This is a genomic window from Pseudacidovorax sp. RU35E (assembly GCF_900156165.1).
GTDB lineage: Bacteria > Pseudomonadota > Gammaproteobacteria > Burkholderiales > Burkholderiaceae_C > Xenophilus.
On the sequence record NZ_FTMY01000001.1, the window covers coordinates 56,694 to 114,364 of the forward strand.

17 protein-coding genes, 1 tRNA gene and 1 pseudogene (2 of these 19 cut by a window edge) are annotated in these 57,671 nt (G+C 71.6%); 14 read left to right on the forward strand and 5 right to left on the reverse strand.

The genetic code is table 11. The annotated features are described in order from the left end of the window. The 5 genes from pstA to phoR all read left to right on the forward strand — a co-directional run. A protein-coding gene (pstA, locus tag BXA03_RS00255; protein ID WP_076503203.1) for a phosphate ABC transporter permease PstA crosses the window boundary here: on the forward strand, positions 1-533 show its 3' portion. 361 nt of this gene lie to the left of the window's left edge; only the last 533 of its 894 coding nucleotides appear in the window; its start codon lies beyond the left edge, outside the window; the stop codon is at positions 531-533. 19 nt (positions 534-552) lie between these two features. Next, on the forward strand, positions 553-1,332 hold the full coding sequence (gene pstB / locus BXA03_RS00260; RefSeq protein ID WP_076503204.1) for a phosphate ABC transporter ATP-binding protein PstB: 780 nt from the start codon (positions 553-555) through the stop codon (positions 1,330-1,332). A gap of 20 nt (positions 1,333-1,352) precedes the next feature. Further along, positions 1,353-2,054 carry a phosphate signaling complex protein PhoU gene (phoU, locus tag BXA03_RS00265; protein WP_076503640.1) on the forward strand — a complete coding sequence of 234 codons (702 nt, stop codon included), beginning with the start codon at positions 1,353-1,355 and terminating at the stop codon, positions 2,052-2,054. 175 nt (positions 2,055-2,229) lie between these two features. Next, positions 2,230-2,922: a phosphate regulon transcriptional regulator PhoB gene (phoB, locus tag BXA03_RS00270; protein ID WP_076503205.1), complete on the forward strand. Its 693-nt coding sequence runs from the start codon at positions 2,230-2,232 to the stop codon at positions 2,920-2,922. Between the two features lie 110 nt (positions 2,923-3,032). Continuing rightward, complete coding sequence (gene phoR, locus BXA03_RS00275) at positions 3,033-4,388, forward strand: phosphate regulon sensor histidine kinase PhoR (RefSeq protein ID WP_076503206.1); 1,356 nt, start codon at positions 3,033-3,035, stop codon at positions 4,386-4,388. Between the two features lie 3 nt (positions 4,389-4,391). Here phoR and BXA03_RS00280 read toward each other — a convergent pair whose 3' ends face one another. Together BXA03_RS00280 and BXA03_RS27480 are read right to left on the reverse strand one after the other, a co-directional pair. Further along, positions 4,392-5,408: an HD domain-containing phosphohydrolase gene (locus BXA03_RS00280; RefSeq protein WP_076503641.1), complete on the reverse strand. Its 1,017-nt coding sequence runs from the start codon at positions 5,406-5,408 to the stop codon at positions 4,392-4,394. 81 nt (positions 5,409-5,489) lie between these two features. Then, positions 5,490-6,110: pseudogene (locus BXA03_RS27480) on the reverse strand (SOS response-associated peptidase family protein); the annotation flags it as partial. A 187-nt stretch (positions 6,111-6,297) separates the two neighbouring features. Between BXA03_RS27480 and BXA03_RS00290 the strand changes: the two are divergent. After that, positions 6,298-6,373, forward strand: a tRNA-Asn gene (locus tag BXA03_RS00290). A 194-nt stretch (positions 6,374-6,567) separates the two neighbouring features. On the opposite strand, the gene chrA is transcribed toward BXA03_RS00290, so the two are convergent. Then, positions 6,568-7,923: a chromate efflux transporter gene (chrA, locus tag BXA03_RS00295; RefSeq protein WP_076503207.1), complete on the reverse strand. Its 1,356-nt coding sequence runs from the start codon at positions 7,921-7,923 to the stop codon at positions 6,568-6,570. 62 nt (positions 7,924-7,985) lie between these two features. Between chrA and BXA03_RS00300 the strand changes: the two genes are divergently transcribed. After that, positions 7,986-9,785, forward strand: a complete 1,800-nt coding sequence (locus BXA03_RS00300; RefSeq protein WP_143476172.1) for an ATP-binding response regulator — start codon at positions 7,986-7,988, stop codon at positions 9,783-9,785. 36 nt (positions 9,786-9,821) lie between these two features. Here the strand turns inward: BXA03_RS00300 and BXA03_RS00305 are convergent, their stop codons facing one another. Then, complete coding sequence (locus tag BXA03_RS00305; protein WP_076503209.1) at positions 9,822-10,496, reverse strand: response regulator; 675 nt, start codon at positions 10,494-10,496, stop codon at positions 9,822-9,824. A 347-nt stretch (positions 10,497-10,843) separates the two neighbouring features. Here BXA03_RS00305 and BXA03_RS00310 point away from each other — a divergent pair, with 347 nt between their 5' ends. The 7 genes from BXA03_RS00310 to BXA03_RS00340 all read left to right on the forward strand — a co-directional run bounded on the left by BXA03_RS00310 (position 10,844) and on the right by BXA03_RS00340 (position 56,646). Continuing rightward, positions 10,844-47,470 carry an Ig-like domain-containing protein gene (locus tag BXA03_RS00310; protein ID WP_076503210.1) on the forward strand — a complete coding sequence of 12,209 codons (36,627 nt, stop codon included), beginning with the start codon at positions 10,844-10,846 and terminating at the stop codon, positions 47,468-47,470. 56 nt (positions 47,471-47,526) lie between these two features. Next, positions 47,527-47,814 carry a DUF3467 domain-containing protein gene (locus tag BXA03_RS00315; protein ID WP_076503211.1) on the forward strand — a complete coding sequence of 96 codons (288 nt, stop codon included), beginning with the start codon at positions 47,527-47,529 and terminating at the stop codon, positions 47,812-47,814. 11 nt (positions 47,815-47,825) lie between these two features. Further along, positions 47,826-49,160, forward strand: a complete 1,335-nt coding sequence (locus BXA03_RS00320) for a TolC family outer membrane protein (RefSeq protein WP_076503212.1) — start codon at positions 47,826-47,828, stop codon at positions 49,158-49,160. Further along, positions 49,160-51,058: an RND family efflux transporter gene (locus tag BXA03_RS00325; protein WP_076503213.1), complete on the forward strand. Its 1,899-nt coding sequence runs from the start codon at positions 49,160-49,162 to the stop codon at positions 51,056-51,058. Before BXA03_RS00320 ends, BXA03_RS00325 begins: the two co-directional genes overlap by 1 nt. Positions 51,059-51,545: 487 nt before the next feature. Next, positions 51,546-53,693: a hypothetical protein gene (locus BXA03_RS26800; protein WP_076503214.1), complete on the forward strand. Its 2,148-nt coding sequence runs from the start codon at positions 51,546-51,548 to the stop codon at positions 53,691-53,693. Then, a complete protein-coding gene (locus tag BXA03_RS00335) occupies positions 53,690-55,663 on the forward strand; it encodes a preprotein translocase subunit SecA (RefSeq protein ID WP_083715773.1) in 1,974 nt (657 codons plus the stop codon). Before BXA03_RS26800 ends, BXA03_RS00335 begins: the two co-directional genes overlap by 4 nt. Next, positions 55,660-56,646, forward strand: a complete 987-nt coding sequence (locus BXA03_RS00340) for an efflux RND transporter periplasmic adaptor subunit (protein ID WP_083715774.1) — start codon at positions 55,660-55,662, stop codon at positions 56,644-56,646. The genes BXA03_RS00335 and BXA03_RS00340 overlap by 4 nt, the downstream gene beginning before the upstream one ends. Before the next feature lie 532 nt (positions 56,647-57,178). On the opposite strand, the gene BXA03_RS00345 is transcribed toward BXA03_RS00340, so the two are convergent. Next, on the reverse strand, positions 57,179-57,671 hold the end of the coding sequence (locus BXA03_RS00345; protein ID WP_076503215.1) for a helicase HerA-like domain-containing protein. Its footprint extends 1,097 nt past the window's final position; only the last 493 of its 1,590 coding nucleotides appear in the window; its start codon lies beyond the right edge, outside the window; the stop codon is at positions 57,179-57,181.

Genomic DNA, 57,671 nt, shown 5'->3' on the forward strand with positions numbered 1-57,671 from the left:
CGTCGGTGATCCGCTTCGTCAACGACATCCTGCTGTCGGCACCGTCCATCGTGATCGGTCTGTTCGTCTATTCACTGGTGGTGGCGCAGTTCCGGTCCTTCTCGGGCCTCGCCGGCTCCATCGCGCTGGCGCTGATCACCATCCCGGTGGTGATCCGCACCACCGAGAACATGCTGCAGCTGGTGCCGCCGGGCCTGCGCGAAGCGGCCTACGCGCTGGGCTCGCCCAAGTGGAAGGTGATCCTGTCGATCACGCTGCGCGCGGCCCGGGCCGGCGTGGTGACCGGCGTGCTGCTGGCCGTGGCCCGCATCGCCGGCGAGACCGCGCCGCTGCTGTTCACCGCCCTGAACAACCAGTTCTGGACGGCCGACGTCACGCAGCCGATGGCCAGCCTGCCCGTCACCATCTTCAAGTTCGCGATGAGCCCGTACGAGAACTGGCAGCAGCTGGCCTGGGCCGGCGTGTTCCTGATCACCGTCGCCGTCCTCGCCCTCAACATCCTGGCCCGCGTCCTTACGCGCGGCAAGAACTGATTCCTGGAAGAGCCAAGCCATGGTTGCCACCGTCTCCACCCCCCCGCGCGCCAAGATCGCCGTCAAGGACCTGAACTTCTATTACGGCAAGTTCCACGCGCTCAAGGGCATCAACCTCGACATCCCCGAGAACAAGGTCACCGCCTTCATCGGTCCTTCGGGCTGCGGCAAGTCCACGTTGCTGCGCACCTTCAACCGCATGTTCGAGCTCTATCCCGAGCAGCGCGCCGAAGGCGCCATCGAGCTGGACGGCGAGAACCTGCTGACTTCCAAGCAGGACGTCGCCCTGGTGCGCGCGAAGGTCGGCATGGTGTTCCAGAAGCCCACGCCCTTCCCGATGTCGATCTACGACAACATCGCCTTCGGCGTGAAGCTGTTCGAGAACCTGTCGGCTTCCGACATGGACGACCGCGTCGAATGGGCGCTCAAGAAGGCGGCCCTGTGGACCGAGGTGCGCGACAAGCTGCACCAGAGCGGCTCCGGCCTCTCCGGCGGCCAGCAGCAGCGCCTGTGCATCGCCCGCGGCATCGCCATCAAGCCCGAAGTGTTGCTGCTGGACGAGCCGTGCTCGGCGCTGGACCCGATCTCCACCGCCAAGATCGAAGAGCTGATCGCCGAGCTCAAGGACGAATACACGGTGGTCATCGTGACCCACAACATGCAGCAGGCAGCCCGCTGCAGCGACTACACGGCCTACATGTACCTGGGGGACCTCATCGAGTTCGGCGCCACCGAGCAGATGTTCTTCAAGCCCCAGCGCAAGGAGACCGAGGACTACATCACCGGCCGCTTCGGCTGATGCCGCAGGGAGACACAGCGATGGCTGACAAGCATCTTTCCACCCAGTTCGACAGCGAACTCAACGGCGTGTCCTCGCGCGTCATGGAACTCGGCGGCATGGTCGAGTCCCAGATCCGCCAGGCCGTCTATGCGCTGCTGCAGTTCGACACCGACGCCGCCGAGCGCGTGATCGAGACCGAGCCGCGCGTCAATGCGATGGAGATCGAGATCGACCGCGAGCTCTCGTCGATCATCGCGCGCCGCCAGCCGACGGCGCGCGACCTGCGCCTCCTGATCGCCATCTCCAAGACCACGGCCAACCTCGAGCGCGTGGGCGACGAGGCCAACAAGATCGCCCGCATGGTCAAGTCGATCATCGAAAGCGGCTCGGCCCGGGCGCTGCCGTGCACCGAGCTGCGCATCGCCGCCGACCTGGCGTCGGGCCTGCTGCGCAAGGCGCTGGACGCCTTCGCGCGGCTCGACACGGCTGGCGCCCTGTCGATCCTCAAGGAGGACGACCTGATCGACCAGGAGTTCGACGGCTTCGTGCGCAAGCTGGTCACCTACATGATGGAAGACCCGCGCACTATCTCGCCGAGCCTGGACCTGCTGTTCCTGGCCAAGGCCATCGAGCGCATCGGCGACCATTCGAAGAACATTGCCGAGTTCATCATCTACATCGTCAAGGGTGAGGACGTGCGGCACACTTCGATGCAAGAGATCGAGTCGGCATTGAAGTGATGCCCCCCAGGCTGCGCGCTTCGCGCTCCGCCAACCCCCCAAGGGGGGCACATCCAGCGGCCCGGCAAAGCCGGTTCCGCGGATGTCCGCGCGTGGCCTGCTCCGCGGCCTTTCGAGCTGGGGTTGAGCGTGACTTACCGGCGATGGGTACCTGGCGCGGACTTGGACAAACACCATGAAGAAACCTCGTGTATTGATCGTGGAGGACGAGTCCTCCATCGCCGAGTTGCTGGCGGTGAACCTGCGGCACAACGGCTTCGAGCCCATCTGGGCCGAGGACGGCGTGAGCGCGCAGCGGGAGATCGACGCGGTGCTGCCGGACATGATCCTGCTGGACTGGATGCTGCCGGGCCAGAGCGGCCTGCAGCTGGCGCGGCAGTGGCGCCGCGATGCCCGCACGAAGCAGGTGCCGATCCTGATGCTCACCGCCCGCGGCGACGAGCCCGACAAGGTGGCCGGCCTCGACGCCGGTGCCGACGACTACATCACCAAGCCCTTCTCCACGCAGGAGATGCTGGCGCGCATCCGCGCAGTGCTGCGCCGCCGGGCGCCCGAGGCCGCGGTCGAGCGGCTGGAGGCGGGCGAGCTGGTGCTCGACACCGCCACCCACCGCGTGACCTGGCAAGGCACGGCGCTCAAGATGGGGCCGACCGAGTTCAAGCTGCTGGCCTACCTGATGCAGAACGCCGAGCGCGTGCACAGCCGCTCGCAGCTGCTCGACAAGGTGTGGGGCGACCACGTGTTCATCGAGGAACGTACGGTCGACGTGCACGTCAAGCGCCTGCGCGAGTCGCTCGGCACCGCGGCCAGCATGGTCGAGACCGTGCGCGGCGCGGGCTACCGCTTCACGGTCCAGGCGACCGTCTGATCGGGCCGCGATCCGGCCGCCGCCCCTGTTGGTGCGCGGCCTCCCATCCCTTCTGTGTGCCACTTCGCCCGCGGGCCTGCCCAAGCGGTGCCTGCCGATAATCCAAGGCCATGCCCGGTCGTCTTGCCGTCTTCTTCTGCCTGTCTGCCGCAGGTGCCGCCGCCACCGGCTTCCTGATGGGCTGGCGCCTGGCCTGGGCCGGGGCCTGGGTGGGGGCGCTGGGCTGGCTGGTGCTCGACATGCTGCGGGCCCACCGGCTGATCCAGGCCATGCGCAACGATGCGCTGGGCCTGCCTTCCGGCCGCTTCGGGCTGTGGGGCGAACTGTCTGACCGCATCCGCCGGGCCCTGCGCCTGCGCGAGCAGCAGACGCAGCAGGCCGAGCAGCGCCTGCAGGAGTTCCTCGCCGCCATCCAGGCTTCGCCCAACGGCGTGGTGCTGGTGGACGAGGAGGGCCGCATCGAATGGTGCAACCAGACCGCCGGTGTCCACCTCGGGCTGGATGTGGAGCGCGACCTGCAGCAGCTCATCGCCAACCTCGTGCGCGATCCCGCCTTCATCGGCTACCTCGCCTCGTGGAACTACAGCCGCGAGGTGGTGCTGGACGCGCCGGCGGCCACGCGCCCCGCGTCCGGCCAGCCCATGCGGCTGTCGGTGCAGGCGCATCCCTATGCGGGCAACCGCCGCATGCTGCTCACGCGCGACATCACCGCACTCGAGAAGGCCGATGAGATGCGGCGCGACTTCGTGGCCAACGTGTCGCACGAGATCCGCACGCCGCTCACGGTGCTCACCGGCTTCGTCGAGACGCTGCAGACGCTGCCGCTGGACGCCGACGAGCGGGCCCGCTACCTGGGCCTCATGGGCCAGCAGGCCCAGCGCATGGGCACGCTGGTGGCCGACCTGCTGACGCTGTCGCGCCTCGAGGGCAGCGCTGCGCCACCGGTCAACCAGTGGACGCGCGTGCGCGCGCTGATGGCGCACTGCGAGGACGAGGCGCGCGGCCTGTCGGGGCGTATCGCCTCGCAGCCGCACAAGCTGTTCTTCGCGGTCGAATCCGATTCGGAAGTCGCGGGCGTGCCGACCGAGCTGCAAAGCGCGATGTCCAACCTCGTGACCAATGCCGTGCGCTACACACCCGGCGGCGGCGAGGTGGCTGTCACCTGGCGCCTGCTGCCCGACGGCCGGGGCGAATTCACCGTGCGCGATTCGGGTCCCGGCATCGCCGCCGAGCACATCCCGCGGCTCACCGAACGCTTCTACCGCATCGACCGAAGCCGCTCGCGCGAGACGGGCGGCACCGGCCTGGGCCTCGCCATCGTCAAGCACATCGCGCAGCGCCACGGCGGTCAGCTGCGCATCGAGAGCGATGTGGGCAAGGGCTCGCGCTTCGCCATCACCTTTCCGGCCGGCCGCGTGCGCGAGGTCCGGGCGCGGCTGGCGGCGGCATCGGCGCCTGCGGCCTGAGCTTCAGTCCACCGGCCAGCGCTGGCGCACTTCGGCCAGCCGCGGCGCGATGGACAGGAAGAGCGCGACGAGCTGCGGGTCGAAGTGGCGGCCCGCCTCGCTGCGGATGTACTCCAGAGCGCGCTCGACGGGCCACGCTTCCTTGTAGGGCCGGCGCGAGGTGAGGGCGTCGAACACGTCCGCGATGGCCACGATGCGCGCCTCCAGCGGAATGGCATCGCCGCGCATGCCCTGCGGATAACCGGTGCCATCCCACTTCTCGTGGTGCGACAGCGCGATGGCGCGGGCCATGGTCAGGATCTCGGAGCTGTCGTTGCCGATGATCTCGGCGCCGATCAGCGGATGGCGGCGCATGACGTCCCACTCCTGCGTGTCCAGCGGGCCGGCCTTGCGCAGAAGCGCATCGGGAATGCCGATCTTGCCCACGTCGTGCATGGGGGCGGCATGCAACAGGTCGTCGGCCCATTCCGCCGTGCTGCCCGCAGCCAGCGCCAGTTCCTTGGCGTAGTGGCTCATGCGGATGACATGCATGCCGGTCTCGTTGTCGCGGTACTCGGCGGCGCGGCTGAGTCGTTGGACGATCTGCAGCTGCGTGCGGCGCAGTTCCTCGGCGCGCACCAGCGACAGGTGCGTGCGCACCCGGGCGCGCACCACGGGCGGGTAGAGCGGCTTGGTGATGTAGTCGACCGCGCCGGCCTCCAGCCCCATCGCTTCGCCCTGGCTGTCGGCCCGGGCGGTGCAGAAGATCACCGGGATGCTGGCGGTGGCCGGGTCTTCCTGCAGCAGGCGGCAGACGGCATAGCCGTCGAGCTGCGGCATCATGATGTCGAGCAGGATCAGGTCGGGCCGGTGCTCGCGCGCGAGTTGCAAGGCACGGCGGCCGTCCGTGGCGAAGACCAGGCGGTAGTCGGACTGCAGCGCCAGCCGAAGCACCTGCAGGTTGGCAGGCTCGTCGTCCACCAGCAGCAGGCAATGGCGGCGATGCCGTGGCGCGGCTGCAGGGGTGCCTGCGGCGGGCAGCGCCAGGGTCGTCTCGGCCGCGGGCGCAGGCGCCTCAGCGGGGCGTTCGAGGGCCACCGCTTCGCCCACCAGTTGTTCGGCAGGCAGTGCGCGCAGGAACTCGTGGCGCTCGCGGCCGCGGGCTTCCAGCCAGGCCCGGACCAGGCCGCGCGGCAGCAGCACCGGCATGCGCCGCTCCTGGCCGCTGGCGCCGTAGCGGGCCATCAGCGGATGGTCGTCCGCATTGATCGTCAGCAGCGCAAAGCTCAGCTGCCGCACGCCGTTGTCGTCCAGCCAGCTGCTCCAGATGCCGGCCATGCACAGCGCATGGCCATCGCGGCGGCTGATGCGGGCCAGTTGGGGCAGGCGCGGGTCCACACGGTAGTCCTGTGTGTAGATGGCGGCGGCCGGCACCACGCAGAGCTGGTCCTTGCTCCACGCCGCGGCGTAGGGGGCCTTGCGCACTTCGTCGTCCCGCGCGAAGGCCGTGCGCAGGCGCAGCGCGGCCTCCATGCCACCGCGCCGGCTGTCCGTGGTGACCAGCCCCCAGCGGCCGATCTCGACCACGGGGGCGCCCGACTGCTTGTGGATGAAGGCGCCCGGGCCGCCCGGCAGCACCTCGTCGGTGCAGGCCGCCGGGGTCTCCAGCGGCGTGCTCTGTCGAAGATCGCGGGCCAGAACATCCCAGTGGCGATCTTGCGCAGGAGCGTATCGGGAGAGCATCGATATGCAGAATAAGCGGTTTGCCGGTCAGCGCCGCGTCAGCGGATGCGCCACGCGCCGTCAGGGTATGCATCCCCGGCGACGCCGTCGTCCAGACCTCGCCCAGGCCGCAGACCGCCAAATCCCGATTGATTCGGTCGGTTTTTCTTCAGGGCCCAAAAACCGTCGCTATACTCTAGGGCTTCCTTCCCCGATAGCTCAGTCGGTAGAGCGCCGGACTGTTAATCCGTAGGTCCCTGGTTCGAGCCCAGGTCGGGGAGCCAAACGAAGCACTTGGTGGTCGTCACCAAGCTGCTCAGAAAGCCCGCCCCGTGCGGGCTTTTTGCTTTGCGCGGCGGGCGTGCATTCTAGGTGCGGCTGAATCTGCCCTTGTTCGAGGCCGCAGCACCGGCCAGCACGAACATCGCAGCGATCCCGCTGCCTCACGCGCGTATGAGGCACTTCGGCCCCGCATCCCTCACCCCAGCATCCGGATCCCCAACCCCGCCACGGCGCTCAGCGCCAGCACCGGCATCACGCCCCACTTCAGCCGGATCAGCGCGAAGGCCGCCAGCACCATGAGCGCCGCGGCCCAGCCATCGAAGCCGCGGCCGTCGGGCCACAGCACATGGCCGGCGAAGAACAGCGCCAGTTGCGCGATCACGCCCACCACCGCGGCGGTGATGGCGGTCATGGGACCGGCCAGGCCCAGGTGGCCGCGGGTCGACTCCACCAGCGGGCCGCCTGCAAGGATGAACAGGAAGGAGGGCAGGAAGGTGAAGAAGCTCACGGCCACCGCCGCCAGCGCGCCGCCCAGGAAGGGCATGTCGGGGCCCAGCACGAGCTGGTTCCAGCCGCCCAGGAAGCCGACGAAGGCCACCACCATGATCAGCGGACCCGGTGTGGTCTCGCCCAGGGCCAGGCCGTCGATCATCTGCGGGCCCGACAGCCAGTGGTAGTGCTCCACTGCCGCCTGGTAGACGTAAGGGAGCACGGCATAGGCGCCGCCAAAGGTCATCAGCGCCGCCTTGGTGAAGAACCAGCCCATGCGCGCCAGGGTGCCTTCCAGACCGCCGATGGCGATGGCAGCGCCCATGCCTGCCGCCCACAGCGCCAGGCACACCCCCAGCACCCGCAGCAGCCGCCCGCGTGAGAAGCGGGCATGGGCCGGCGGCGGGCTGTGGTCGTCGATCCACGCCGCAGGCGCAGGGTTGTCGCCCAGGGCCGTTGCCGATGCCGCATGCGCCGCCCGGCCCTGGAAGGCGGCCGGCCAGCGGCGGGCCCCCATGTGTCCCGCCAGCGCCGCCAGCGCCAGCACGAGCACGAAGGGCAGGTGGAGGACCGCCATCGCCACGAAGGCCGCGGCGGCGATGCCCACCAGCGCCCGGCTGTGCAGGGCGCGGCCCGCCAGGCGCCAGCCGGCCTGAAGCACGATGGCGGTAACGGCCGGCTTGATGCCGTAGAACACGGCGGCCACCAGCGGCTGCTGGCCGAAGACCACGTACACCCACGACAGCCCGATGAGCAGCACCAGCGAAGGCAGTACGAACAGCAGACCCGCCGCGATGCCGCCCCAGCTGCGGTGCATGAGCCAGCCCAGGTAGGTGGCCAGCTGCTGCGCTTCGGGGCCCGGCAGCACCATGCAGTAGTTGAGGGCGTGCAGAAAGCGCTTCTCACTGATCCAGCGTCGCCGCTCCACCAGTTCGGAATGCATGATCGCGATCTGCCCGGCCGGCCCGCCGAAGCTGATGAAGCCCAGCTTGAGCCAGAAGAGCAGGGCGCGGCCGAAGCCGATGGGCGGGGGCGCGTCGGCGCGCGCAGGAGGCGGTGTCATGGCGGAAGTGGAAGCAGGGGGCGTCGATATGATCCCATCGCTTTCTGACCGCACCCCACGCCGTGTCCACTGCGCCCCCGCAGCCGTCGCCTTTGCCCGACGCCCAGACCGCCGCCGACTCGGAGGTGGTGCGCCGCGTGCTGGACAGCAGCGCGCGGCTGCTGGTGCTGATCGTGGCCAACGTGCTGATCGCGGTGGCCGTCTGGGAAGAGCTGCCCGCCGCCGCCGTCGCCACCTGGGGCGCCCTGGTGGTGGCGCACCTGCTGCTGCGCCGCCATGCCTTGCGCGCCGCGGCCATGGATGCGCTGCCGCTGCCACGCAAACTGCGGCTCTTCGTCGCCTACGGCGTTCTGGCCGGTGTGCTGCAGGCCGTGCCGCTGCTGGGTTTTCCGTGGCTGGGCGAGACGGCGCGCGCCTACCTGTCCATCATCCTGATGGGCCTGAGCACCGGCACGGTGGCCAGTTGCACCGGTCACCCGCGGCTGTGCCGGGCGTACTGCATCCCGGTGCTCGGCGGCCTGGTCGTGGCCTGGCTGCTGTCGCCGTCGGCCGCTGGCGCCAACGGCTTCATCGACCGCGCCATCGGCGTGCTGATCCTGCTGTTCATGGGCATCCTCGGTGCCGTGGCGCGCAACAGCTACCAGACGCTGATCGATGCCCACGCCGTGCGCCTGCGCGAGCGTGAACTCAACGCGCGCCTGCAGGAGGCCCTGGCCCGGGAGCGCGAGGCCGGCACGGCCAAGACGCGCTTCCTCGCCTCAGCCAGCCATGACCTGCGCCAGCCGCTGCACACGCTGTCGATGCTCGCGGCCACGCTGGTGCTGCGCCCGCTCGACGAGCGCAGCCGGGCCATCGCCACGCTGATGGCCGAGGTCAGCGAGTCGCTCAATGGCCAGCTCGACGGCCTGCTCGACATCTCGCGCCTCGATGCGGGCGTGGTGCGCGCGCAGATGCGGCCGACGCCATTGCAGCCGCTGCTGCAGCGCTACTTTGCCGAGGTGGAGGCCGCCGCACGCGAGGCCGGCATCACCGCCCGACTGCACTGGCGGCTGCCGCAGGACCTGCATGTGCAGACCGACCCCGCGCTGCTGCTGCGGGTGTTGCGCAACCTGGTGGGCAATGCGCTCAAGTTCACGCCGCGTGGTGGCCAGCTGCGCATCGATGCCGAGCCCGGGCCGGACGGCGAGGGTGCCGTGCTGAAGGTGGCGGACGATGGCATCGGCATCGCGCCGGCGCACCAGGCCCAGGTGTTCCAGGAGTTCTTCCAGGTCGGCAACGACGAGCGCGACCGTTCGCGGGGGCTGGGCCTGGGCCTGTCGATCGTGGCGCGGCTGGCCGCGCTGATGGGCATCGCGGTCACGCTGGACTCGGCGCTCGGCCAGGGCAGCTGCTTCACGCTGCGCCTGCCTGCTGCCGAGGGCGGCGCGGCCGCCACCGAGCCGCTGGCCGTGGCTGCCGGGGCCGCGGCCGGCCCGCTGGCGCTGAACGTGCTCGTGGTGGACGACGAGAAGGACGTGCGCACCAGCACCTGCCTGCTGCTGGCCGAACTCGGCTGCGACTGCCGGTCGGCGGCCGACCTGGCGCAGGCCGAGGCGGCGCTGGAGGGCTTCCGGCCCGACCTGGTGCTGGCCGACTTCCGCCTCGGCGGCAACGCGAGCGGCCTGCACGTCCTGGCCGCCGCGCGTCGGCGCCGGCCCGGTCTTCCGGTCGCGCTGGTCAGCGGCGACACCGCCCCCGACCGCCTGCGCGAAGCCGAGGACGCCGGCGTGCGCCTGCTGCACAAGCCGCTGTCGCTGGCCGCGCTGCGACCGCTGCTGGACGAGGCCGCGGCCGCGCGCGGTGTCCGGCCCGATCCAGCCTGATCCGGCCCGCGACGCGCCGCCCTGCGCGCACGGCGTTCAGCGCTCGCCCACGTTCATGCCCAGCTGCGCGGCGCGGAACACCGCCTCGGTGCGGTTGCGTGCACCCAGCACACGGAAGGCCGTCGACAGGTGGGCCTTCACCGTGCCTTCGGCCAGGTTGGTCTCGCGGGCGATCACCTTGTTCGACTTGCCCTGGATGGCCCGCTGCAGCACCGCCAGCTGCCGCTCGGTGAGCGCGAGCCGCTCGGCCCAGGCCGTGCGGCCCTGGGCCGTTGGCAGCGCTCCCAGCTCGGGCGCTGGCGCCGCCGCCGATTCGGGCCACAGCCCCGCCAGGAGCTGGGCCGGCAGGTAGCAGCCGCCGGCCAGCACCAGGCGCAGGGCGGCAAGCAGCACGGCCGGCGTGGAGGACTTGGGCACGTAGCCCATCGCACCGCCATCGATGGCCGCACGGATCACGTCAGGCTTCTCCTCGCCCGACAGCAGCACCGTGGGCACTTCGTCGAAATGCGCCCGCACCTCGGCCAGCGCCTCCAGGCCCGTCACACCGGGCAGGTTGAAGTCCAGCAGCACCAGGTCGAAGGGCCCGGGCTGGGCCAGCGCCTCCCGCACCGAGCGCGCCGTCGCGCAGCCCACGTCCGGCGCCAGCTCCGCGAGGAGGAAGGTCAGGCCCTGGGCGAACAGCGGATGGTCATCGATGAGCAGGACTCGCACGGGCGTGGGCCCGGCTTCGACGGGCGCAAGGGGTGGACGGGGATCGGCGCAAGGTAGACGACGACGGTGCCCGCGGCAATCCGTCCGTTCGCCACGCCGCGCGCCGGGCCACGGCCGATCGGCTTGGCCGTTCGGCCTAGGCCTGGCCGCATGGCCGGCCTCCCGAATTCGTAGGAGGCCACCGACGGCGTGAATTGTGAACATTGTGGATTGGTACTTGGCAATGCCAAGTTGTGGACATCCGGCCAGTGCCACAAATGACAACGAAAGTAAAAAATTCCTGGCTGGAGTCGTTGGGCCGCGGACGTGCGCCGGTGGGCGGCGGGGTCCGGAGTCGAGGGGAATCTATGGACACGCGCGTCAAGGGCAAGGGTGGGCAGGACAACGGGCGTGCGCGCAGCGGCGGCACTCCCGAACGGGCAGAACCGGTACCGGCGCTGCGCATGCTCACGCAGCGCATCCGCGAGGTCCTCGCGGGCCGGGGCCTGCGAACCGTGCGCCGCGCGCCCGCCGCCGCGGTGGCCACGCGGCCCACCTTCGAATCCTTCGAGCCGCGCGTGCTGCTGGCGGCCGATCCGGTGGTGCCGCGCGTGGACGGCAACCTGGACGTGGCCGGCGAGGTCGACCGCTACAGCTTCACCGTCGCGCAGGACGTGCGGGTCGTCTTCGACTCGCTCACGTCCAACGGCAACATGCGCTGGACGCTGCAGGGCCCCAGCGGCAACCTGGTCGACGACCGGGCCTTCAGCAACAGCGATTCCTACGACGTCGGCGGCGACGTGGCCATGAGCCTGCGGCCCGGCGACTACACGCTGTCGGTGCGCGGCGTGGGCGACACCACCGGCGCCTATGCCTTCCGGCTGCTGAACCTGTCCCAGGCCACACCGCTGCAGATGGGCGCGCAGGCCAGCGGCCGGCTGGACCCGGGCAACGAGACCGACGCCTTCTCCTTCGCCGGAACCGCCGGCCAGTCGATCTTCCTGGACATGCAGTCCATGAGCGGCGGCGACGCCAGCTGGCGGCTGATCGACCCCTTCGGCCGCAACCTGGGCAACGTGCGCTACCTCGGTGACGACATCGGCCGCATCGAGCTGCCCTACGACGGCAGCTACACCCTGCTGGTCGAGGGCCGCAGCTGGCAGACCACGCCGATCGACTACCGCTTCCAGCTCCATGCCGTGCAGGACGCGAAGGAGCAGCCGCTGGTGCCGGGTGAGGCCCAGGGCATGGCCGCTCAGCGGGTCCCGGTCGACACCGGCAGCGCCCTGCAGCTCAACGGGCTGCAGCAGGTGCGTGCGGACGTCGATGCCTCGCTCGACCTGCGGCGCACGGTGACGATGGAGACCTGGGTGCGGGTCGACCGCTTCGACGCCACCTGGACGCCGCTCATCCACAAGGGCACCGGCGCCCTCGGCGAGCGCACCTATTCGATCTGGCTGCGCTATGACGGCGCCGTGCACCTGAGCACCTACGACGGCGGCGAGCAGGTCGCCACCACCGAGGGTGGCGTGATCGACACCGGCACCTGGCACCACATCGCGGCCGTCGTCGACCGCGACGCGGGGCGCATGCGCGTGCTGGTCGATGGCGTGGAGCGCGCCAGCGCCGACGTGCGCGGCGGCGACGCCATCGACAGCAGCGGCAAGCCGCTGACCATCGGCTATCCGGTGGAAGGCGACGCCTCCTACGGCGGGCTGGTGGGCGCGGTGCACGACCTGCGGGTCTGGTCGGTGGCGCGCAGCAACGAGGACATCGTCGCCAGCATGGGCGCGGCGCTGGACGGCACCCAGGCCGGCCTGGTGCTCAACCTGCGCTTCGCCGAAGAGGGCGGCGACCAGCTGGTCAACACCGTGGCCACGGCCGGCGCGCCGCAGGCGAGCCTGGTCGCGGCGGTGGAAGGCGCCATCGCCCGGCGCCTGGACACGCCCGGCCAGGTCGTCGAATACCGCTTCACGCTCGGCAGCGCCCAGCGCCTGTACTTCGACAGCCTGAGCAACAACGGCAGCCTGCGCTGGAGCCTCAGCGGCCCGCGCGGCAGCGTGGTCGCCGACCGCCGCTTCGACGGCAGCGATGCCGACCAGGGCCCCGGCGTGCTCGCGCTGCCCGCAGGCGACTACACGCTTCGGGTGCGCAGCACCGGCGACCAGGCGCAGGACTTCGCCTTCCGCCTGCTGCCGCTGGCGGCGGCGCAGGCCCTGACGCTGGACACCGAGGTCGAGGCCGTGCTGGGCGTGGCCCGCGAGACCCAGGCCTTCCAGTTCCAGGCGGGTGCCGGCGAGCGTCTGTTCTTCGACAGCCTGGGCCGCTCGGGCAACGATGTCGTCTGGCGCCTGATCGACCCGCTGGGCCGGCTGATCTTCGGGCCGACCGGCTTCTGGCAGGACGTGGACACGCTGGAGCTGGGCACGGCGGGCGTCTACACCCTGCTGCTCGAAGGCCGTTCCTGGGCCACGGGCATCAGCCGCGCCACCTTCGCGGTGCGCAAGGTGCTGGACGAAGAGCGGGCGCTGGCGGTCGGCGAGCGGGTCAGCGGCGCCCTCGCCATGCCCGGCCAGAAGCAGCGCTTCACCCTGCGCGTGGACACCGCCGGCAGCTTCGTGCTGGATGGCATCGATGCCGAAGCGAGCGGCATCCGCTGGCGCGTGGACAGCGCCGCCGGCACGGTCATGGCGCCGCGTTCGCTGCGCGACGACGGTCCGCAGGTGCTCAACCTGGCAGCTGGCGACTATGTGCTGACCCTCGATGGCGACGGTGACACCGCCGGCCGCTTCGACTTCCGGCTGCTCGACCTGGCCACCGCCACCGCGCTGGACGCCGAAGGCAAGGGCGTTGCCGACCTCGACCAGGGCACCGAGCTGCAGCGCTTCGCCTTCGACGCCCAGGCCGGCGACCGGGTGCGCTTCACGCCGCTGAGCAGCACGGGCACCGCCCCCAACTGGTGGCTCATCGACCCCAGCGGCCGGCCTGTCTTCGGCCCGGCCGGCTTCTACACGCAGGACGTCGAGCTGCAGGCCACGGGCCGCTACGTGCTGCTGACCGATGGCCCCTACTACGCCACCGATCCGTCGAGCTACGCCTTCCAGCTGGTGACGCAGGACAACACGCCGCCCGAGGCGCTGACCGGCCAGGCCATCGACCTGGGCGGCACGGTCACCGGCAGCCTGGCCAGCCCGGGCGATGTGCGCGACTTCGTCTTCACCATCGCCCAGCCCACGCGCCTGCTGTTCGACGGGCTCACCCAGAACTGGGGCTTCCGCTGGCAGCTCGACGGCCCGCGCGGCGAGGAGTCGCCCGTGCGCGACTTCGGGTACAGCGACTCCTACTACGCCGGCGACCAGGAGGCCGTGGCGCTGGTGCTGCCCGGCACCTACCGCCTGCGTGTCTCGGGCAACGGCGCCACCGGCGATTTCGCCTTCCGGCTGCTGGACGTGGCCCAGGCGCAGGACCTGACGCTGGGCCAGAGCGTTACCGCCACGCTGCAGCCCGCCAACGCGACGGCGCTCTATGCCTTCGACGCCGCCGAGGGCGACCGGCTGTTCTACGACGCCCAGCGCGTGACGGTGGGGGCCTACTGGCGGCTGTTCGATCCGCTGGGCCACCTGGTGCGCAGCTACCAGTACGGCTACTACGACGCGGGCGACATCGCGCTCACCGCCACCGGCCGCTACATCCTGGCCATCGAAGGCTATTACCAGGAGGGCGCCCCCTCCGGCGAAGTGCAGTTCGCCCTGCATGCCGCGCGCGACCAGACCGCGCCCCTGACCTTGGGCGAGCGCGTGGACGGCAGCGTCGCCGCACCGGGCGAGCGTCGCATCTACGAATTCAGTCTGGACCGCGAACGCCAGCTCTACCTCGACGCCCTGGCCGGCTCGGGCCTGCGCTGGCGCCTGCTCGACGGCGTCGGCCAGACGCTGGCGGACCAGAGCTTCGACTACGGCGATGGCTACTACGGCCCGGGCGTGTTCGACTTGCAGGCCGGCGACTACCAGCTGGTCGTCGACGGCCGCGGCGATGGTGGCACGGGCGACTTCGCCTTCCGCCTGCTGGACCTGGCCACGGCGCAGTCCGTCGTGCCCGGCACCGCCTTCAGCGGCCAGCGCGCCCCGGCCTCGGGCGCCGTGCTGCTGGCCTTCGACGCGCAGGCCGACCAGCGCTTCTACTTCGACGCCCAGCAGGGCGATGGCAACGGCAACTGGTGGCTGGTCGATCCCTACGGCCGCACCGTGTGGGGCCCGACCGACCTGGGCAGCGACGTGGACGTCACGACGCTGGCGCTGGCGGGCCGCTACACGCTGATCGTGGATGGCTATTCCAGCCAGACGGGCATGGCGGCCTTCCGCTTCAACGTGCTGCCGGCGGCCGACAACGCGGCCAGCCTGGGTCTGGGCGAGGCCGTGGCCGGCCGCATCGACCAACTGGGCGAGCGCGACGTCTACACCGTCGAGGTCGCGGCCGAGACGCTGGTGTATTTCGACAGCCGCACCAACAACGGCAACCTGCGCTGGTCGCTCACCGGGCCGCGTGGGCCAGTGGTGGGCAGCACTGCCTTCAGCAGCAGCGACTGGTACTACAGCCCTGGCGCGCTGCTGCTGCCCGCGGGCAGCTACACCCTCACGGTCGACGGCGTGGGCGCCACCACCGGCGACTACGGCCTGCGCCTGCTCGACCTGGCCCAGGCCGGCGAGCTGCAGTCGGGCGTGGCGGTGGACGGCAGCCGCTCGCCCGGCAATGCCGCCCAGGCCTGGCGCTTCGATGCCCAGGCGGGCGACCGCCTCTTCCTGGACCTGCTGGCCAACAGCGACGGCAACAGCACCTGGCGGCTGATCGATGCCTACGGCCAGACCGTCTGGGGCCCGCAGGGCCTGGGCGACATGGGCCCGACGGTGCTCACGGCCAGCGGCCGCTACACCCTGCTGGTGGACAGCTGGCCCGGCAGCACGGCCGATGCCACCTACCGTTTCATTCCGTACCGCGTGCAGGACGCCACCCAGGCGCTGGCCGGGCTCGGCCAGACCATCAGCGGCAGCATCGCGTCGCCGGGCCAGAAGCAGCGCTACACCTTCACCCTGTCGCAGGACCAGCGCCTGTTCTTCGACAGCCTGACGCGCAACGGCAGCATCCGCTGGAGCCTTGTTGGCCCGAAGGGCACGGTGGCCAGCGACCAGACCTTCGAAAGCAGCGACTGGGCCTACGGCCCCGGCGCGCTCGACCTGGTGGCGGGCGACTACACCCTCACCGTGGCGGGCGACGGCGCCACGCTGGGCGACTTCGCCTTCCGCCTGCTTGACCTGGCGCAGGCCACGCCCATCGAGGTCGGCACCGCCGTCAGCGGCAAGCGCACGCCCGGCAACGCCGCCGATGCCTGGCGGTTCGACGTGGCCACGCCCGGCCGCTACTTCTTCGACACCACGGCCAACAGCGAGGGCAGCACCCGCTGGCGCCTGATCGACCCTTACGGCCGCGCCGTCTGGGGCACCGACACCTTCGGCGACCGCGCCCTCACGCTCGACGCGCCGGGCCGCTACACCCTGCTGGTGGAAGGCTGGAGCGGCTACACCGCCGATGCCACCTATGCCTTCACCGTCCAGGCGGTCACCGACGGCAGCCAGGCCCTGACGCTGGGCCAGACCGTCGCCGGCCGGCTGACGCAGCCCGGCCAGACCCAGGCCTACACCTTCGACCTCGCCGCCGATGCCCGGCTGCTGATGGACAGCCTCAGCTACAGCGGCAACCTGCGCTGGAGCCTGGACGGCCCCGGCGGCCTGCTGGTCGATTCGCGCGCCTTCAGCGACAGCGACTGGTACAGCAGCATCGACGCGCTCAACCTCACGGCCGGCCGCTACACGCTGCGCGTCTTCGGCAACGGCGACACCACGGGCGACTTCGGCTTCCGCCTGCTCGACCTGGCGGGCGCGCAGGCGCTCGCGCTGGGCAGCACGGTGGAGACGGTGCGCACTGCGCCCAACCAGGCGACGCTGTTCGGCTTCGACGGCACGGCCGGGCAGTCGTACTTCTTCGATGCACTCGCCAGCACGGGCGGCAGCGTGGCGTGGCGCCTCTACGGCCCGGACGGCCGGCGCGTGTGGGGCCCACAGAATTTCGACGACGTCGACGTCACCAAGCTGACGGCCACCGGCCGCTACACGCTGGTGCTGGAAGAGCGGGCCGATGCCACCACCGCTACCACGCAGCGCTTCGCCGTGCTGCCGGTGCAGGACGGCAGCCAGGCCATGGCCGTGGGCGACACCGTCAACGGCAGCATCGGCGCGCCGGGCCAGCGGCAGGTCCACACCTTCAGCCTCGGTGCGGCCAGCCGCCTGGTGATGGATTCGCTCAGCAGCCGCAACAACCTGCGCTGGTCGCTGGAAGGGCCCACGTCTGTCTCCTCGCGCAGCTTCCTGGGCAGCGACGCGGGCAACATCGGCGGCAGCACGCTGCTGGCCCTGGCACCCGGCGACTACCGGCTGGTGGTCGATGGCGACGGCGACGCGGTGGGCGACTATGCCTTCCGCCTGCTCGACCTGGCCAGCGCCCCCGCGCTGGCACTGGACACCGACAGCACCGTCACGCTGGACCCGGCCAACGGCACGGCGCTGCGCGGCTTCGAGGCACAGGCCGGCGACCAGATCACGCTCGACCGCCTGAGCCTGTCGCCCACCAATGCCGACCTGCGCTGGCGCCTGTACGGCCCCACCGGCGTGCTCGTGATGGGCCCCGAGGGCTTCAACGACCGCAACCTCACGCTGGCCACTGGCGGCCGCTACACGCTGCTGCTCGAAGGCCAGCCCGGCCAGAGCGGCAGCACCACGCTGGGCCTGGCCGTGCGCCGCACGGCGCAGACGCCGCCCGAGACGCTCACCGGCACGGCCTTCGGCCTGGGCGACACCGTCACGGGCAGCATCACCGCCGCGAACGGCACGACCGACCACCTGTTCACGCTGGCCGCGCCCACGCGGGTGCTGCTCGACGGCCTGAGCACCAACACCGCCTTCCGCTGGCGCCTGGACGGCCCGCGCGGCGAAGAGGTGCCGCTCACCGCCCTCTATGCCGATTCGTACGACGGCGGCCCGCGCGCGGCCATCGACCTGCCCGCGGGCACCTACCGGCTGCGCATCTCGGCCGTGAGCAGCGTCACCGGCGACTACGCCTTCCGCCTGCTCGACCTGGGCCAGGCCACGGCGCTGACGCCGGGCCAGTCCACCACCGTCACCCTCAACCCGGCCAACGGCACGCAGGCCCTGGCCTTCGACGCGACGGCCGGCCAGCGCTACTTCTTCGATGCCACCGACGGCGGCGGCGGCGACACCTACTGGCGCCTGCTCGACCCGCAGGGTCAGCCCGTGTGGGGCCCGGCCTGGCGCGGCAGCGACCAGTCGCTGGTGCTCACGCAGACCGGCCGCTACACGCTGCTGGTGGAAGGCCGCTATTACGTCGGCGGCACCGCCAGCTCGGTCTTCACCGTGCATGCGGTGACCGACACCACCGAGGCGATGACGGTGGGCAGCACGGTCAGCGCCAGCCTCACCCAGCCGGGCCAGAAGCGCAGCCACACCTTCACACTGGCCCAGGCCGGCGGCTACCTGTTCGACAGCCTCGTCAACCAGGGCAGCATCCGCTGGACCCTCACCGGCCCGCAGGGCACGGTGGCCAGCAGCATCGCCTTCTCGGGCAGCGACTGGTACTCGGGCCCCGGCGTGCTGAAGCTCGCTGCCGGCGACTACACCCTCACGGTGCAGGGCGACGGCGACACCACCGGCGCCTATGCCTTCCGCCTGCGCGACCTGGCCGGCGCCCAGGCGCTGGACATCGGCACGGCGGTGCAGGGCAGCCGCACCCCGGGCGCGGGGGCCGACCTCTACCGCTTCGATGCCGCCGCGGGCGACAGCTGGTACTTCGACGTGCTGGCCAACAACGACGGCAACACCAACTGGCGCCTGCTCGACCCGCAGGGCCGCGTGGTGCGCGGGCCGGCGGGCTTCGGCGATTCCGGCCCCTTCACGCTGGCGCAGGCCGGCCGCTACACGCTGGTGGTCGAAAGCTGGCCGGGCACCACCGGCACCAGCACCTACGGCTTCCGGCTCAACAAGCTGAACCTGGGCCGGCAGGCGATCGCGCTGGGCAGCCGCTTCGAGGGCAGCATCGCCCAGGCCGGCGACCGGCAGGTCTTCACCTTCTCGCTGGCCGAGGCCAGGTCCGTGTACGTGGACCTGCTGGCCTATGCGGACAACCTGAGCTGGTCGCTCAAGGGCCCGCAGGGCCTGCTGGTCGACCAGCGCCGGCTCTACAGCACCGACTCGGCCGACGGCCTGAGCCTCTTCGTGCTACCGCCCGGCGAATACGAGTTCACGCTGCAGGGCGCAGGCGAGGGCACCGGCACGGCCGCCTTCCGCCTGCTCGACCTGGCCCAGGCCACGCCGCTCACGCCCGGCACCGCCGTCGGCGGCACGCTGGACCCGGCGACGCAGACGCAGATGTATCGATTCACCGCGCAGGCGGGCGAGCGCTTCTTCTTCGACGCCATCAGCGCGACGGGCGGCGACAGCCGCTGGCGGCTGCTCGACCCCTACGGCCGGCAGGTGTGGATCGCGGGCCTCTCGGATGTGGCCGCGATGGACCTGGCCTACACCGGCACCTACACGCTGCTGGTCGAAGGCCGCTACTACGTCAACGGCACCGCCAGCTACCAGGTCAACGTGCAGCCGGCCCCGCGCTCGCAGGACGTGCCCATCAGCGTGGGCGGCGAGCCCGCGGTGCCCGGCCCCGACCTGGTGGTGCGCAACATCACGGTGGTGCCCGAAGGCGGCACGCTGCAATCCGGCGGCCGCGTGACGGTCAGCTGGGAAGTGCTGAACGACGGCGACCAACCGGCCACCGGCCTCTGGCAGGACCGGCTGATCGTGCGCAACCTCGACCGCAACCAGGCCGTGGGCAATGTGCTGGTCGACTACGCGGACCTGGGCGCCAACCCGGCCGCCCTGCAGCCGGGCCAGTCGCGCAGCCGCAGCGTCACGTTGACGCTGCCGGCCGGCAATGCCGGCGCGGGCAACCTGCGTTTCGAGGTGGCCACCGACGTGGCCAACAGGGTGGAAGAAGCCGGCGGCGCCGCCCGCGGCGAGGCCAACAACCAGCTCACGCAGACCGCCGTCTCGCAGCTGGTGGCCTACCCCGACCTGCAGGTGCGCGACCTGGCCGTGGAGCCGGCCGGTGCCTTCGCGGCCGGCGCCAGCGTCACCGTGCGCTGGAAGGTGGCCAACACCGGCGACGGTGCGGCCAATGCGGGCTGGACCGACCGCCTGCAGGTGCGCGACCTGGACACCGGCGCCGTGCTGCTGCTGCGCGACGTGCCCCACACCCTGGCCGCCGACGGACCGCTGGCCGCCGCGGCCGAGCGCGCGCGCAGCACCACCTTCAGCTGGCCTGCCGGCGCGGCCGGGCTGGGCCGCTTCGAATTCAGCGTGGTGGCCGACGTGTCCGACGCCGTGTTCGAGAACAACGCCGCCGGCAATGCCGCCAACAACAACGGCGCCACGCTGGCCCTCACGTCGTCGGTCGACCTGTCGGTGCAGGACCTCGCCGTGGTGCCCGCCGCCCCGGGCTCGGGCGACACCGTCACCGTGCGCTGGACCGAGCGCAACGGCGGCGCCGCCGCCACCGCCGGCAGCTGGAACGACCGGCTGATCGTGCGCAACCTCGACACCGGCGAGACGCTGGTGAACACCGCCGTCGCCTACGACCCGACGCTGCCCGGCAATGCGCCGCTGGCCGCGGGCGGCGCGCTGGCGCGGCAGGCCAGCTTCACGCTGCCCTCGGGCGTGCGCGGCGCCGGCCGCATCCAGGTGCAGGTGATCGCCGACTCGGCGGCCAACGGCGCCGACACCTTCCGCGAATACAACGCAACCGGCGAGTACGCCGAGGGCAACAACGGCGCCACGCTCCAGTTCACGGCGCAGCTGCGCAACTACGCCGACCTGCGGGTCGAGTCGTGGACCGCGCCCGACAGCGGCCGTGGCGGCAACACCATCTCCGTCAGCTGGACGGTGGCCAACCGCGGCGGCGCCGACGCGGCCGGCGGCTGGGCCGACCAGATCGTGCTGAGCACCGACGCCATCCTCGGCAATGCCGACGACCGCGTGCTGGCCATCGTGAGCCGTGCCACTGGCCTGGCCGTGGGCCAGAGCTATGTGGAGACGCGCGACATCACGCTGCCGCTCTTGCAGGGCAATGTGTCGCTCTTCGTGCGCACCGACAGCGGCAACGTGCTGGCCGAGCCCGACACCCGCGCCGACAACACGGCCGTGCGCAGCCTGGCGCTGACATCGCCCGCGCCCGACCTGGTGGTGGAACTGGTCTCCGCCCCGGCCACGGCCAGCAGCGGCCAGCCGGTGGAAGTCTCCTGGCGCGTGCGCAATCAGGGCGAGACCACGGCCAACGGCACCTGGAAGGACGCCGTCTACCTTTCCTCCGACGACCGGCTCGATGCGGGCGACGTGCTGCTGGGCTCCTTCGTGCGCAGCGGCCCGCTCGCGGCGGGCCAGAACTACAGCGTGCGCCAGCAGGTGGGCCTGCCCTTCGAGCTGACCGGCAACTACCGGCTGCTGGTGGTCACCGATGCCGAGGACGCGCTGGTGGAGCAGGGCGGCGCCAACAACGCCACCGCGGCTTTGGCCGTGACCACGCTCACGCCCACGCCGTCGCCCGACCTCGCCGTCTCGGCCGTGCGCGTGGCCGACACCGCGCCCGTGGGCAGCACCGTCACCGTGGCCTGGACGTTGGCCAACACCGGCGAGGCCACGGCCAGCGGGCCGTGGATCGACCGCGTCTACCTGAGCACCGACGGCAGCCTCACCAACGCCCAGCTGCTGGGCGTGCTGCGCCACACCACCGCCTTGGCGGCCGGCGCGCAGATCGATCTCAGCCTCGACGTGGCGCTGCCGCTGCGCGCCGACGGCGCCCTGCGCATCGTGGTCGTCAGCGATGCCGACGGCCAGGTCTACGAGGGCCGGCGCGAGGCCAACAACAGCGCCGATGCGCCCATCACGCTCACCCACCGCGACCTGGTGGTGAGCGCGCTGGACGTGCCGGCCGCGGCCCGCTCGGGCGACGTGGTGCGCGTGACGCGCGAGGTGCGCAACGCCGGCAGCGCGCCGGTCTCCGGCGCCTGGATGGACCGCTACTACCTCTCGCGCGACGCCGTGCTGGGCGCGGGCGACGTGCTGCTGGGCGAATCGGCCCAGAGCCGCAGCCTGGCCCCGGGCGAGGCCTACACCGATGCGCTGGACCTGACGCTGCCGCTGGAGCTCTCGGGCGACTGGTTCGTCATCGCGGTGGCCGACGCCGGCAATGCTGTGGCTGAGTTCAACGCCGAGGACAACAACACGCGCGCCAGCGCCGTGGCGATCACGCTCGCGCCCTATGCCGATCTGGTGGTGAGCAACGTCAGCGCGCCCGCGCAGATCATCGGCGACCCCGGCCGCATCACCGTGGGGTGGACGGTCACCAACCAGGGCACCGGCGCGGGCCGCATCAGCCACTGGGTGGACAGCGTGGTGGCGGTGGACACCATCACCGGTGCCGAGACCGTGCTCGGCCGCTACGACCACGACGGCGCGCTGGCGGTGGGCAGGAGCTACCAGCGCAGCGAGACGATCTTCCTGCCCGCCGGCACCAGCGGCCGCTACCGCGTCGAGGTGCGGGCCGATTCGACCGCGCAGGTGTTCGAAAACGGAGCCGAGGCCAACAACACCGCCGCCGCGCCGGCGCCGATGGACGCCATGCCCCGGCCCTATGCGGACCTGCAGGTGACGGCGCTGGATGCGCCGACGGACGCCCGCTCGGGCCAGCTGCTGCAGGCCACCTGGACTGTGACCAACAAGGGCATCGGCCGCACCGACACCGAAGGCTGGACCGACCTGCTGTTCCTCAGCACCGATGCCGAGGGCCGCAACCGCATCGCCACGGCAGGCGTCGACCACCTGGGCGTGCTGGCCGCCGACGGCGCCTACCAGCGCAGCGCCGGGGTGCGCGTGCCCGACGGCTATTCGGGCCCCGTCTACGTGGGCGTGCAGACCGGTGGTGCCTACGAGTTCATCTTCGGTGGCAACAACACGCGCGTGGCCGGCCCGGTGCAGGTGGCACTGGCGCCCGCGCCCGATCTGGTCGTCACCGCCGTGGGCGCGCCCACCGCCGCGGTGGAGGGCGACACCATCGCCATCCGCTGGGTGGTGGCCAACCAGGGCGAAGCCCGGGCCGAGGGTGGCTGGCGCGACGTGGTGCTGCTGCGCAAGCTGGGCGATGCCAATGCCTCGCCCATCATCCTGGGCAGCTTCGACTATCCCGACGGCCTGGACGCCGGCAAGCAGTACGAGCGCACCGAGCGCTTCCGCCTGCCCAGCCGCATCGAGGGCGCCTGGCAGGTGGTGGTGGGCACCGATGCCGCGGCGGCGGTGTACGAGGGCGTCTTCGGCGGCGCCCGCGAGACCAACAACACCACCGGCGCGCAGGACGCACTCACGCTGTCGCTCAAGCCCCGGCCCGACCTGCAGGTGCAGACCATCGAGGCACCCGAGCGTGTCTCTGCCGGTGCCACGGCGGGCGTGAGCTTCGTGGTGGTCAACCGCGGCTCTGTGGCCACCGACACGCCGCGCTGGCGCGACAACGTCTACCTGTCGGTGGACGACAAGCCGGGCGCCGACGACATCCTGATCGGCTCGCTCGACAACGGCTCGGCGCTGGACCCGAACGCCAGCTACCGGACCACCACCGCCAGCATCGTCATTCCCGAGCGCTTCCGCGGCCAGGGCTACATCCTGGTGATCGCCGACGCCAGCGGCAGCGTGGACGAATACCCCAGCGCCAACGAGGCCAACAACTACGCCGTGCGCGCCATCTACGTCGAGCCCAAGCCGCAGGCCGACCTGCTGGTGGGCCGCGTGGTGGACGGGCAGATCCAGTCCTCCGTCGTGGCGCCGGCCCAGGCCGTCTACGGCGGCGAGATCGAGGTGCGCTTCACCGTCACCAACCGCGGCAGCGCCGTGACCAACAAGCCGCAGTGGAGCGACTCGGTCTGGCTCACCACCGACAAGACGCGCCCCAACCCGGGCGGCAACGGCGGCGTGCTGCTGGGCACCGTGGCCCACACCGGCGCGCTGGCCGTGGGCGAGAGCTACGACGTGGTGATGAAGGTGCGCATCCCGCAGCAGATCGCCTCGGGCACCTACTACATCACGCCCTGGACCGATGCCTTCGATGCCGTCATCGAGGACACGCTGGCCATCAACATCAACAACGACGACCCGGAAGAGGCCGACAGCAACAACTACAAGGCCCGCGCCATCGACATCATCGGCACGCCCGTGCCGCCGCTGCCCGACCTGCGCGTGACCGAGGTGACCACCAGCGCCACGGCCGCGCAGCCGGGCTCGGTCGATGCGCCCTTCACCGTCAGCTGGACGGTGCAGAACTTCGCCGAGGGCGCCGCCGCCGGCGACTGGTACGACACCGTCTTCGTGCACGACACGCCCAACCTGGGCGACCCCAATGCCAAGGTCTGGACGCTGGGCACCTTCCAGCGCCCGGGCGAGCTGCTCTCGCTGGAGAAGTACACGCAGACGAAGCAGTTCGACCTGTCGCCTGCGGTCAAGGGCCGCTATGTGACGGTGATCAGCGACGTGGGCTATCCCTATCCGTCGCTCGCCGAATCGAACGAGACCAACAACAGCCGCACCGTCGCCGCCGAGGTGGTGGCCCGGCCGGCCGACCTGAAGGTGGTGGCCGTCACGGCGCCGGCGCAGAACTTCTCGGGCGAGAAGACCACGGTGAACTGGACGGTGCGCAACGACGGCGCCGCCGTCTGGAGCGGCACGCGCCTGTGGGCCGACACGGTGTGGATCTCGGCCTATCCGACCTTCAGCTTCGCCACGTCCACCCGCCTGGGCACCACGGTGCACAGCGCCGCGGGTGGGCTGGGTGCGGGCCAGAGCTACACCGCCAGCGCCGAGGTGCAACTGCCCGCCGGCATCGGGGGCGACTACTTCATCTACGTGGTGGTGGACGACCCCGACTACCGCGGCAGCCTGGTGCCCGACGCCGACGCCGGCAGCAACGAGGACAGCCGCAGCTTCTTCGGCAGCCATGCCTTCGAGGCCGCGGGCGGCACCAACAACCTGGGCCGTGGCGACATCCCGGTCACCTACCGCGAGCCGGACCTGCGCATTTCGGCCCTGCAGCTGCCCAGCGGCGAGCTGCGCTCGGGCCAGACGGTGAACGTCAGCTTCACCGTGGCCAACCAGGGCACCCGCGACACGCGCCAGCAGTACTGGGTGGACCGCCTCTACCTGTCGCGCGATGCCTCGCTGGACCCGAACGACCTGCAGGTGGCCGAGTTCACGCGCTATGGCGCGCTGGCCGCCGGCCAGAGCTACGAGCGCGCCGCCAGCTTCGTGCTGCCGGGCGATGCGGACGGGCCCTTCTACCTGATCGCCTTCTCCGATGCGAGCGTGCGCGGCGTGGTGGGCGAGGGCACGGCCTCGCCGGTGCAGGTGGGCCAGGTGCGCCTGGGCCAGGACGCGGTGCCCGAGTTCCGCGACGAGGGCAACAACGCGATGGTGGTGCCCATCACCGTCAAGCTGAGCCCGGCGGCCGACCTGCAGGTGACGGCCGTGGGCAGTCCGCAGGAGCGGGTGCGCACCGGCCAGTCGCTGACGGTGAACTACACCGTGGGCAACCTCGGCGGCGCCGCCACGCCTTCGGGCGACGTGGAGTGGGAAGACCGCATCTACCTGTCGGCCGACGAGTTCTTCGACCCCAATGCCGACCGCTACCTGGGCAGCGTGAGCCACCGCGGCGTGCTGCCTCCGGGCGGCAGCTACGACGTCAGCACCACGCTGCGCCTGCCGCGCGAGCTGCTGGGCAGCTACTACATCTTCGTGCAGACCGACGTGCCCCGCAGCAGCATCGAGCCGCGCGGCAAGGTGTTCGAGTCGACGAAGGAGAACAACAACCTGCGGGCCTCGGCGGCGCCGGTGCTGATCGAGCTGCCCCCGCCCTCCGATCTGGTGGTGGACGACATCGCCGTCGACGGCGGCCTGACCAGCGGCGAGAAGGCCTCGATCCGCTTCACCATCAAGAACGACTCGGGGGTGGATGCGCAGGGCAGCTGGAGCGATTCGGTCTACCTGTCGGCCGACGGCGTGTGGGACCTGGGCGACGTGCTGCTGGGCCGCGTGGCCCACACCGGCGGCTTGGCCGCCGGCGCCAGCTACCAGGCCCTGCTCGATGCGGTGGTGCCGCCGGCCAAGGCCGGGCAGTACCGCATCATCGTGCGGCCCGACATCTACGACGAGGTGTACGAGGGCGTGGACGAGCGCAACAACGTGCGCGCCTCGGCCGACCCCATCACCGTCACCGTGCCCGAGCTGCGGCTGGGCGTGCCGCTGTCGACCACGCTGTCGCCCGGCGAGCAGAAGCTGTTCCGCATCGTCGTCGGTGCCAACGAGACGCTGCAGTTCGCGCTCGACTCGGCCGACGCGCTGTCGGCCAACGAGCTCTACGTGCGCTACGGCGACGTGGCCAGCGGCTTCGCCTTCGACGTCGGCGCGCAGGACGTGCTGTCGGCCAGCCCGCGGGCGCTGGTGCCCTCGACGACGGCCGGCGAGTACTACGTGCTGATCCAGGGCCGCTCGGGCAGCCAGACCCAGGTGCCGGTCACGCTCACGGCCAAGGCGCTGCCTTTCCAGATCACCGACATCAGCCAGGACCAGGGCGGCGACAGCCGCTGGGTCACGGCCACCCTCACCGGTGCGCGCTTCCAGCCGGGGGCGCTGGTCAAGCTGGTGCGGCCGGGCATCTCCGAGGTGGAGCCGGCCCGCTACGAGGTGATCGACGCCACGAAGATCGTCGCCACCTTCGACCTCACCGGCCAGCCGCACGGGCTGTACGACGTGGTCGTCACCAACCCCGACGGCAGCACCGCGGTGCTGCCCTACCGCTACCTGGTCGAGACGGCCATGGAGCCGGACGTGACCATCGGCCTGGGCGGCCCGCGTGTGCTGCCCGCGGGGCAGACGGGGCTGTACGGCATCTCGCTGCAGAGCCTGACCAACGTCGACACGCCCTACGTCTATTTCACCTTCGGCATCCCCGAGATGGGCGACAACGCCAAGGTGTACGACCTGCCCTTCGTCACCTTCAACTCCAACGTGCGCGGCTCGCCCGACGGCACACGCAGCGACGTGGGCTGGTCCAGCCTGGACAGCGAGGTCAACCAGGGCGGCTACATGCTGGCGCCCGGCTTCGCCATGGACGTGGCGGCCGGCGGCTACGTGGGCATGAGCTTCACCGTGGCCACCTACCCGGGCATGAAGGCGCTGGCCGACCGCGACTTCGAAGGCTTCAAGCGTGCGCTCTACGACGCGCGCCCCGACCTGGCCAAGGCCGATGCGCTGGCCGGCGGCGTGGCCTCGCTCACCGGCGACCTGAAGGAGATCTTCGACAACCCGCAGGCCGAGGTGCCGGACAAGTGCGCCATCCTGTTCATTCCCTTCCGCTTCAACGTGATGGCCTCGGCCACGCCGCTGACGCGCGAGGAATTCATGGCCATGCAGGCCGCCCAGGCCATCCGCCTGCGCACGGCACTGCTGGCGGCCAACGCCGATCCGCAGAACAAGAACAAGCCCAATGCGGCGCTGGTCAACCTGGCGGCCGACCGCGACACCTGGGTCAATGCCTACATGGCCGCGCTGGAGGAGGGCGGCATGCTGCGCCCCGCCGACGAGGCACCGCCCATCCGCCGCGACCCCAAGGTGCAGAGCATGATGTCGGTGCTGGCCAGCGGCGTGCTGGTGGGCCCGGCGGGCAGCACCATCGCCAGCCCGTCGAGCCTGACGGCCTTCTTCGCCCAGGTGCACCAGTGGTACGGCGACACGCCGGGCGCCAAGGCGCCGCTTGCGGGCGTGGACCTGCGCTCGTCCGACGAGTGCGGCGAGTACGCCATTCCCATCCCCGAAGTGCCCAAGGCCAAGGACTTCGACCTGGGCATGTCGCACCCGACCTACTTCCAGGCCTTCAACGTCTTCTCGCCCTGGCTGGGTTTCGATGCCAACGTGGCACTGCCGGACTTCGCCTCGGTCATCGCCGACAGCAGCATCACGCCGCTGACGCTGCAGCAGTACTTCGAGCAGGCGGCGCAGCAGCAGGGCGCGGCCGCCATCAGCGGCCCGCAGGGGCAGGGCGCCGACAGCGTGGTGCCGGCCGGCACCGCGCTGCCCTACACCGTCACCTTCCGCAACGAGGCGCAGACCACGGCCAACGAGGTGCGCATCGTCACCCAGCTCGACCCGGCACTGTCGCCGCGCAGCTTCCGCCTGGGTGACCTCAAGATCGGCGACATCACGGTCAGCATTCCCGGCGAGCGGGCCAACTACCAGGCCGACATCGACCTGCGGGCCTCGCGCGGCTTCGTGCTGCGCGTGAGCGCCGGCATCGACACCACCACCGGCATCGCCACCTGGCTGCTGCAGGCCATCGACCCCGAGACGGGCGAGGTGCTGCGCGATGCCACCCGCGGCCTGCTGCCGCCCGACACCGCCCAGGGCGGCGGCGCCGGCTTCGTCACCTGGACCGTGAAGACCGCCTTCGGCGCCGCCACGGGCGAGTCGATCGACGCCTCGGCCCGGGTGCTGATGGACAACCAGGCGCCGGTGGAGACCAACACCGTGCGCCACCGTCTGGACGGCGCCGCGCCCGTCACCACGCTCACCGCCACCCAGCTGGTGGCCGGCAGTGGCGACTACGACGTGCGCTGGAGCGCGGTGGACGAGCCCGGCGGCTCGGGCGTCAAGCACGTCACGGTGTACGTGCGCGACACCACGACCGGCAGCGAGACCGGCTGGAAGATCTGGAAGCGCCAGACCGCCGACACGCAGGGCGTGTACGAAGGCGAGGCCGGCCACACCTATGCCTTCCTGGCCCTGGCCACCGACAACGCCGGCAACCGCGAGCAACCGCCCGCGGCCGGCGTGCCCGACGACGGCAGCAGCACCAACCTGGGCAACCTGCCCAGCGTGGGCGGCACCACCGTGGACGTGGGCGAGCCGCCCGCGCCGACGGCCACCCCGTCGACCAATGCGCTGTTCACCCAGGCCGAGCGCGGCGTGCCGGCGCTGCAGCCCGCCTCGCCCTCGCTCTTCACCCAGGTGCTGGCGCCCTTCACCGGCGCGGCCTTCGGCACCGGCGTGCTGCAGAGCCTGGCCGGCATCGGCCCGCTGGCGCTGCTGGAGCGGGCCGACGGCCAGTTCATCGTGAGCGGCGGCGGCACGCGCGGCAGCCTGTACCTGTTCGACCAGGACGGCGGCCGGGCGCTGGCGCCGCTCACCACGCTCGACACGCCCATCTACGACCTGGCCTGGGACGGCCAGGGCGGCCTGTGGGCCACCTCCGGCGGCGGCGCACTGCTGGAGCTGGACCCGGTCAGCTACCAGATCCGCAACCGCTACGGCGACGGCCTGACGCAGTCCCTGGCCTTCGATGCGAAGGCGGGCGTGTTCTACGTGTCGTCCAGCAACGGCGTCGAGCGCTTCGACCCGGTCACCCGCCGCTTCGCGCACTTCAGCGACACGCGGGTGGACGACCTGGCCGTGGCGCCGGACGGCAAGCTGTGGGGCAGCCGCTGGCCGCAGCGCGGCGAGCTGCTGAGCTTCGACAGCAAGGGCCGCGCGCAGTCGCAGCTCAAGCTCGATGCGGCGCTCGATTCCATCGCCTTCGGCCAGCCGGGCACGCAGTTCGAGGGCCTGCTCTTCGTCTCCTCGAAGAAGCGGGTGGGCGACACCGGCGCCAGCCTGTACATGGTGGACACCGTCACCCGCCGCAGCGTGGCCCTGGCCACGGGCGGGCCGGGCGCCGAGCAGCTGCTCACCACCCGCGACGGCCGCCTGCTGGTGGCCAATGGCAGCCAGGTGGACGTGGTGGCACCGCTGGTGGCACCCAAGGTGGCGCGCACCAGCCCGGCCGAGGGCGCGCTGGTGCCGCTGCCCATGGGCGAGATCCGCGTCACCTTCGACCACGACATGCAGGCCGCCAGCGCCGCGGCCGCCGGCTCGGTGGTCAACCCCGACAGCTACACGCTGACGCGCGACGGCCAGGCCCAGGCGATCCGCAGCATCCGCTGGGACGCCGCCACCCGCACGGCCATCCTGCGCGTGGACAACCTCGACCCCGGCGCCGTGGTGCTCACCGTCAAGGCGGGCGTGCGCAGCAGCCAGGGCCTGGGCATGCAGGAGGCCTTCACCACCGGCTTCCTGGCGGTGAGCGACTTCTCGCCCTATGTGCGGCTGGACTTCGAGGCCACGCGCTCCGACCGCGCCAGCGGCACCACCAGCTTCGACCTGCGCGTCACCAACATCGGCAGCTTCGACCTCAAGGCGCCGCTGATGCTGGTGCTGGACCCGTCGCAGTACTTTGCCGGCATTCCGCTGGGCGCCACGGCCTCCAACGGCCTGTGGCTGCTGGACCTGGGCCTGACCGGCGCCGGCCTGGCGCCGGGCCAGTCGACCACGGCCACCACCGTCACGCTGTCCAACGGCGGCGGCCAGCGGGCCGAGCTGGGCACCGGTATCTATGCCGTGCCCTATGCCAATGCGGCGCCCATCATCCAGAGCACGCCGCCGACCACCGCCAAGGTGGGCGAGGCCTTCACCCATCAGGTGCAGGCGGTGGACCCCGACGGCACCGGCCTGCGCTACCTGCTGCTCGATGCGCCGCAGGGCATGAGCATCGACGACAGCGGCCTCCTGAGCTGGACGCCGCAGGTCGGCACGCCGGCCGCCGCCCAGGTGGTGCTGCGCGTGGTCGATGCGCGCGGCGCCTCGGCCACCCAGTCCTTCGGCCTCACCGTGGCGGGCGGCAACCGCGCGCCCATCATCCAGGGCCTGCAGGCCGAATACACCCTGCGCGAGGGCGAGCTGCTGCAGATCCCGCTGGATGCGCAGGACGTGGACGGCGACCCGGTCGCCTTCGCCATGGACGGCCTGCCGCCCGGCATGGTGTTCGACCCGGTGGGCCGCACCATCCAGTGGCTGCCCACCTACGCGCAGGCCGGCGTCTACCGCGACCTGCGCGTGCTGGCCAGCGATGGCCGCCTCACCACCGTCGGCGCCTTCCAGGTCACGGTGCTCCCGGCGAATGCGCCACCCATGATCGACGGCGTGCCGCCGCGCACCGTGCGCGAGGGCGACCCCATCCGCATTGCGTTGAAGGCCGAAGACCTGGACGGCGACACACTGCGCTTCAGCAGCCCCAACCTGCCGCCCGGCGCCTTCCTGAACCCCAACACCGGCGTCTTCGAATGGACGCCTGCGTCCACCCAGGCGGGCCGCTGGCAGGTGGCCATCTGGGCCAGCGACGGCAAGGTGCGCTCCGAGACAGTGCTGGACTTCACCGTCACCAACGTCAATGCCGCGCCGGTGTTCGACAGCCTGGTGGGCCTGTCGGTGCTGGAAGGGGAGGCGATCAGCTTCCGCGCCTTCGCGCTGGACCCGGACAACCCCGGCTACGTGACGCCCGACCGCACCGTTGGCGGAACGCTGGTGGAGCTCGAAGGCAACCCCGCGCCCACGGTGCGCTACGAGGCCCTCTCGCTGCCCGAGGGCGCGAGCTTCGACCCCGTGACCGCGCTGCTGCGCTGGACGCCCGGCTACAGCCAGGCCGGCACCTACGTGCTGCGCTTCCGCGCCACCGACGACGGCAACGGCACCGGCCAGCCGCTGGCTACGGAAGTCTCCGTGCCGGTGGTGGTGCGCAATGCCAACCGCGCGCCGGTGCTGCCCGAGCTCGGCACGCAGACCGTGCAGAAGGGCGAGGTGCTGGAGCTGCCCATCGCCATCACCGATCCGGACGGCAATGCGCTGGCGATCCGCTTCGAGGGCCTGCCGCGCTTCGCCACCTATGTGCCTGGCGCGACGGCCGGCACGGGCGTGCTTCGCATCGCCCCGGGCGAGCGCGACCGCGGCGACTTCGTGGTCACGCTGGTGGCTACCGACGACGGCGACGGGCAGGGCAGTGCGCTGGCACTGTCCACCACGCGCACCTTCGTCATCAATTCCGAGTCGGCGAGCGAGCCGCCGCTGCTGGCCGTCATCGGGCCCAAGGTGGCCGTGATCGGCCAGCCGCTCAGCTTCACGGTGCGCGCCACCGACATGGACCAGGACGCGCTGACGCTGGCCGCCAGCGGCCTGCCCGACGGCGCCACGCTGGAGCCGGGCGTGGTCTACGGCACGGCGGTGTTCACCTGGACGCCCACCGCGGCCCAGGCCGGCCTGCACAGCGTGGGCATCACCGTCACCGATTCGCAGGGCAACCGCGACCAGGCCCAGGTGGCCATCACCGTGCGGGCGGCCAATGCCGCGCCGGTGCTGCTGCCCATCGGCGACCGCCGCGTGGCCGAAGGTGCGGACCTCGTCGTCGACCTGGCCGCCCTGGCCAGCGACGGTGATGGCGACGCGCTGACCTGGAGCGCCACCAACCTGCCGCCCGGCGCCACGCTGGACGCGGCCACCGGCCAGCTGCGCTGGTCGCCCAACTATTTCCTGGCGGGCGAGTACCGCGACATCGTGGTCACCGTCTCGGACGGCGCGGCCAGCGTGAGCGACCGCTTCTCCGTCACGGTGGACAACACCAACCGGGCCCCCATCCTCGTCGGCATCCCGCCGCTAGGCGGGCAGGAAGGCCAGCTGCTGCAGTTCACGCTGGTGGCGGGCGACCCGGACAACGACGCGGTCGCCTATGCCGCCGTGGGCCGGCTGCCGGCCGGCGCCTTCTTCGACGCCGCCACCGGCCGCTTCGAATGGACGCCGTCCTTCGACCAGGCGGGCGACTACACGCTCAACTTCGTGGCCCGCGACGGCGCGGGCGCCGAAAGCCAGCTGGCCGTGCGCGTGGGCATCGCCGACGTCAACCGCGCGCCGGTGCCGGTGTTCACCAACCACCAGGTCGCCTTGGGCGAGACCCTGCGCTTCACGCTCGGCGCCACCGACCCCGACCTGAACGAGACCCTGCGCTTCGGTGCCCGCGGCCTGCCCGAAGGCGCGACGCTCGATGCGCAGACCGGCGAATTCGTGTGGCGACCAGGCCCCGGCCAGGCCGGCGACTACCTGGTGATCGTGAGCGTGAGCGACGGCAAGTCGGTCACCGAGCGCGGCCTGGCGCTGCGTGCCACCACGCTGCCGCAGGGGCCGAGCGTGAACGTTTCGCTCACACCCAGCTTCCCGGTGGTACCGGGGCAGCAGGTGGCCATCACCGTACTGGCCGATGCCTTCTCGGCCGTGGGCAGCCGCAGCCTCAGCATCAACGGCGCTGCCGTGGCGCTGGACGCGCGTGGCCGCGTGGTCTTCACGCCGCCGGCCAGCGGCCTGTACGAGCTGGTGGCCACGGCCACCGACCTGGACGGCTACGTCAGCACCACGCGCAGCCTGCTGAAGGTGCGCAATCCGCTGGACAGCGCGGCGCCCGTCGTCTCGCTGGACGAGGGGCTGTCGGGCCGCCAGATCACCGCGGCCACCGCGCTGCTTGGCAGCGTGCAGGACAGCAACCTCGAAAGCTGGCAACTGGCCATCGCCCGTGCCGGCAGCAGCGACTTCCGCGTCGTCGCCAGTGGCAGCGCCGTGATGAGCGGCAGCCTGGCCACGCTCGATCCGGCCGGCTTCGAGGCCGGCGCCTATGTGCTGCGCCTCAGCGCCACCGATGTGGCCGGCCGCAGTGGCGTGGCCGAGCGCAGCGCGGAGCTGCGCGCCGCCGCCGATGCCAGCCGCTACCTGCGCAGCGACACCGACTTCAGCGCCACCCTGGCCGGCCATGTGCTGGACTTCACCCGCCGCGCCGACTCGCTGGCCGCCGACCGCGCCGGCAGCTTCGGCGAAGGCTGGCGCCTGGCCTGGCGCGACCTGGACTTCGGCACCGACCTGCCCGCGGGCGGCAGCGAGGCCGAGGGCCTGCACCCGGCCCTGCGCCTGGGCACCCGCGTCTTCGTCACCCTGCCCACCGGCGAGCGCGCCGGCTTCACCTTCCGCCCCGTGGCCGAGATGCTGGGCGGCGTGCAGGTCTGGCGCCCGCAGTGGGTGGCCGACAGCGGCGTGGCCTGGCAGCTCGAATCGGCGCGGCAGCTGTTGGCGCGTGCCAGCGACCGCTTCTACACGCAGGACGGCAGCCAGCCCTACAACCCGGCCGGTCTGCTGGGCGAGCGGGCGCAGTACACGCTCACCGGCCCCGACGGCACCCGCTATGAATTCGCGCTGAAGCGCGACGGCAGCGGTGGCCAGGTGACGGCCATCGTCTATGCCGACGGCGTGCGCCTGACGGTGACCGACAGCGGCGTGGCCGCCACCAACGGCGACGCGCTGAACTTCATCCAGGATGCGGGCGGACGCATCGCCGGGGTGCAGAGCAGCGATGGCCGCGTCTTCACCTACGAATACGACGCCGACGGACGCCTGGTGGGCGCGCGCAACCTGGCCGCAGCCACCTCCACCCGCTATGCCTACGACGCGCAGGGCCGGCTGATGCTGGCCAGCACCGCCACCGGTGGCGGTGCGGCGCAGGGCGAAGCGGTGCGCTATGGCGCCACGACGCAGGTGCTGCCGCTGGATGCCGACCTCGGCGCCGCATTGGCCTACCTGGCTGCAGGCCGCAGCGGCAGCCTGGCCGCGGGCGAGACCGACCGCTACGCCTTCAGCGTGCGCGAGAGCGAGGTGCGCTCCACCGCCGGCGGCGCCGTGCTGCTGGGCGTGGAGGTGACGGGGCAGGACGGCCTCGCGCCCGCCCTGCCGCAGATCGCCGGCCTGGTGCCGGTGCTCACCCAGGTGCAGGGCAACAAGGCCCTGGCCCTGTTCCGCGTGGACGCCGCCGGCCTCAAGCTGCTGGAAGTCGCGGGCAGCGGTGCGGGCACCTACAGCCTGCGCCTCTTCGTGGCCGGCGACATCAACGGCGATGCGCGCGTCGATGGCCGCGATGCCGACGCCATGGCCACCGCCCGTGCCGGCGCCTACAGCGCCGCCGCCGACGTGGACGGCAATGGCCGCGTCGACAGTGCCGATTCGCAGCTGCTCTATGCCAACCTGGGCTATGCCGCCAACCAGGCGCCGACCATTGACGCCGCCACCTTCAAGACCCATGTGGACCTGGCGGCCGAGCGCAGCGTCGCCCGCCTGCTGCACGACGCCGAGAACGACCGCCTGAGCCTGCGCGTGGTCGGCGCGACCCAGGGCACGGCGCGCATCGCGGGCGATGGCCGCACGCTGCAGTTCGTGCCGGCGGCCGGCTTCACCGGCAGCGCCAGCATCACGCTGGTGGCCGACGACGGTTATTCGGCCTCCACGCCCACGGTGCTGAACTTCACCGTCAGCGACGCGAAGCTGCTGTCCATCGACTTCGACCTGCGCGCGCTCAAGCTGCGCGCGGGCGAGCAGCAGTCCATCCGCCTGATCGGCGACTTCGAGGACGAGCAGGACGTGCTGCTGCCGGCCGACTACGTCACGCTCACCAGCAGCAACGCAGCGGTGGCCACGCTCTCGAGTGGCGGCCAGCTGCGCGCCGTGGCCAACGGCAACAGCATGCTGGTGGCCACGCGCGGCAGCATCGGCGCGGCCACGGCCGTGTCGGCGGGCGTGCCCACCGACCCCAGCGGCCTGCTGGCGTACTACTTCGGCATCGACGCCTACCCCGACGCCATCGCGCTGACCCCTGGCGCGCCGCGTCAGATGGTGGTGCAGAACGGCGAGGGCACCTTCGTGCAGTCCTCGGCCAGCGGTGCCCGCTACCTGATCGGCGACAGCACCATCGCCACCGTCGACGCCGAGGGGCGCCTGGTGGCGCTGCGCGTGGGCGAGACCACGATCACGGTCATCTTCCGCGGCGCCGAGCAGGTGATTCCGGTCAAGGTGACGGCGCCGGTCGTCGCGGCCGACGGCCAGGCCGTCACGGTCGGCAAGCAGGGCGCCATCGTCCAGGGCGCGAGCGGGCAGCAGGTCGCCTTCGCGGCCGGCCAGCTGGCCGAGGGCGCGCAGGTCACGCTCACCAGCCGCAGCGCCGCCGACTTCGAGGCCGCGCGCCTGCCCGAGGCCATGGACTTCGCGGCCGCCTTCAACCTGCAGGTCAGCGGCTCGGCCATCACCGGCCCGCTGCAGATCGCGGTGCCCACCGATCTGGCGGCCGGCGAGACGGTGTACTTCTTCGTCGAGGTCGAGTCCGACGTGCCCGACGGCGTGATGCGCAAGTACTGGATGCCGGTGGACAACGGCAAGGTGGGCGCGGACGGCTATGCCCGCACCACCTCGCCGCCGTGGCCCGGTCTCTCGCAGAACGGCAACATCCTCATGGCGCGGGCCAACAAGCCCGTGCGCGGGCTGACCATCGACCTGCAGCAGATGTTCAACCCGGCGCTGCTGTTCATCGGCGGCACCAGCCTGATCGGCTTGATGTACTACCTCAAGACGATCACCTTCCCGCTGGTGGAGCAGGCCAAGGTCATCAACGCCTATTCGCTGTACGCCAACCAGACGACCGACTTCGTCATCAACGTGCCCGAGGGCGGCACCGATGCCCGCATCCGCGCGGTGATGCCCACGCCGCCCCAGCCCAATCCGGCGCTGCCACAGATCAGCGCGACCACGCCGCCGAAGTACGACGCCGAGACCGGTGTGCTGAGGATCGAAGGCAGCCAGTTCATGTCGGGCAGCGGCGACATCACGGAGACACGCGTCGTGTTCGCACAGGGCGGCCGCGAGATCGTGGCCAAACCGCTGGTCGGCTCCAGCGACACCCTGCTCATCGTCAAGGTGCCGGCCACCGTGGTGCTCGGCCTCGCCGACGTCACGGTGCGCCGTCCCGAGGCGGTGCCGGCGGTGGGGCCTGACGGCCTGCCGGCCAGCAACACGGCCTACCGCGCCAGCAGCGCCTTCCGGATCCAGAACAACGGCGGCTACGGCTTCGCGGCCGGCATCGGCGAATACGAGCGGGGCAAGTTCGGCGACGGCGTGCTGGTGCTGGACCTGCAGCGCAAGGGCGACCCCAGCGGGGCGCCAGAGCGGGTCATCGACTTCATCAACCTGCAGCGCAGCGTGACGACCAACATCGCCACGCCCGATCTGTCGCGCGTGTTCGCCGCCATCACGCCCTCCGGCGACAAGCCCGGTGCCATCGTGGTGATCGACGGCATCACGCTGCAGCCGCGCGACGCCAACCCCGACACCGACGCGCTCGACTACATCGAGCTGCTGCCCGGCATGTCGGCCACTGCCCTGGCGCTGGACCCGAATGGCCGCTACCTCTACGTGGCGGGCCAGGGGTCGCTGGTGGTGATCGACATCAACCCCGGCTCCAGCTTCCTGCACAAGATCGTCCAGGTGATCCCGCTCTCCGAAGAGGTGGGCGCGTACAACCTGAGCGGCAAGATCAACGACATGGCGACCAATGCCGACGGCACGCGCCTGTACCTGACCATGCCGGGCACCGAACTGTTCGGCGGCACCAAGGCCTGGACCCAGCGTGGCCGCGACCCGGGCAAGGTGCTGGTCATCAACGTGGACGAGGCCGACCGTCCGGTGGCGACCGAGGACAACCCGACGCCGCGCAATCCGCGCCACTGGCGCGAGGTGGTGGGCGCCCTCGACGGCGGCCTGGAGCCCTACGGCATCAAGGCGACGTCGGACAAGAACAAGATGGTCTTTGCCTCGCGGCTCGACATTCCGAGCAACGGTGGCTTCCACACCATCCAGGTGACGAGCGACGACGTCAGCACGCTCACCTCTTTCGCGGCCACCGTGAAGGGGGTGGCGCTCACGATCCAGGACGACCGGCAGCAGAAGTACCAACTCGACATCCGCAACGCGGTGGATGTCGTGGTGACGCCCAACCTCAACTGGGCCTTCGTGCTGGACTGGGGCGTGCCGCCCTCGACCGGCTCCAACGACCCGGCCTTCTGGATGGAGTTCATGGAGACCCATGAATGGGGCTCGAAGGTGGGCATCATCCGCGACCCCTTCGGACTGAACGGCGAGCCGAAGCTGATGGCGGTGACGACGCCGATCCCGCTGGCCTTCGCCACCGAGCTGGTCCTGTCCTCGGACGGCGCCAAGCTCTACGCCACCTACAAGGGGCCGGGCGACGTGCTGGTGTTCGATGTCCAGCAGTTCATCAACGAGGCGACCGAGGCCACCGGCAAGAACTTCAAGCGCTTCCCCATCGACTATTCGCCGCTGAACGGCGACGGCTACGACAGCAAGATCAACTTGCCCGGCATCTCGGTGAGCCGCAATCTGCGCGGCCTGACCGTGCAGCCCTATGACCCGCTGACACTGCTGGAGCCCAAGGGTGCGGTCAATGTCGGCCAGGACGCCACCAAGGCCATCGTGCTGAAGTGGGACGTGGACACGCTGGCCCTCGGCACTTCCGAGTACACGGTGCAGGTCTATGTGAGCGCCCTGCCGCCCGGCCAGGGCCTGTGGCCCGACGACGCGCCGCGCACCCGCATCGACAAGGTCGACAAGAACCCCAGCTACAAGGGCAGCGACAACAACCCCAACCGGATCTGGACATCGGAAGTGCTGGGGGCCGGCACCAAGCAGGCGACGATCCCGCTGGAGATCGTCAAGCTGATGACCTCGGGGCAGAACTACTACTGGGGTGTCAAGCTGATCGCCAACGGCGAAAGCTTCCGGGAGGCCAGCAGCTTCGCCACCGAGAAGGAGGCCTCCACCGGCCTGTACACCAGCGTGACCGTGCTGACCCACGGCTTCCAGTTCATTCCCACGCCCGAACTGGCGGATCCGCCCTTCCAGCAGCCGGAGGCCTTCAAGGAACTGGGCACTGTGATCGCCGAGGCTTCGGGCGGTGGCGTGGTGCTGTACTACGACAAGAACACCGGCCGCTGGTGGGACCCGATCACGCGCCGCTACGGCGCCTCGGCCCTGCAGGCGGGCAAGGCGGTGGTGCTGGTGTCCGACTGGGTCAAGGAGTCGGACATCAGCGACTCGGGCTTCTCCGAGGCCGCGGCCGACGCGCTCTATGCCTCGCTGATCGAGCTCGACCAGGCCACCGGCGGCGGCATCCTCGGCTCGGCGCTGCACTTCATCGGCCACAGCCGCGGCACGGTGGTCAACAGCGAGATCATCCAGCGCCTGGGTGTGCGCAACCCGGATGTGAAGAACATCCACATGACCACGCTGGACGCGCACGACTTCAAGCAGGACTCGCTGGACATTCCGATCCAGTCCATGCTCGACGCCATCGCGACCGCCAGCCAGCTGGCCTCGGTGGCTGTCGCGCTGATTCCGGGCGGGCAGGGCGCCGCCGTGGCCCTGAATCGGGTCGGCGCGGGCATCAAGGAGTTCATCACGTGGGCCGAACGTTTCGGCGTCACGCTGGACATTCCCTACGCCGACTTCATGGACCCGGACGTCAAGCGCTGGAGCAACGTCGGCTTCTTCGACAACTACTTCCAGTCGTCGACGCCGGTGCCCATCGGCTTCCAGTTCCTCGATGCGAAGACCAATGCCTCGCGCGCCGTGACGGCCACGCCCTTCGGCACTCACATCGATGGCGCCGACCTGGAGATCCAGCTGGACAACCTCGCGGGCTTCGGCCAGGACGACTGGATGGGCAAGCTCAACCTGCCCTTCGCCGTCTCCTTCGCCTACAGCTTCGGCCTGGGCGGGCCGCACAGCCGCGTGTGGCAGTGGTATGCCGGCACGGCCGACACCGACATCCTCAGCTTCGCCGACATGCCGATCTTCCGGCGCGTGGTGGACGAGGGCGTGATGGGCCTGACCACCTTCCAGCTGCCCAGCTTCAACTTCACCAACGTGCCGTGGTACCGCAGCTACAACGGGCGCATCTGGGAAGGCATCGGCAACGGCTTCTACTACAGCGACCTGGGTGGCGGCCTGGCCGTGCGGCCCGACAAGGGCAAGGACGCCGGCGTCGACCCGGCCGATCCGGCCAACGACAACACCGAAGTCACCAAGGGCACCGAGGTGGTGCCGTCGGTGTTCAACGGCAACTTCGAGAACGGACTGCGGCAGTCGCTCTACAAGCGGCTGACCGGCGCGGACGACAAGTACCGGTTCCCCTTCTCGTACGAACTGCCGGGTTGGTCCTTCCATGGCGGTTCGGGCTTCGGCCTGACGCTGGGCAGCCTGGGGACGGTGGACCTGACTGGCCTGTTCGTGATGGAGACCAGCCCGACGGCGCTCGCCAAGGAGGTGTTGGGCAAGGTCTTCGACAAGATCTGGGATGCCACCCTGGGCGTGTTGGTGAACAAGGCCAAGGCCGACACCTTCGGCCTGCCCGAAGCCCCCAACGACAAGAGCTCGGACGGCTACAAGAAGTGGTACGAGTCCTGGGTCGAGAAGGAGGCGGAGAACAAGGCCAAGGTGGCCTGGAGCGACAAGTTGTTCGACCAGTTCGACGGCGCCATCTCCAGCATCCTCGACAACCTGCTGCTGCTGGGCAACGACCTGACGGGCACCATTCCCAAGCCCGACGAGGCCTTCAAGATCCAGGGATCCGACAAGTCCATCGACCCGGCCGGCGTCGGCAAGCTCAAGGAGTTCCTCAAGGAGAACCTGGACGTCCTGCTCAAGACCTTCCTGGGCGAGAACAGCAATTACGCGCTGATGATGGGCGGCGGCCAGATCCTGCGCACGCTCGTCGGCGCCTTCTTCCCGGATAACAAGCCGCCGCAGCCAATCGATGACGCGTTGAAGTCGGTGCTCAACCTCGACAAGATCACGCACAACCGCCTGCTGGTGCCGACCGACGAGCCACTGTTGAGCTTCAACATCTTCGCGCCGGCGATGCTCTCGCCCAGCGCCAAGGTCACGATCTCGATGAAGGCCGACGGCATCCAGGACTGGTCCGAGTCCACCGTGCTGGAGCCCAGCTTCATGAAGCGCATCGGCTACAGCTTCGTGGTGCCCGAGCGCTTCAAGGGCAAGGTGGCCACGCTGACGATCGCCGTCGAGAACATGGAACAGGACGTCAGCGTCGACTTCTGGGACAAGGCGACGGACAAGGTGGCCGCAGTCACCGGCGTCAGCTTGCTGAACACGCTGGCCAGCCAGTTCTTCTTCCTGGACGACGTGCGCTTCTCCAAGGGCCTGGAGATCAAGCTCGACCAGTCGAGCATCAACGAGGGCGGCAAGGCCCGCGCGGTGGTGAGCTTCGCGCCCGAGGACCCGACCAAGCCGGTGGTCCTCAGCTTCGACTGGGGTGACGGTGGGCCCCAGCCGCAGACGGTGACGGTGCCGGCGGGCACGAGCTCCTACACCTTCGAGCGCGACTACCCGGACGACAACCCCACGGCGACCTCCACCGATACCTACACCCTGACGGCTGGCGCCACCAATGTGATCGGCGTGAACGGCGCGCGCGCCAAGCTCACTGTCAACGACGTGGCGCCCACGGTGTCGCCGCTGGTCTTCGACAGCGTGCGCGTGAAGGAGGGCGAAGAGCTCACCGTGAGTGGCACCTTCACCGACCCGGCGCAGGACCGCGACGACTACGTGATCGAGATCGACTGGGGCGACGGCACCAAGACGACGGTCACCGACTTCACCAAGCCGACCGGCCCGAATGCGCCGGGCAGCTTCAGCGCCAAGCGGCTGGTGGTGGACGACGACCCCGCCACGGGCACGCCGCAGGACGTGCGCACGATCCGAGTGAGCGTGCGCGACGACGACGGCCTCAAGGGCGAGCGCAGCGGTCAGGTCACGGTGGTGAACGTGCCGCCGGTGATCACCGAGCTGGCCTTCGACAAGGCCGAGGTCAAGGAAGGCGACAAGGCCGTGCTGCGCGGCAGCTTCACCGACGCCGGCAAGCAGGACACGCACACGGTGGTGGTCAAGCGCGGCGGCCAGAGCTACCAGGGCACGGTCACCTTCGCGGACGGCTTGGGCAGCTTCTCGGTCGAGATTCCCTTCGAGGACGACGACCCGACCGGCACCGACGGCGACGACGTCAAGGTGCAGGTCGAGCTCAAGGACGACGACACGGGCCTGGCCACCGGCAAGACCGAGGCCGGCATCCGCGTGCTCAACGTGCGGCCCGAGATCGAGGCCAAGGTGTCGGCCACCAGCATCAAGGAAGGCGAGAAGGCCACCCTCACCATCACCGTGACCGACCCGGGCAAGCGCGACAGCTTCACCGGCGAGATCGACTGGGGCGACGGCATCAAGCAGCAATTCACGATCGCGGCCGGGCAGACCCAGACCCGCGTCGAGCGCGAGTTCCTGGACGACAACCCCACCGCCACGCCGAGCGACACGCTGAAGATCAAGGTCAGCCTGCGCGACGACGACATGCCGGCCGGGAGCACGGCGCCGGTGACGGCGGAGACGCAGCTCACGGTGAACAACGTGGCGCCGGTGGTCGACCTCAGCGGGGACGTGATCGGCACCGTGGGCCAGCCGCTGTACTTCTTCGCCGGGGTGACCGATCCCGGCAAGGCCGACACCTTCACCTACACGTGGCAGCTGGTGGCCGCCGACGGCAGCGTGGTCTTCAACTCGACGCAGAAGGACAAGCAGGACATCCTGCTGCCCGCCCAGAACATCGGCGGCAGCTACACCGTCCGCGTGACGGTGACCGACGACGACACCGGGGAGGGCAAGGCCCAGGTGCGCCTGCTGCTGGTGACGGAGGATCCGCCGCCGCCCCCGCCGGAGGAGCCGGGCCGCAATCCGCCGCCCCCGCCGCCGCCCGGCCAGCCGCCCGCGCCGCCCGGCCCGCCGCAGCCGCCGGCGCCCCCGCAGCCGCCCGTGCCGCCCCCGCCGCCTCTGCCACCGGGCCCGCCGCCGGCCCCGGAGCCGCCTTCGCCACCGCCCCCTGGGCCACCGGCTCCCCCGGCGCCGCCCGCGCCGCCCGCGCCGCCGCAGCCGCCCAAGGAGAAGGAGGACCCGCCCCCCTTCCGGGTGATCGAGGCCGAGCCCTATGACGAGGGCGACACCGTCTACATCCTGGTGCGCGGCCGGCCGTCCTCGACCGCCTTTGCCGGCACCTTCACCGTGACGGTGGACTGGGACGACGGCACCTTCACCCGCGACGTGGTGGTGGCGCCCGACGCCACCGTCAAGCTCGAGCATGTCTACCGCGACGACCGGCCCGGCACGCAGCTCGACTACTACGACGCCAAGGTCAGCTACCAGTACAGCGACGCCGGCATCAGCTATTCGACGCGGCAGACCAGCGTGGTGCGCTTCGCGGTGCAGAACGTGGCGCCGACCGTCACCGTCGCGGCCACACCGGGCAGCAACGGCTTCGACTTCGTCGCCACGGTGAGCGACCCGGGTACGCTGGACACGCACAGCTACACCTGGGTGTTCAGCGACGGCACGCGCATCGCCAATGCCGGGGCACGCGTGAGCCATGCCTTCGGCGGCTCGCAGTCGGTGACCGTAACGGTGGAGGACGACGACGGCGGCGTGGGCGGCATCGTGTTCCGCCTGCAGGCGGCCACCAGCGACCAGCAGGGCCTGGCCTCGCAGCCCATCGCCAGCCATACGGTGCCGGACGCGCAGATCGCGTCGCTGTCGGCGCAGGCCCGTGCGGCCTGGGCTGCGACCGGCACCGACACCGCGGCCCTGGAGGGCGTGCGCGTGGTCGTCGCCAACCTGGGACCCGACGTGCTGGGCTACACCGTGCGCGCCGCCGACGGCAGCGCCACGGTCTATGTGGACGACGACGCGGCCGGCCGCGGCTGGTTCCTGGACGGCACGCCGGCGGACAACGCCGAATTCGTTGCCACCACCGACCCCACCCGCTTCTGGGCCGGCACCGGCCCGGCCGCGGGCCGCGAGGACCTGCTGAGCCTGCTGACCCACGAGTTCGGCCACGTGCTGGGCCTGGGCCATGCGCAGGAGCGCCAGCAGGGTGCGAGCGGCAGCATCATGGCCGGCACGCTGCCCCTGGGCGAGCGCCGCCTGCCCACCGCCGCCGACCTGCAACTGCGCGAGGCGGCTGGCACCGGCGCAGCCGATGCGCTGCTGGCGACCGGCGTGGCCAACGGCGCCTTTGACAGTGCCGCCGACTGGACCACGCGTGGCAACGTCGCCTTCACCGGCGGCGTGGCCACGCTGGGCGAGGACGCGCGCATCAACGCGCGGTTGACGCAGAACTTCCGCGTGCCGGCCGGCGCGCGCTATCTCAGCTTCGACCTGGTGGGCGTCAACCTGGAGGCCCTGGCCGGAGGCATCGGCGATGCCTTCGAGGTGGCGCTGGTGGATGCGGCGACGGGCCTGTCGGTGCTGGGCGGCATCGGCCTGACGCGCACCGACGCGCTCATCAACATCCAGGCCAATGGACGCATCTACAGCGCGCAGGGCGTGAGTTTCGACAACCAGCCGCTGACGCAGCTGCCCGCGGGCAGCGGCACGCTGCAGGTGCGCATCGACGTCTCGGCCATCACTGACCGGCGCGAGGTGCAGCTGGCCTTCGACCTGCTGGGCTTCGGCAGCCTGGGCAGCCAGGTGAAGGTGGACAACGTCGGCTTCGTGGTCGACGGCAACCGCGCGCCGCAGAGCGTGGGCGACATCGCCAGCACGGCGCGTGGCCAGGCCGTGCGCATCGACGTGCTGGCCAACGACGTGGACCCCGACGGCGACCCGATGAGCCTGGCCGTGGTGGGCGCGCCCGCCCACGGCAGCCTGGTGCTCGGCGTGGACGGCGTGCTGACCTATGTGCCCAATGCGGACTACACGGGGCAGGACTTCTTCCTGTACCGGGCCACCGACGGCATCGCGCCCGGCGCGCTGACGCGGGTGGACATCCAGGTCGAGACCGTGAACCTGGCGCCGGTGGCCCAGGCCGACAGCGCCACCACGACGGCCGGCCGCGCCGTCACCATCGACGTGCTCGCCAACGACCGCGACGCCAACGGCGACGCGCTGGCCATCGTGTCGCTCACGCAGCCGCCGGCCGGGCAGGGCAGCGTGGTGCTGGACCAGGGCCGCGTGGTCTACACGCCGGCCGCCGGCTTCACCGGCAGCACGAGCTTCAGCTACCGCGCCTCCGACGGCTTCCTGCTGAGCGAGGCGGTGACGGTGAGCGTGACGGTGCAGGCCGTCAACACCGCGCCGGTGGCGGTGGACGACAGCGCCACCACCGACGAGGACACTCCCCTGGCCGTGGCGGTGCTGGCCAACGACCGCGATGCCGAGGGCGGACCGCTCTCGGCGGCCATCGTGACCGGCCCCGCGCATGGCAGCCTGCAGGTGCTGGCCGATGGCCGGGTGCAGTACACGCCTGCGGCCGACTACAACGGCGCCGACAGCTTCACCTATACCGTGAGCGACGGCGAGTTCACCAGCGCCGCGGCCACGGTCCGCCTGACGGTGCGGCCGGTCAACGACGCGCCGCTGCTGGAGGCCCTGGCCGACGCGCGGCTGGCCGAGGGCGCGGCGCTGGCCGTGTCTGCCCGCGGCAGCGACGTGGACGGTGACGTGCTGAGCTACAGCTTCGAGGCCGCACCCGACGGCGCCACCATCGATGCGGCGACCGGCGCCATCCGCTGGACCGCCGGCAACGGCCCCGTCACGCAGCGCTTCATCGTGCGGGTGAGCGACCCGGGAGGGCTGCGCGCCAGCCGCAGCTTCGACGTCGCAGTCGACAACGTGGCGCCGCAGGTGCGTGCCAGCGGGGCGGCGCTCGCGGTGGCAGGGCAGGACTACGTGCTCTCGCTGGCCTACACCGACCCGGCGGACCTGCCCACCCAGTGGCTGATCGACTGGGGCGACGGCAGCCGCAGCACGCTGGAAGGCGGCCTGCGCAGCGCCACGCACGCCTATGCCGATACCGGCAGCCGCCAGATCCAGGTGACGGCGCGCGATGCCGACGGCGACTGGGCCGCCGCGCCGGTGGCGGTGCAGGTGCGCGCCGCCAACCGGGCGCCGGCGCTCGACGCCGTGCCCAACCAGCGGGCGGCCGAAGGCCAGCCCCTGCAGCTCGCGCTGCGCGCCACCGATGCGGACGGCGATGCGCTGGACTGGCGCCTGCTCACCGGCCCGCAGGGCGCGACGGTGGATGCGCTGGGCGTGCTGCGCTGGCAGGCCGGCAACGGCCCGGCGGTGCAGGACTTCGAGGTGCAGGTGGCCGACGCCGCGGGCGCCACCGCCAGCGTGCGCTTCCGGGTGGACGTCGACAACGTCGCACCCACGGTGCGTGCACAGGGCGCGGCCACCGTGCTGCAGGGGCAGGCCTATGCGCTGGCCTTCAGCTACGCCGACGTCGTGGACACCGTCACCGAATGGCGGGTGGACTGGGGCGACGGCAGCAGCAGCCGCCTGCCCGGTACCGCGGTGGGCACCACCCATATCTACGACACGCCGAGCGCCGGACGCACGGTGCTGGTCAGCGCCGTCGATGCCGACGGAAGCTGGCAGGCCACCGCGCTGATGGTGGCCGTGCGCGCGCCCAACACGGCGCCGGTGGCCCGGGCCGACCAGGCCACGGTCGACGCCGGTCAGTCGGTGGAGATCGACGTGCGCGCCAACGACAGCGATGCCGAGGGCAGCGCCCTCGTGGTGACGCTGGCGGGCGCCCCGTCCAACGGCCGCGTGGTGCTGCTGGAGGGCGGCCGCGTGCGCTACACGCCGGCCGAGGGCTTCAGCGGGCGCGACAGCTTCACCTACACGGTGAGTGACGGCGAACTGGCGAGCGGGCTGGCGACCGTGGACATCACCGTGCGTGCGGTGGGGACGCCACCCCCGCCGCCGCCGCCGCCGCCGCCTCCGCCTCCGCCTCCGCCTCCGGTGACGGAACCCCCGGTGACGCCGCCGCCGGTGGTGCAGCCGCCGGTGACACAGCCGCCGGTGGTGCAACCACCCGTCGTGCAGCCTCCGGTGGCCCGGCCGCCGGTGGTGGCCATGCCGCCGGTGACCCTTGCGCCGGCGCCCGTGCTGCCCTTCGGGACGTCGCCCGCGTCCGCGTTCACGGTGCCGGTGGACGGGCCCGCCGCGCAGCCGCCTGGCGGCCGCGTGCCTGAGCCTGCGCTGGGCCTGTCGCCGCGCCCGCTCGAGGGCCTGGGCCAGTGGCGCAGCGACGGCCGCGTCACGATGCTGGCGCAGACCGCGCACACCGGCGGCCAGTCCCATCCGCAGGCCAGCGGCTTCGTGGTGATCGAGAGCGGCCGTCCGGCCGACCGTCCGCCCATGGGCGCGCTCAGCGACCTGCTGCGGCCCGCGCCGGCACCGGCCGATCCGTCCGCACCGATGCAGATCCGCCAGGTGGTGGTCACCGCCGCAGGGCCGCACCTGCGCCTGAGCCAGCCGCTGGACTGGCGCGCCCTGGCCGCCGGCGGCACCGGCCCGCTGCGTCCGGCGGCGGTGCAACTGCTGCACGAAGGCCGCAGCATCCCGGGCCGGCTGGTGCCCGATCCGGATGGCGCCGGCTTCGTCTTCGTGGCCGATGGCGGTGCGCTCGCCGCCGGCACCTATGTGCTGGTGATCCGCACCGGCCCGGGCGGCCTGGTCGATCTGCAGGGCCGCGCGCTCGATGGCGACTTCGACGGACGGCCGGGCGGCGACTTCCGCGCCCGCTTCGTGGTCGGCGCGCCAGCCGCGCTGCGTGCGGATGCGGCCAGCACGGCGGGCGAGGGTGCCGTGGTGGCCGCGGCCGCCACGCCCGTGCCCGCCGGCGACACCGGCCTGCCACTGGAGCGCCGCCAGTTCACCCTGGACCCGGGCGGTGACCCGGCCTGGGCCTCCTGGCTGGGCGGCGTGGCCGGTCTGTCGCTGATGGCCGGTGTGCTGCCTGTGCGGCGCCGCCGGCGCGGTGCGGCAGACGGCGCCGCCGATGCGGCCGACCCGGTGGTCCAGCTGGCCCGCCCGGGCCTGCCGCCCGAGGCCGCGCCGCGCCATGCCGGCGTGGGCTGGATCGGCGGCTGGCTGGCGTCCGAGGACACGCCGCCACCGGCCCAGGACTGGCACATCCGGCTCTGACGCCACGCCCGACGAACGAAGCCACGAACAAAACCCTTTCCGAGGAGAAGCAGCCCATGGAACCCCACGACACCCCGCCCGCCGCCGACGGCGCCAACCCGCGCATCCAGTGGAAGGTGGACGGGCTCAAGAGCTCGTACGTCAACTTCGCCAACGCCAACTCCACGCAGGAGGAGGTGGTGCTGAACTTCGGCATGAACAACAACTGGGACCGCATGGCCCCCGAGGTGGAGATCGAGCTCACCCATCGCATCGTGATGAGCCCCTTCGCCGCCAAGCGGCTGTCGGAGCTGCTGGGCCGACTGGTGTCGCAATACGAGGGCCGCTACGGCCCGTTGAAGTGAGGAGGTCCGCCATGCCCACGACGCTGAACTCCCGCCGTCTCGCCCGCCATGCCTGGCTGCTGCCGCTGGCCCTGTATGCCGGCACGGTGCCGGCCGCCACGCTGGGCGAGCTGCTGCAGCTGGCGCGCGAGAACGATGCCCAGTGGGCCGCCGCCCGCGAGGCCGCCGCCGCCGGTGCCGAGAAGGCGGTGCAGGGCCGCGCCGGCCTGCTGCCCACCGTGAGCCTGAACGCCAACCTGCGCGAGAACGACGAGCATTCCAGCACCTACCAGGGCGGGCGCGACTACACCTCCAGCGGCGTCACGCTGCAGGCGGCCCAGCCGCTGTACCGGCCGGCCAACTGGGCGGCGGCGAAGCAGGGCGAGCTGCAGTCGGTGCTGGCAGCGCAGCAGCTGCGCATCGCCGAACAGGAGCTGCTGCTGCGCGTGGCCAAGGGCTACTTCGAGGTGCTGCAGGCACAGGACGCGCTGCAGACGCTGCAGGCGCAGAAGGACTCCTTCTCGCAGCAGCTGGCCCAGGCGCAGAAGAGCCTGGACGTGGGGGTGGTGCCGATCACCGACGTCAACGAGGCCCAGTCCCGCTACGACCTGACGGTGGCGCAGGAAGTGGCCGCGGCCAACGAGCTGGAGGTCAAGCGCCGCACGCTGGAGAAGTCCATCAACCGCGAGCTGCCGCCGTTGGCGCCTCTGGCCCCGCAGGCCGGCATCGACCGTGTGCCGGCCGAGCAGGCGCGCGACTGGGTCGAGCGCGCGCCCACCGAATCGCTGCAGGTGTCGGCCGCGCAGATCACGCGCGACATCGCCGAGCGCGAAGTCGCCGTGCGAGAGGCCGGTCACCAGCCGGCGCTGGACCTGGTGGCCAGCGTGGGCGAGAACCGCAATGCCAACTTCACCAGCCTGGGCCGCAACACGGTGCGCCAGGCCAGCGTGGGACTGGAGCTGTCGCTGCCGATCTACCAGGGCGGCGCCATCAGCTCCCGCGCCCGCGAGGCCGCGGCCAACCTGCGCCGCGCCGAGCAGGAGCTGGAGGACGCCCGCCGCCAGGCCCGGCTGGATGCGCGGCAGGCGCAGCTGGGCGTGCAGTCGGGCCTGGCGCTGAGCCGGGCACTCACCCAAGCCGAGCAGTCGGGGCAGACGCAGCTGACCTCCACCCGCCGTGGGCTGGAGGTGGGTTTGCGCAACCGCATCGACGTGCTCAATGCCGAGCAGCAGCTCTATGCCACGCGGCGCGACCTGTCGGCCGCGCGCTACCAGACGCTGATCGCCGGCCTGCAGCTCAGGGCCGCGGCCGGTCAGCTGACCGAGCCCGACCTGATGGCGCTGGACGCGCTGCTGGCCAATCCGTGATGCCCGTTTCGCACGACGCAGCTGCGGCCGATGCCGACGCATCCGCGGCGCGGCCGCCCGCCAGGCAGGGTCCGGGTGCAGGTGCAGGTGCAGGCGCCATCGGCGGCCCGCAGGCCGACCCCTGGCAGGCGCTGGCCCAGGCCGGCCATGCCGGGGCATGGCTGGGCGCCTGGCTGCAGGTGCTGGCCAGCGCGCTGACGCAGGCCCGCGCCGGTCTGCTGCTGCTGCGCCAGCCGGACGACAGCTTCGCGCCCGTGGCCACCTGGCCGGCCGGGCGCGACCTGGCCTACCTGGCCGAGATCGCCACCGAGTCGCTGCGCACGCGCGAGGGCGTGGTGCGGCGCGACGAGCTGCGTCATGTGCGCCTGGCCTACCCGCTGGCGCAGGATGGGCAACTGCACGGCGCCGTCGTGCTCGACCTGGGCCCGGCCGCCGAGCCGGCTGTGGCCCAGGCCTCGCGCCTGACCCACTGGGGCGCCGGCTGGCTGCTGGAGATGCTGGGCCGCCATGAGGCGCGCGATCAGGCCGCCCGCACCGCCGACGGCGCCTTCCTGCTCGACACCGCGCTCGCGCTGATGGCTGAGCCGGGCCTGCGCGAGGCTGGGCTGGCGCTGGTGAACCGCCTGGGCCGCCGCCTTTCGGCCCGGCAGGTGCTGCTGGCCCTGCCGCGCGGCAAGGCGCTCAAGCTGCTGGCGACCTCGCATGCGGCCAGCTTCGACGAACGGGCGCAGGCGCTGGGCCAGGCGGTGCAGGCCATGCACGAGGCCTTCGATCAGCGGCGCATGGTGCAGTGGCCGGCACCGGACGATGCCGATCCGCTGCTGCTGCGTGAGGCCCATCGCCGCCATGCCGAGGTGGTGGGCGCGCCGGCCCTGCTCTCGTTGCCGCTGGCCGATGTCAACGAGGTGGTGGGCGTGCTGCTGCTGGAGCTGGAGTCGCCGCCCGATGCCGCGGCGCTGCGGCTGCTGGATGCAGCGGCAGGCGTGCTGGCGCCGGTGCTGCGGCTGCAGCGCGAGGCGGGCGAGAGCCTGCCGGCGCGCAGCCTGCGCCGTGGCCGCTTCTGGCTGGGCCGCATCGTCGACGGCTCGCATCCGGCCCTGAAGCTGGGCGTGGGCGTGGCGGCCATCGTGCTGCTGCTGCTGGCCGTGGTGCCCGCGCCCTTCCGCATCTCGGCGCCAGCCCTGGTGGAAGGGGCCGTGCAGCGGGCGGCCGTGGCGCCCTTCGAGGGCTATGTGCGTGAAGCCCCGGCCCGTGCGGGCGACGTGGTGCGCCGCGGCCAGGTGCTGGCGGTGCTGGAGGACAAGGACCTGCGGCTGGAGAAGCTGCGCTGGGAGTCCGACCTGGAGGTGGCGCTGGGCAAGGAGCGTGAGGCGATGGCCGCGGGCAACCGGGTCAACCAGCGGCTGGCCTCGGCCCAGGCCAACCAGGCGCGGGCGCAACTCGATCTGGTGCTGGCCAAGCTGGAGCGGGTGAACATCGCCGCGCCCTTCGATGGCGTGGTGGTCAAGGGCGATCTGTCGCAGCAGCTGGGCTCGCCGGTGGAGCAGGGCAAGGTGCTGTTCGAGCTGGCGCCGCTGGATGCCTGGCGGGTGATCCTGAAGGTGGACGAGCGCGACATCGGCGAGGTGCGGCTGGGGCAGGGCGGCCGGCTGGTGCTCGCGAGCCTGCCGGGGCAGGCCTGGGATTTCACGGTGAGCAAGATCACGCCGGTGTCGGTGGCGGAGGAGGGGCACAACTTCTTCCGCGTGGAGGCGCAGCTGGCGCAGGGGGCGCCCAAGCTCAGTCCGAACATGGAGGGCGTGGCGAAGGTGGATGCGGGGCGGGCGAGCCTGCTGTGGACGTGGACGCGGCCGTTGGTGCATTGGGCGCGAATCGCCTGGTGGAAGTGGACGCCGTGATGGGTGTCGTGTCTTGCCTTTGCTGTGCTGGCCCTGCGGTGTGCGTTGCGTCTTGCTGCGCCCTCTGCTTGGTCCGCCGGCCCCGGCCTGCGCGCGGGCGGCGCCCACAGGCTGCGGCCCTCGCTGAACGCTCGGGCAACCTGCGGTGCTCGCCGGATGAGCGCGTGGCGCAACTCGCTACGCGCTGCGCGCTGCGCTCGAACAGGCGCCACGAGTCAGTCACGACCGGCCCGCGGGGGCCGCGGGCCTCGCTCATCCGGCTGCGCGCCTCGGCGCATCCTGAGGGCGCCGCCCGCGCGCAGGCCGGAGCCGGCTCCAGGGTTGATCGAGGCGGGTGGGCGTCTTCCATTCGACTTCCCGTCGTGGGCTCCCGCTTTGCTCCTCTCCCCTCTGGGGAGAGGCAGGGTGAGGGGCCCGGGCGCTCGATAGACCCAGGGCGTTCGACATGCCCGCACGGCTCATTCGCCTTCTCGACCGAGCCCCACTGATGGAACGCCCCCTTCTCTCCAGCAACTGGTACCGCGTGGCCCACCTGCGCCCGCGGCTGCGCAGCCATGTGCGGCTGCACCGGCATGTCTACCGCGGCCAGCCCTGGTGGGTGCTGGAAGACCGGGTGGGCGGGCGGCACCACCGTTTCAACCTGGCCTACCACCGGGCCCTGAACCTGATGGACGGGCGGCGCACGCTGGCCCAGGTGTGGGACCTGCTCGGTGCCGAGCTGCACGAGGACACGCCCACGCAGGAAGAACTGATCCAACTGCTCGGCCAGCTGCATTCGGCCGATCTCGTGCAGTGCGACGTCACGCCCGATGTGGCCGAATTGTTCGAGCGGCGTGGGCGCCTGCAGCGCATGAAATGGTTCGGCCGCGTGGGCAACCCGGTGGCGCTGAAGGTGCCGGTGTTCGACCCCGACCGGCTGCTCACGGCGCTGTACCGGCGGCTGCGGCCCTTCGCCGGGCGGCTGGGGCTGCTGCTGTGGCTGGCGGTGGTGCTGCCGGCCGTGGGCCTGGCCTTCGTGCACGGGGCTGAGCTCACGGGCAATGCCGCCGACCGGCTGCTGGCCGTGGACAACCTGCTGCTGCTGGCGGTGCTCTTCCCGCTGGTCAAGGCCGCGCACGAGCTGGGCCACGGCCTGGCCTGCAAGCACCTGGGCGGTGAGGTGCACGAGGCCGGGCTGATGCTGCTGGCGCTGTACCCGGTGCCCTATGTCGACGTGTCCAACGCCGCGGCCAGCCCGGGCAAGTGGCAGCGTGCGCTGGTGGGCGCGGCCGGCATGCTGACCGAGCTGTTCATCGCCGCCATCGCCTTCTACCTGTGGCTGGTGCTGGAGCCGGGTCTGGCCCGCGCCATGGCCTACGACGTGGCGCTGCTGGCCAGCGTGACCACGCTGTTCTTCAACGCCAACCCGCTGCTGCGCTACGACGGTTACTACATCCTGGTCGACCTGATCGAGATCCCCAACCTGGCGCAGCGGGCCAACAAGCAATGGCAGCACTGGGTAGAGCGGCGCGTGTTCGGCGTGCGCGGCAGCGAGCCGCCGCCGGCCACGCCGGGCGAGCGGCGCTGGTTCTTCTGGTATGCGCCGCTGTCCTTCGTGTATCGGCTTTTCGTGTCGCTGAGCATCGCCTTCTTCGTGGCCGGGCGCTTCTTCTTCGTCGGCGTGCTGATGGCGCTGTGGACGCTGGCGCTGTCGGTGCTGTGGCCGGCCTTCAAGGGCCTGCGGGCGCTGGCCACCGGGCCTCAGTTCGCCGACCGCACCGGCCGGGTGCGGGGCGTGATGGCGGGCTCGGTGGTGGTGCTGTTGCTGCTGCTGTTCGCGCTGCCCCTGCCGCACCACACCACGGCCGAGGGCGTGCTGTGGCTGCCCGAGAAGGCCATCGTGCGCGCCGGCAGCGCCGGCTTCGTGCGGCAGCTGCTGGCCGAGCCGGGCCAGCCGGTGCGCCGCGGCCAGCCGGTGCTGGAGGCGGTGGACGCCACGCTGGCCGCGCAGTTGGAGGCGCAGGCCGCCAAGGTCGAGGAGGCCCAGGGCCAGTACGACGCGGCCTGGGGCGTGCAGCAGTCCCGCGCCGAGCAGCTGGCCGAGGACCTCAAGCGCGAGCAGGGCGTGCTGGCGCGGCTGCAGGAGCAGGCGGCGCAGCTTACCGTGCAGGCCCAGGTCGATGGTCTGCTGCTGGTGCCGCAGGCCGACGACCTGCCGGGCCGCTTCGTGCGCAAGGGCGAGGTGCTGGCCTATGTGCGCACCGGCGAGGCACCGCTGGTGCGCGTGGTGGTGCGGCAGGGCGACGTCGATGCGGTGCGGCTGGACACGCGCCGCGTGCAGGTGCGCCTGGCCACCCAGGGCGGCGAGGTCTGGCCTGCCACGCTGGTGCGCGCCGTGCCCGCCGCCGTTCGCCAGTTGCCCAGCGCCGTGCTGGGCACCCGCGGCGGCGGCGAGGCCGTGCTCGACCCCAAGGACGACAAGGGCCTGGCCACGCTGGAGTCGCTCTTCGAGTTCGAGCTGCGCCTGCCCGATGCCCTGCCCGGGCACTACCTGGGCAGCCGCGTCCATGTGCGCTTCGCCCACAGTGCCGAACCGGTGGGCTGGCGCGGCCTGCGGGCGCTGCGCCGCGCCTTTCTCTCGCAGTTCCAGCTATGACGATGCTCAGCCTTCCCGTGCGCGGCCCGTTGGCCCGCAGCGCGCATCCCGAACGCGAGGACAAGACCGTCCACGCCGCCGACGAGTGGGTGCTCTCGGCCGCCGCCCGCCTGCGCCAGGGCCTGGTGCGACCGGCGGGTGGCGCGCTGGCGCGCTTGCGCCAGGCCCTCGAAGCCGGCGAGGCCGAACGCCGCGCGCTGGACGACGAGGCCCTGCGCACGGCGCTGCGCGCCGTGGCACCCGCCGCCGTCCGCGAGCTCAAGCCGGCCGCGCTGGACGAGGCCTTGGTGCTGGTGGCCGAGGCCGCGCGCCGCACGCTGGGCATGACGCCCTATCCCACGCAGCTGCTGGGCGCCGAAACGCTGCTGCGCGGCCGCCTGGCCGAGATGAACACCGGCGAGGGCAAGACCCTCACCGCAGGCCTGGCCGCCTGCCTGGCAGGCGTGGCCGGCGTGCCCACCCATGTGGTGACGGTCAACGACTACCTCGCCGAGCGCGATGCCGAGAAGACCGGCCCGCTGATGGCCTTCATGGGCCTGCGCGTCGGCGTGGTGATCGGCGGCATGGACCCAGCCGCCAAGCGCCGCGCCTATGCATGCGACGTCGCCTATTGCACCAACAAGGACCTGGTCTTCGACTACCTGCGCGACCGCGTCGAGGCCCAGGGCCGCGCCACCGATGCGCAGCTGAAGGTGCGCCGCCTGTATGGCGCCGCGGGCGGCGAGCCGATGCTGCGCGGCCTGCACTTCGCCATCGTGGACGAGGCCGACAGCATCCTGATCGACGAGGCGCGCACGCCGCTGATCCTGGCCGAGAAGGCCGGCGCCGTGGCGCATGCCGGCGCCTTCGAGCAGGCGCTGGCGCTGGCGCGGCAGCTGCGGCCCGGCACCGACTTCGAGCTGCTGGCCGCACGCCGCGCCGTGCACCTGCTGCCGGCCGGCCGCGACTGGCTCGCGGCGACGGCGGCCGATCTGGATGGGCCCTGGCGCATCCGCCATGCGCGCGAGCACCTGGCCGTGCAGGCCCTGCGTGCGCTGCACCTGTACCACCGCGACCGGCACTACCTCATCGACGACGAAGGCCAGGTGCAGATCATCGACGAGTACACCGGCCGCGTGCTGCCGGGCCGCACCTGGGAGCAGGGCCTGCACCAGATGATCGAGGCGAAGGAGGGCCGCCCGCTGTCCGAGCAGACCCGCACGCTGGCGCGCATCACCTACCAGCGCTTCTTCACCCGCTACCTGCGCCTGGCCGGCATGACCGGCACCGGGCGCGAGGTGGCGCACGAACTGGCCGTGGTGTATCGGCTGCGCACCACCGTGATTCCGCCGCACCGGCCCAGCCAGCGGCGCATGCTGCCCGCCCGCCTGTGCGCCGACGAGGCCGCCAAGTGGCAGGCCGTGGCCGACGTGGTGGCCCAGCACCATGCGCTCGGCCAGCCGGTGCTGGTGGGCACGCGATCGGTCGAGGCCTCTGAGCGCCTTGCCCGGCTGCTGAGCGGACGCGGCCTGCCGCACCAGGTGCTCAATGCCCGCCAGGACGCGCAGGAGGCCGCCATCGTGGCCCGCGCCGGCGAGCGAGGGGCCATCACGGTGGCCACCAACATGGCCGGGCGCGGCACCGACATCGCGCTCGGCGAGGGTGTGCGTGCCCTCGGCGGTCTGATGGTCATCCTGACCGAGTACCACGAGTCGCCGCGCATCGACCGGCAGCTGGTGGGCCGTTGTGGCCGCCAGGGCGACCCAGGCCTGGCCCTGGCCGTGGTCGCCGCCGACGACGAACTGCTGCGCCAGCGCGGCGGTCCCTGGCATGCCCTGTTGCAGCCGGGCGAGGGCGGCTGGCGGCTCGATCAATGCCGCCGCCATGCCCAGGCCGATGCCGAGCGGCAGCATGCGCGCACGCGGCGCGACACCCTTCGCCAGGACCGCCGGCTCGACCAGCTCCTGGCTTTTTCCGGCGAGGCGATATGACCCTGCATTCCATGATCTCCCTGAAGGCGGCTGCGGCGCGCGGCCGCCAACCCCGGACCCTCGCTGCCCCGCGTGCGCAGCGGCGGCATGGGGCCATCGGGGCGTCAGCACTCCTGCTGCTCGGCCTGGGCGCCGCGCAGGCCGTGCGTGCCGCGCCGCCCACCGCGTCGGGTGCCGCGTCGCCACCCGCGATGGCTGCGGCCGCGGCGCCTGCACCGGCCGGTGGCTTTGCCTGCCTGATCGAGCCCTTCCAGCGCATCGAACTGCGCAGCGGCCTGGAGGCGCGCATCGACGCCATCCATGTGGACCGGGGCAGCGAGGTCAAGAAGGGCCAGGTGCTGGTCGAGCTGGACAGCGGCGCCGAGCGCGCGGCGCTGGAGGGCGCCCGCTACCGCGCCGTGATGGACGGCGCCATCCGCTCGGCCGACAGCCGCAGCCAGGCGGCGAAACAGAAGCTGGCGCGGCGCGAGGAACTGGTGCGCGAGAAGTACATCTCGGCCCAGGACCGCGACGACGCGCGCCTGGAGATGCAGGTGGCCGAGGCCGACGCCGCCGAGGCCCGCGACAACCGCCGCCTCGCGCAGATCGAACAGCGGCGGCTGGGCGAACTGGTGGAGCAGCGCCGGCTGCGCAGCCCCTTCCAGGGCGTGGTCACCGAGCGGTTGCAGCACGTCGGCGAGGTGGCCCAGGCCGGCGAGAGTGCCCGGCCGATCCTCAAGCTGGCGCAGACCCATCCATTGCGCGTCGAGGTGATCCTGCCCGTTGCGCTGTATGGCCAGCTGCGCAAGGGCGGCACGGCGCGGGTGGAGGTGGAGCGGCCCCTCACCGGCAGCTACACCGCCACGGTGGCAGTGGTCGACCGCGTCGTCGACTCGGCCAGTGGCACTTTCGGCGTGAGGCTGGAGCTGCCCAACCCCGAGGGCAGCATCCCGGCCGGCGTGAAATGCCGGGTGCAGTTCGCCGGGGACGCCAGCGCGAGATAGGGCCGGCATCGGCCGGGCTTTGCGGTCTGCGCTGACAGCGCCGCGATCCCTGTTCCTGCTCTTCGATGCGCAAGATTAACCCTGGGTGAACCCCCAACACGCAATTTGTCACAAACGCGTATCGTGCGTCTCAGGAGGCCAGCTGCCGTCGGGTGATGGCAGCGGGACCTCCGCCAAGAGATGGAGACGCCATGTTGATGATCATTGCTGGATTCATGCTGGGTGTGGTGTGTGGCACGGTGCTTGTCGGCTTCATGGTCGGCCGCAGCCGCCAGGCCGAAGAAGAAGCAGTGCGCTACCCGAGCTACTGAGCGAAAGCATCCGGGTCGCCGCGTGGGCGGCCCTCCACCGGTCTGCCTGGGGCGGGCAGCACCGGTCCGACCTCATCCGCCGGCAGGCGGACTTCCGCCCCTGTGTGGCCGGCGCCGGCCGAATGCTCCGGGCGGGCCGGAGACTGGATCCACCGGCGCCTCCCGCGCGCCGTGCAATTCCGGAGCCATCGGCCGCGGCCACCAGCGCATCGCGCGGACCCTCAGCGCCGTGTCTTCGCCCCGAAGATTCCCCCCAGCACCCCCCGCAGGATTTCCTTGCCCACGTTCGTGCCCACGGTGCGCACGGCCGACTTGGCCAGGGTCTGCACCAGTCCATCCTTCCGGCCGCCGCGCGGGCCGGTCGTCCCGAAGAGCAGGTCATTGAGGAAGCTGCCCTCCGCCGGCGCCGAGCCGCCAGCGGGCGAGGGCGTCGAAGGGCCGGTGCGCGTTGGCGTGCCGCCGATCGGCGTCGGCATGCGGTCGGGGGCGGGAACCGGCGCGCCCTGGCCACCGGCGGCAGGGGCGTCGGGCGCCGAGGCCGCACGTCCCTTGAGCTTCTCGTAGGCCGACTCGCGGTCCACGGCCTGGTCGTAGACGCCGGCCACCAGCGAGCCGGCGATGAGCGCCTTGCGCTGTTCCGGCGTCACCGGGCCGATCTGCCCCGCCGGCGGCAGCACGAAGACGCGCTCCGTGATTCCGGGCCGGCCCTTCTCG

Coding starts and splice junctions, on each gene's coding strand:
- pstB (WP_076503204.1), top strand. CDS start 553: ATGGTTGCCACCGTCTCCACCCCCCCGCGCGCCAAGATCGCCGTCAAG.
- phoU (WP_076503640.1), top strand. CDS start 1,353: ATGGCTGACAAGCATCTTTCCACCCAGTTCGACAGCGAACTCAACGGC.
- phoB (WP_076503205.1), top strand. CDS start 2,230: ATGAAGAAACCTCGTGTATTGATCGTGGAGGACGAGTCCTCCATCGCC.
- phoR (WP_076503206.1), top strand. CDS start 3,033: ATGCCCGGTCGTCTTGCCGTCTTCTTCTGCCTGTCTGCCGCAGGTGCC.
- chrA (WP_076503207.1), bottom strand. CDS start 7,923: ATGACACCGCCTCCTGCGCGCGCCGACGCGCCCCCGCCCATCGGCTTC.
- BXA03_RS00310 (WP_076503210.1), top strand. CDS start 10,844: ATGGACACGCGCGTCAAGGGCAAGGGTGGGCAGGACAACGGGCGTGCG.
- BXA03_RS00315 (WP_076503211.1), top strand. CDS start 47,527: ATGGAACCCCACGACACCCCGCCCGCCGCCGACGGCGCCAACCCGCGC.
- BXA03_RS00320 (WP_076503212.1), top strand. CDS start 47,826: ATGCCCACGACGCTGAACTCCCGCCGTCTCGCCCGCCATGCCTGGCTG.
- BXA03_RS00325 (WP_076503213.1), top strand. CDS start 49,160: ATGCCCGTTTCGCACGACGCAGCTGCGGCCGATGCCGACGCATCCGCG.
- BXA03_RS26800 (WP_076503214.1), top strand. CDS start 51,546: ATGGAACGCCCCCTTCTCTCCAGCAACTGGTACCGCGTGGCCCACCTG.
- BXA03_RS00335 (WP_083715773.1), top strand. CDS start 53,690: ATGACGATGCTCAGCCTTCCCGTGCGCGGCCCGTTGGCCCGCAGCGCG.
- BXA03_RS00340 (WP_083715774.1), top strand. CDS start 55,660: ATGACCCTGCATTCCATGATCTCCCTGAAGGCGGCTGCGGCGCGCGGC.